Source organism: Mitsuaria sp. PDC51 (assembly GCF_900113225.1).
GTDB lineage: Bacteria > Pseudomonadota > Gammaproteobacteria > Burkholderiales > Burkholderiaceae_C > Roseateles.
In genome coordinates, this window is the sequence record NZ_FOZE01000002.1 from 1975822 (window position 1) to 2033492 (window position 57671).

Annotated in this window: 46 protein-coding genes and 1 tRNA gene (2 of these 47 only partly in view); 30 read left to right on the forward strand and 17 right to left on the reverse strand. The window is 70.4% G+C overall.

Annotation, left to right across the window (positions count from 1 at the left end; all coding sequences use genetic code 11):
* From BM393_RS20030 to BM393_RS20050, 5 genes are all read right to left on the reverse strand, one after another.
* Nucleotides 1-624, reverse strand: partial view of a methionine ABC transporter permease gene (locus BM393_RS20030; protein ID WP_091731010.1) — the 5' portion only. It extends 60 nt beyond the left edge of the window; only the first 624 of its 684 coding nucleotides appear in the window; it begins with the start codon at nt 622-624; its stop codon lies beyond the left edge, outside the window.
* Nucleotides 621-1628, reverse strand: a complete 1008-nt coding sequence (locus tag BM393_RS20035; protein WP_091731014.1) for a methionine ABC transporter ATP-binding protein — start codon at nt 1626-1628, stop codon at nt 621-623. Before BM393_RS20035 ends, BM393_RS20030 begins: the two co-directional genes overlap by 4 nt.
* A 191-nt stretch (nt 1629-1819) precedes the next feature.
* Nucleotides 1820-2413 (reverse strand): hypothetical protein, encoded by a 594-nt coding sequence (locus BM393_RS20040; protein ID WP_141225408.1) that lies wholly within the window; start codon nt 2411-2413, stop codon nt 1820-1822.
* Between the two features lie 133 nt (nt 2414-2546).
* On the reverse strand, nt 2547-3422 hold the full coding sequence (locus BM393_RS20045) for a carbon-nitrogen hydrolase family protein (protein WP_091731025.1): 876 nt from the start codon (nt 3420-3422) through the stop codon (nt 2547-2549).
* Entirely contained in the window at nt 3419-7612 is a 4194-nt protein-coding gene (locus BM393_RS20050; RefSeq protein WP_175538428.1) for a YhdP family protein, read from the reverse strand. The genes BM393_RS20045 and BM393_RS20050 overlap by 4 nt, the downstream gene beginning before the upstream one ends.
* A gap of 74 nt (nt 7613-7686) precedes the next feature.
* Here BM393_RS20050 and glnE point away from each other — a divergent pair, with 74 nt between their 5' ends.
* The 8 genes from glnE to BM393_RS20090 all read left to right on the forward strand — a co-directional run bounded on the left by glnE (nt 7687) and on the right by BM393_RS20090 (nt 20636).
* Nucleotides 7687-10458 (forward strand): bifunctional [glutamate--ammonia ligase]-adenylyl-L-tyrosine phosphorylase/[glutamate--ammonia-ligase] adenylyltransferase, encoded by a 2772-nt coding sequence (gene glnE / locus BM393_RS20055; protein WP_091731034.1) that lies wholly within the window; start codon nt 7687-7689, stop codon nt 10456-10458.
* 21 nt (nt 10459-10479) lie between these two features.
* Nucleotides 10480-11082, forward strand: coding sequence for a rhomboid family intramembrane serine protease (locus tag BM393_RS20060; protein ID WP_091731037.1), 603 nt, complete (start codon nt 10480-10482; stop codon nt 11080-11082).
* 9 nt (nt 11083-11091) lie between these two features.
* A complete protein-coding gene (locus BM393_RS20065; RefSeq protein ID WP_091731040.1) occupies nt 11092-11976 on the forward strand; it encodes a DMT family transporter in 885 nt (294 codons plus the stop codon).
* 176 nt (nt 11977-12152) lie between these two features.
* Nucleotides 12153-17279 (forward strand): ATP-binding sensor histidine kinase, encoded by a 5127-nt coding sequence (locus BM393_RS20070; RefSeq protein WP_091731044.1) that lies wholly within the window; start codon nt 12153-12155, stop codon nt 17277-17279.
* Between the two features lie 335 nt (nt 17280-17614).
* A complete protein-coding gene (locus BM393_RS20075) occupies nt 17615-18265 on the forward strand; it encodes a DUF4148 domain-containing protein (protein ID WP_175538429.1) in 651 nt (216 codons plus the stop codon).
* 5 nt (nt 18266-18270) lie between these two features.
* Entirely contained in the window at nt 18271-19455 is a 1185-nt protein-coding gene (locus BM393_RS20080; RefSeq protein WP_091731053.1) for a thioredoxin family protein, read from the forward strand.
* A 96-nt stretch (nt 19456-19551) separates the two neighbouring features.
* A complete protein-coding gene (locus BM393_RS20085; protein ID WP_091731057.1) occupies nt 19552-20238 on the forward strand; it encodes a response regulator transcription factor in 687 nt (228 codons plus the stop codon).
* On the forward strand, nt 20238-20636 hold the full coding sequence (locus tag BM393_RS20090; protein WP_091731060.1) for a response regulator transcription factor: 399 nt from the start codon (nt 20238-20240) through the stop codon (nt 20634-20636). Before BM393_RS20085 ends, BM393_RS20090 begins: the two co-directional genes overlap by 1 nt.
* Here the strand turns inward: BM393_RS20090 and BM393_RS20095 are convergent.
* The 5 genes from BM393_RS20095 to BM393_RS20115 all read right to left on the reverse strand — a co-directional run bounded on the left by BM393_RS20095 (nt 20566) and on the right by BM393_RS20115 (nt 27084).
* Nucleotides 20566-22053 carry a sodium:solute symporter gene (locus BM393_RS20095; RefSeq protein ID WP_091731065.1) on the reverse strand — a complete coding sequence of 496 codons (1488 nt, stop codon included), beginning with the start codon at nt 22051-22053 and terminating at the stop codon, nt 20566-20568. The two genes, BM393_RS20090 and BM393_RS20095, sit on opposite strands and share 71 nt — an antisense overlap.
* Entirely contained in the window at nt 22050-22391 is a 342-nt protein-coding gene (locus tag BM393_RS20100) for a DUF3311 domain-containing protein (protein ID WP_091731069.1), read from the reverse strand. The genes BM393_RS20095 and BM393_RS20100 overlap by 4 nt, the downstream gene beginning before the upstream one ends.
* Nucleotides 22392-22478: 87 nt before the next feature.
* Nucleotides 22479-25205 (reverse strand): molybdopterin cofactor-binding domain-containing protein, encoded by a 2727-nt coding sequence (locus BM393_RS20105; protein WP_254783506.1) that lies wholly within the window; start codon nt 25203-25205, stop codon nt 22479-22481.
* Nucleotides 25206-25293: 88 nt separating this feature from the next.
* Nucleotides 25294-26151: a xanthine dehydrogenase family protein subunit M gene (locus BM393_RS20110; RefSeq protein ID WP_091731078.1), complete on the reverse strand. Its 858-nt coding sequence runs from the start codon at nt 26149-26151 to the stop codon at nt 25294-25296.
* 246 nt (nt 26152-26397) lie between these two features.
* Entirely contained in the window at nt 26398-27084 is a 687-nt protein-coding gene (locus BM393_RS20115) for a TetR family transcriptional regulator (RefSeq protein ID WP_091731082.1), read from the reverse strand.
* Nucleotides 27085-27314: 230 nt separating this feature from the next.
* Here BM393_RS20115 and BM393_RS20120 point away from each other — a divergent pair, with 230 nt between their 5' ends.
* The 3 genes from BM393_RS20120 to BM393_RS20130 all read left to right on the forward strand — a co-directional run bounded on the left by BM393_RS20120 (nt 27315) and on the right by BM393_RS20130 (nt 29693).
* Entirely contained in the window at nt 27315-28154 is an 840-nt protein-coding gene (locus tag BM393_RS20120; RefSeq protein WP_091731085.1) for an alpha/beta fold hydrolase, read from the forward strand.
* Between the two features lie 20 nt (nt 28155-28174).
* Complete coding sequence (locus BM393_RS20125) at nt 28175-29200, forward strand: alpha/beta fold hydrolase (protein WP_091731088.1); 1026 nt, start codon at nt 28175-28177, stop codon at nt 29198-29200.
* A 70-nt stretch (nt 29201-29270) separates the two neighbouring features.
* Nucleotides 29271-29693 carry an organic hydroperoxide resistance protein gene (locus tag BM393_RS20130; RefSeq protein WP_091731093.1) on the forward strand — a complete coding sequence of 141 codons (423 nt, stop codon included), beginning with the start codon at nt 29271-29273 and terminating at the stop codon, nt 29691-29693.
* 43 nt (nt 29694-29736) lie between these two features.
* On the opposite strand, the gene BM393_RS20135 is transcribed toward BM393_RS20130, so the two are convergent.
* Nucleotides 29737-30339, reverse strand: a complete 603-nt coding sequence (locus BM393_RS20135) for a response regulator transcription factor (RefSeq protein WP_091731098.1) — start codon at nt 30337-30339, stop codon at nt 29737-29739.
* Nucleotides 30340-30566: 227 nt separating this feature from the next.
* On the opposite strand from BM393_RS20135, the gene BM393_RS20140 reads away from it, so the two are divergent.
* Entirely contained in the window at nt 30567-33677 is a 3111-nt protein-coding gene (locus BM393_RS20140; protein WP_141225409.1) for a sensor histidine kinase, read from the forward strand.
* Between the two features lie 37 nt (nt 33678-33714).
* Here BM393_RS20140 and BM393_RS20145 read toward each other — a convergent pair whose 3' ends face one another.
* Entirely contained in the window at nt 33715-34719 is a 1005-nt protein-coding gene (locus BM393_RS20145; RefSeq protein ID WP_091731107.1) for a PAS domain-containing protein, read from the reverse strand.
* A gap of 96 nt (nt 34720-34815) precedes the next feature.
* On the opposite strand from BM393_RS20145, the gene BM393_RS20150 reads away from it, so the two are divergent.
* The 9 genes from BM393_RS20150 (at nt 34816) to BM393_RS20180 (ending at nt 42979) form a co-directional block, all read left to right on the forward strand.
* Nucleotides 34816-35715, forward strand: coding sequence for a hypothetical protein (locus BM393_RS20150; protein ID WP_217648477.1), 900 nt, complete (start codon nt 34816-34818; stop codon nt 35713-35715).
* 280 nt (nt 35716-35995) lie between these two features.
* A complete protein-coding gene (locus tag BM393_RS20155) occupies nt 35996-36586 on the forward strand; it encodes a hypothetical protein (RefSeq protein WP_091731115.1) in 591 nt (196 codons plus the stop codon).
* 412 nt (nt 36587-36998) lie between these two features.
* Nucleotides 36999-37292 (forward strand): hypothetical protein, encoded by a 294-nt coding sequence (locus BM393_RS25390; protein WP_141225410.1) that lies wholly within the window; start codon nt 36999-37001, stop codon nt 37290-37292.
* A 225-nt stretch (nt 37293-37517) separates the two neighbouring features.
* A complete protein-coding gene (locus BM393_RS20160; protein ID WP_175538430.1) occupies nt 37518-38402 on the forward strand; it encodes a CPBP family intramembrane glutamic endopeptidase in 885 nt (294 codons plus the stop codon).
* A 59-nt stretch (nt 38403-38461) separates the two neighbouring features.
* Nucleotides 38462-39985 (forward strand): hypothetical protein, encoded by a 1524-nt coding sequence (locus BM393_RS25395; protein ID WP_141225411.1) that lies wholly within the window; start codon nt 38462-38464, stop codon nt 39983-39985.
* Nucleotides 39986-40019: 34 nt separating this feature from the next.
* Nucleotides 40020-40526 carry a toxin-activating lysine-acyltransferase gene (locus BM393_RS20165; RefSeq protein WP_091731121.1) on the forward strand — a complete coding sequence of 169 codons (507 nt, stop codon included), beginning with the start codon at nt 40020-40022 and terminating at the stop codon, nt 40524-40526.
* A 297-nt stretch (nt 40527-40823) separates the two neighbouring features.
* Nucleotides 40824-41174 carry a GntR family transcriptional regulator gene (locus BM393_RS20170; RefSeq protein WP_091731914.1) on the forward strand — a complete coding sequence of 117 codons (351 nt, stop codon included), beginning with the start codon at nt 40824-40826 and terminating at the stop codon, nt 41172-41174.
* Nucleotides 41171-42052, forward strand: a complete 882-nt coding sequence (locus BM393_RS20175; protein WP_175538431.1) for an ABC transporter ATP-binding protein — start codon at nt 41171-41173, stop codon at nt 42050-42052. Before BM393_RS20170 ends, BM393_RS20175 begins: the two co-directional genes overlap by 4 nt.
* Nucleotides 42053-42079: 27 nt before the next feature.
* On the forward strand, nt 42080-42979 hold the full coding sequence (locus BM393_RS20180) for a hypothetical protein (protein ID WP_091731128.1): 900 nt from the start codon (nt 42080-42082) through the stop codon (nt 42977-42979).
* Between the two features lie 50 nt (nt 42980-43029).
* On the opposite strand, the gene BM393_RS20185 is transcribed toward BM393_RS20180, so the two are convergent.
* The 4 genes from BM393_RS20185 to BM393_RS20195 all read right to left on the reverse strand — a co-directional run bounded on the left by BM393_RS20185 (nt 43030) and on the right by BM393_RS20195 (nt 44744).
* Nucleotides 43030-43608, reverse strand: a complete 579-nt coding sequence (locus BM393_RS20185) for an NnrU family protein (RefSeq protein WP_091731131.1) — start codon at nt 43606-43608, stop codon at nt 43030-43032.
* 67 nt (nt 43609-43675) lie between these two features.
* Nucleotides 43676-43909, reverse strand: a complete 234-nt coding sequence (locus BM393_RS20190) for a hypothetical protein (protein WP_091731134.1) — start codon at nt 43907-43909, stop codon at nt 43676-43678.
* A gap of 31 nt (nt 43910-43940) precedes the next feature.
* Nucleotides 43941-44075, reverse strand: a complete 135-nt coding sequence (locus BM393_RS26310; protein WP_255488915.1) for a hypothetical protein — start codon at nt 44073-44075, stop codon at nt 43941-43943.
* Nucleotides 44076-44258: 183 nt separating this feature from the next.
* On the reverse strand, nt 44259-44744 hold the full coding sequence (locus BM393_RS20195; protein WP_091731138.1) for an Lrp/AsnC family transcriptional regulator: 486 nt from the start codon (nt 44742-44744) through the stop codon (nt 44259-44261).
* 212 nt (nt 44745-44956) lie between these two features.
* On the opposite strand from BM393_RS20195, the gene BM393_RS20200 reads away from it, so the two are divergent.
* From BM393_RS20200 to BM393_RS20225, 6 genes are all read left to right on the forward strand, one after another.
* Nucleotides 44957-46051, forward strand: coding sequence for a saccharopine dehydrogenase family protein (locus tag BM393_RS20200; protein WP_091731918.1), 1095 nt, complete (start codon nt 44957-44959; stop codon nt 46049-46051).
* A 14-nt stretch (nt 46052-46065) separates the two neighbouring features.
* Entirely contained in the window at nt 46066-47568 is a 1503-nt protein-coding gene (locus tag BM393_RS20205; protein ID WP_091731142.1) for an aldehyde dehydrogenase family protein, read from the forward strand.
* A gap of 127 nt (nt 47569-47695) precedes the next feature.
* The gene (locus BM393_RS20210; RefSeq protein WP_404932668.1) at nt 47696-48664 is read left to right on the forward strand and encodes a 2-oxoadipate dioxygenase/decarboxylase family protein; all 969 of its coding nucleotides are present in this window, start codon (nt 47696-47698) and stop codon (nt 48662-48664) included.
* A complete protein-coding gene (locus BM393_RS20215; protein ID WP_091731151.1) occupies nt 48658-50115 on the forward strand; it encodes an FAD-binding oxidoreductase in 1458 nt (485 codons plus the stop codon). The genes BM393_RS20210 and BM393_RS20215 overlap by 7 nt, the downstream gene beginning before the upstream one ends.
* 79 nt (nt 50116-50194) lie before the next feature.
* Nucleotides 50195-50279: transfer RNA gene (locus BM393_RS20220), tRNA-Leu, on the forward strand.
* 249 nt (nt 50280-50528) lie between these two features.
* Complete coding sequence (locus BM393_RS20225; RefSeq protein ID WP_091731154.1) at nt 50529-51596, forward strand: LacI family DNA-binding transcriptional regulator; 1068 nt, start codon at nt 50529-50531, stop codon at nt 51594-51596.
* Between the two features lie 24 nt (nt 51597-51620).
* Here BM393_RS20225 and BM393_RS20230 read toward each other — a convergent pair whose 3' ends face one another.
* Nucleotides 51621-53174 carry a tryptophan halogenase family protein gene (locus tag BM393_RS20230; protein ID WP_091731923.1) on the reverse strand — a complete coding sequence of 518 codons (1554 nt, stop codon included), beginning with the start codon at nt 53172-53174 and terminating at the stop codon, nt 51621-51623.
* 228 nt (nt 53175-53402) lie between these two features.
* Here BM393_RS20230 and BM393_RS20235 point away from each other — a divergent pair, with 228 nt between their 5' ends.
* The 3 genes from BM393_RS20235 to BM393_RS20245 form a co-directional block, all read left to right on the forward strand.
* Entirely contained in the window at nt 53403-55856 is a 2454-nt protein-coding gene (locus BM393_RS20235; RefSeq protein WP_091731157.1) for a TonB-dependent receptor, read from the forward strand.
* A 64-nt stretch (nt 55857-55920) separates the two neighbouring features.
* Nucleotides 55921-57252, forward strand: coding sequence for an ABC transporter substrate-binding protein (locus tag BM393_RS20240; protein ID WP_217648478.1), 1332 nt, complete (start codon nt 55921-55923; stop codon nt 57250-57252).
* A gap of 12 nt (nt 57253-57264) precedes the next feature.
* Nucleotides 57265-57671, forward strand: the beginning of a protein-coding gene (locus tag BM393_RS20245; RefSeq protein WP_091731161.1) for a carbohydrate ABC transporter permease. 583 nt of this gene lie beyond the right edge of the window; the window shows 407 of its 990 coding nt (coding positions 1-407); it begins with the start codon at nt 57265-57267; its stop codon lies beyond the right edge, outside the window.

The window sequence follows — 57671 nt, forward strand, 5'->3', positions numbered from 1 at the left end:
CACCAGCAGCAGCACCACGGTCACGACCATGACCTCGGTCTGGAAACGCTGGTAGCCGAAGCGGATCGCCAGGTCGCCCAGGCCGCCGCCGCCGATGACGCCCGACATGGCCGTGTAGCCGACCAGCGTGATCGCGGTGACGGTGAGCGCCGAGACGATGCCGGGCAGCGCCTCGGGCAGCAGCGCCTGGACGACGATCTGGCGGGTGCTGGCACCCATGGCCAGGCCGGCCTCGACGATGCCGCGGTCGACGCCGCGCAGCGCGGTTTCCACCAGCCGCGCCAGGAAGGGCGTCGCGCCCACGACCAGCGGCGGGATCGCGCCGGCCACGCCCAGCGAGGTGCCGGTCACCAGCAGCGTGAACGGGATCAGCACGATCAGCAGGATCACGAACGGCAGCGAGCGCAGCACGTTCACCACCAGCGACAGCAGCGCGTACAGCCGGGGCGAGGACACCAGCCGGCCACGGTCGAACAGGTACAGGGCGATGCCCAGCGGCAGGCCCAGCAGCGCGGTGAAGAGCAGCGAACCGCCCAGCATCAGCAGCGTGTCGCCGCCGGCGGTGGCGATCTCGGGCCAGTCGATGGTCCGCAGGGTCTCGATCAGGGAGGGCGTGAGGCTCATGCGCGCAGCTCCTCGACCTGCACGCCGCGCTCGGCCAGCAGCTGGCGGGCGGCCTGGCGATCGCCGCCGCTGACGGCGATGGTCAGCTGGCCGTAGGGCTGCCGCTTGATGCGGTCGATGCGGCCGGCCAGGATGCCGAAGTCCAGGTTCGCGCGCCGGGCGACCTCGCCCAGCAGCGGCTCGTAGGTGCGCTCGCCGAAGAAGGTCAGGCGCCACAGGCTGCCGGCGACATGCGCGTAGTCGTCGCGCTGCTCGCCTTCGTCGACATGCTCGGCCGCGAGCACGAAACGCCGCGCCGTGTCCGAGCGCGGATGCAGGAAGACCTGCGCCACCGGGCCCAGTTCGACGATGCGGCCGCCTTCCAGCACCGCGACGCGGTCGCAGACGCGGCGTACCACGTCCATCTCGTGGGTGATCAGCACGATGCTCAGCTTCAGCTCCTCGTTGAGCTCGGCGAGCAGGTCCAGGATCGAGCGGGTGGTTTCGGGGTCGAGGGCGCTGGTGGCCTCGTCGCAGAGCAGCACCTGCGGGTCCAGCGCCAGTGCGCGGGCGATGCCGACGCGCTGTTTCTGGCCGCCGGAGAGCTGGGCCGGATACTTGTCCGCCTGGTCGGACAAGCCGACGCGGGCGAGCAGCTGCTGGACGCGCGGCGCCATGCGCGCGGCCTCCCAGCCGGCGATGCGCAGCGGCCAGGCCACGTTCTGCGCGACGGTGCGCGAGCTCAGCAGGTTGAAGTGCTGGAAGATCATCGCGATCTTCTGGCGGGCGGCGCGCAGGCCGGCCGCGTCCAGCGCCTGCAGGTCCTGGCCGGCCACCACCACGCGGCCGCTGTCCGGGCGCTCCAGCAGGTTGATCACCCGCAGCAGCGTGCTCTTGCCGGCGCCCGAGGCGCCGATGATCCCGAACACTTCTCCCGGTTCCACCCGAAGGTCGATACCCTGGAGCGCCGCCACGCGGCGCCCCTCGACCTCATAGGATTTGTGCAGCTGTTGGAGTTCGATCACGGACGAAAGACGGACGCTCGCGCCAGCTGGCCGCCGTTCGGGACCTTTTGCCGGCATGCGCCTTTTTGGGGCGGAAAGCCGTGATGCTTAGGGATAACCCGGCAGTTGGCAAGCAATCAATGCTTATATGCATATGCCGAGGTGGGAATTCCGCTGAATTCTTATATCGGGAAGGCGGGGTTTCCGGTTGCTCAGACGGGGAGCGAAAGGGACGCGAGGTCGCGGATCAGGTCTGCGATGTTGTTGCGCAGCGCGGCTTCGGTGGCGATGCGCAACTGCTCCGACGGATTCAGGCTGTCGTCGACGCCCGCCTTCTGCGTCGTGCGCAGCGTGCGCTGGTAGAGCACCTTGCCGCCGCCGGCGGCGCGCTCCGTCAGCGTGTAGCGGACCGAGATCGCCACCTCCGGCAGCACCGGCACGTTGGGCTGCGCCAGCGCCAGCACCTCGACCTGCAGCTGGTAGCGCCCGGTGTCCGGCACGTCGGGCATGAGGCCCAGGCGCCGCAGCGATTCCTGGTAGGTCTGGTTCAGCGTCATCGCGTTGATGCGGCTGCCCCACCAGCGCGAGGTCTCCTGGCCGCCGCTCACCGGCAGCAGGTCGATGTTGCGCCGCAACTGCGGGCTCAACCAGGAGCGCAGCTGCAGCGACTCCATGTCGGTCAGCGAGGACTCCAGCGGCCGCGCCGGCGTGCCGCAGCCCGCCAGCAGCGCGCAGGCCATGGCGGCCAGCAGCGCCGGCATGGAGCGAAGAGGACGGGCAGGGCGGCGGTCGATCATGCCGGGCATCTTGCCTCCAGGGAGCGGGCGCCGATCGCCCGATCTGAACCGGATTCCGGCGCCGGATCGCAGGACCGGATCGCAGGGCCGGAACGCGGACGCGCTCGCGGACCTGCTCACGGAACGCGGCCGCGGCCGCGTCTCAGAGCCGACGGTGCTGCAGCGCCGGCAACTGCTCGCGCACCTGTGCGATGCGCGCCGGATCGAGGCGGGCGATCGCCAGGCCCTCGCCCTCGGGCAGGCAGGCCAGCACTTCGCCCCAGGGATCGACGATGAGGCTGTGGCCCCAGGTGCGGCGCCCGTTCTCGTGCGTGCCCCCCTGGGCCGCGGCGATGACGTAGGCCTGGTTCTCGACCGCGCGGGCGCGCAGCAGCAGCTCCCAATGCGCCTGGCCGGTGGTGTACGTGAAGGCCGCCGGCACGCTGATGAGGTCCAGCGGCCGCGGGCCGCCGAAGCTCATCGCGCGGAAGAGCTCCGGGAAGCGCAGGTCGTAGCAGATGGACAGGCCCACGCGCAGCGTGGGGCCGTCGGCGATCGGCGCGTCGAAGCTCACCGGCGCCTCGCCGGCCTGGAGCACGCGGGCCTCGTCGTAGCGCTCGCGGCCGTTGTCGTAGCAGAAGAGGTGCAGCTTGTCGTAGCGCGCGGCCATCGTGCCGTCCGGCGCGAAGACGCAGGTGGTGTTGCGCACCCGCTCGGCGGGCAGGGCCGCGCCGTCGATCGCCATCGGCAAGGTGCCGCCGAGGATCCACACGCCATGCGCGCGCGCCGCCCGGCGCAGCGCGCCCTGGATCGGCGCGTCGACGTCCCCGGGCCGCTCGGCGTAGGGCAGCTTGTCGGTGTCCTTGTGGCCCATGAGGCAGAAGTACTCGGGCAGCGAGACCAGCCGCGCGCCCTGGCGCGCCGCCTCGCCGATCCAGTGGGCGGCGCGCTCGAGGTTCTCCTCCAGCCGCGGGCCGGAGACCATCTGGATCGCGGCGATCGTGACCGGCGGCGCCGCCTGCGGGGTCGAGGTGCTCATTGGACGGACTCTCCTTGCGCGGTGGTGGCGTTGTTGTAGCTGCCCTGCGGCTGCGCACGGCGCGGCAACTGCTCGATGCGCGGATCGGACCAGGTGCCGGTGACGCGGAACTCCTCGGAGTTGGCCGCCGCCAGCGGCTTGCGCAGCAGCCACTGGGCCAGGAAGGCGCCCAGGCCGATGGCCGGATTCACCGCCGCGTAGGCGAGCGCCGCGCCGCCGGCATTGATCTCGGGCAGCACCAGGACATGCAGGTCCTGCGTCTCGGCGGCCAGGTCGGCGCTGCCTTCCATCAGCACCGCCGCCTGCAGGCCCTTCATGCGCAGGTTGTCGCTGCGCGCGACGCCCTTGGCGATGCGGATGTCGCCGGTGACGTTGTCGAAGGCGAAACCTTCTGAGAAGACGTCGCGGAAGTCCAGCATCAGCCGCCGCGGGATGGATTGCAGGCTGAGCACGCCCAGCAGCCGGCCCACGCCGGGCTCGGCCTTGAGGAACTGCCCTGCTTCCATCGAGACGTTGAGCTGGCCGCTCATGCTGGCGTAATCCGGCGACAGCGGCGAGCCATTCCAGGCCACCTGACCGGTCAGCACACCCTTGCCGCCGCGCAGCACCTGGCCCTGGCCCAGGCGCTCCATCAGCTTGCCGCCATCGGCGACGTCGAGCTTCCAGTCGAGCTCGGTCCGGCGCGTCGGCAGGCCGGGCTCCGGCGCCCATTTGCCGGAGGCGCTCAGCGTCGCGTCGGCACTCTTGAGAACCAGGCGGTTGAGCTTCCAGTCGCGCGCGTCGCTCTGCTGCTGTGCGTCGATCTCGAGCCGGCCCAGGCGCTTGCCGCGCAGCTCGAAGTCCTCGACGACGATGTCCAGCGTCGGCACCGAGCGTGGCTGCTTGTCGAGCAGTTGCTCGACGCCGTCGACGTCGCTGCGCGGCACCGACAGCCGCGACAGCCGAGCGTAGACGCGGCCTGGGAGGTTGGGTTTGGCGGCGCGGACCTCGATCAGGCCGCTGAGCTGCTGCGCGTCCATCGATACCCGCCAGCCCGCGCCCGCGTCGTGCGAGACGCCGGCCGTGACGCCGTTGAGCGTGCGGCCCGACACCTGCAGCGTCTGCGCCTTGATCGTCAGCTGCGAGGGCGAGTAGCCGCCCTCCGGCGCGGCTTCGGCTTCGAAGCTGCCGGCGTCCTTGTCGCCGGTGAGGCCGGGCAGCGCGGTCTGCCAGGCGTCGGCATTGAACTGGTCGAAGCTGGCGCGCGCGATCACGCCCTGCGCGGGCAGCTCGGGCAGCTTCTCGCGCACCGCGATCGCACCGCGCAGCACCTTGGCCTCGTGCGTGACGTCGCGCTGGTAGAGCGCCTGGACCGGACCCGCCTCGACGCGCAATTCATCGCGCAAGGCCGCGCCGGCCGGCGCCAGCGCCTTGGTGGCGATGCGCATCGGCCAAGCCTCCTCGGCCGCCTTGTGCATCGGCGCCGGCAGGTTCACCGCGATGCCCTGCAACGGACTGGTCACCGCGATCTCGGTCTGCCCGTTCTTGAGCACGCCCAGCTCGAAGCGCACCGCGGCCTGGCCGGTCATCACCGACGCCGCTTGCTGCAGCCCCAGCTCCGGCGCATTGCGCAGCGCCTCGGCCGTGACCGTGCCTTGCGCGGCAAAGCGCATGGTGCCGTCGGGCAGGCTGCCGCCGTCGAAGCTGGCGTCGCCGCCCAGCACGCGCGCCTGGCCGCCGCGGATCTGCAGGCCCTTCTGGTCGAAGCTGACCTGCGCGCGGGCCTGGCCCAGCAGCGGCGTGTCGGGCCGAATGCGGACGTCGTTGCCGGTCAAGGTGACCAGGCCCTTGACCGTCGTGTCGTCGACATGCATCAGCGGCAGCCGCAGGTTGAGCTTCAGCGCCATCGGACCGGTCGCGGTGGTCGCGTCCAGCACGTGGCTGGTGAGCGCCGCCACCGGCGAGGCCTTCACGTAGCGCAGCGCGTCGGCGAGCGCCCCGCGCGCCTGGCCGTCGATCTCCAGCACCGGCGCGTGGTGGTACAGGTCGGCGATGGACCCTTGCACGTTGACCAGGTCCACGCCCATCAGCCGGGCCTTGGCGTTGCGGATGCTCATCGCGGCGCGGTCGAAGACCAGCTCGGCGTCGAGCTGCTCCATCGCCGGCCACGGCGACTGGAAGGCGGGCAGTTCGCCCTCGGCCGGATGGCTGGGCACGTAGGCCAACGTCAGGCCGCGGACCTGCCCCGACACCCGGAACTGCCCCTTGCTGCGCGGCGCGTCGAAGGGGAAGTCGATCAGGTCGCCCTGCAGGCGCACCTGGATGCGGTGCACCGTGCCGTCGCGGATGGCGTCGCGCACGTAGCGCCGCGCGTCGTGGCCCATCGAGGCCGGCAGATAGCGCAGCACGCGCGGGGCCCGGATCTCGTCGATGCGGCCGGTGAGGTCGAGGCGGCCGTGGTCATGCGGACGCTTGCCGTCACCGCTCTGCCAGCTGCCGTCGACTTCCGCGCGCAGGTCGTCGTTGCTGAAGTGCACGTCGCTGAACTGCACCGTCCAGCGCGTGGCGGGCTCGGCCGGCGCCGACGCGGCGGTGTCCACCGCCGAGGCCGCGGCCAGCGGACGTGTCACCGGGAGGGACAAGGGAGCGGGCGCCGGCGCGCGCTTGGCGCCACCGACCGCCACCGGACGCTGGGCGCGCCACTGCACGCTGGCCTGCGCCTGCTTGAGCGGGACCGTCGCTTCCTCGAAGACGCCGGGCAGCGTCACCTCGCCGTCGGCCACGGCCAGGGTCGCACTGCCGCCCTGGTCGGTGGCTTCGAACTGCAGGTCGGCGCCGCGCACGCCGGGCCTTCCAGTCGGCGGCGAGGAGGCCGGATCCGAGGGCGGCTCCGGCGTCGCGGCCGCCAGCTGCAAGCCCTGCAGCCGGCCCTTGGCGCGATAGCCGCGCGGCGCGTCGAGCGGGCCGTCCCAATGCAGCTGCAGCGCATTGAGCAGGCCGCCCGGTTTCATGTCGGCGATCAGCTGGCGCTGGGCCTCGGCGAGCGGCAGGCGGGCCAGGATCTGCGCCCCCAGCGCCAGGTCCAGCTGCTGCGCCTGGAAGTCGCCGCCGGTGATGGTGCCGGTCCGGGCGTCGCGCTTGACCTCGAGCGCCCAGTCCGAGCGCGGCCAGTCCAGCCCGTCCCCCGCCTGGAAGCCCAGCTGCTTCGCTTCCAGCGAGAGCGATTGCGGCGTCTGCTTCAGCACCAGCCGGCCGCCGATCCGCGCCAGCGCCAGCTCGGGCAGGCCGGGCGCGACGCGCAGCTTCACCGCGCGCAGGCCCATGTCCAGCGTCAGGCTGCGCGGCTCGCCGCGGTCCACGTCCAGCCAGGCGCGCAGCGCGCCGTCGCCCTCGTTGAGTTCGAAGGGCAGGTCCACGTAGCGGCGCAGCTCGCTGACATCGGTGCGCGGCAGGTGGGCGAAGAGCTGGCCGCTCCAGCGCTGCACCGCGCCGGGCCGGTCCAGCAGCGACTGGGTGAACTCGCCGCGCAGCGTGAAGCGCTCGCCCCAGCCGGCCGGCGGCGTGGCGTCCAGCCGCAGCCGGTGGCGGCGCAGGCCGTTGCGCAGCACCAGGTTGAGGTCGAAGAGCTCCAGCGGTGGCGCGGCGCGCAGGTCGTCGACCCAGCGGATGCGGCCATGGAGGATGACGAACTCGTGCTGCTCGAAGAACCAGTCGGTGGCCGCTTCGGAGGCCTGTGTGTCCGAGGGGCCGTCGACGCTGAGGCCGGCCACGAAGACCCGGCCCTGTGCGTCGCGGCGCAGCAGCAGCTCGGGGCTGTCCAGCAGCAGTTGGGAGAAGCGCAATTCGAAGGCCAGCAGCGAGCGCGGCGACAGCGCGGCGCTGACGCGAGGCAGGTGCAGCGCTTCGCGGCCGGAGGCCTCGACGATGCGCACGTCGCGCAGGTCCAGCGTGGGGATCCAGCCCGACGATCGCGCGCTGATGGCGCCGATCTTCACGGGTACCCCCAATGCCTGGGTGGCTTGCTTTTCGAGCTGGGGCCGCCAGTCGTCGATGTGCGGCAGAATCGCCCAGTGCAATGCCAGCCAGGCCGCGATCAGCAGGGAGAACAGGCCCAGCGAAGCCAGACCGAGCCAGAGGGCGCAGCGTGCCCACCAGCGTCGCTTCGCGACCGCGGAACCGGAGTCAGAACTGGTGACGGCGGACGAAGACATGTAAGAGGGGACGGCGGTCGCCGAATCTAGCACAGCCATTTCCGGCCATGAGCCAGCGAGAGCTTTCTTTACCGATGGATTCAGTTGCCCCGGCAACCGCCGATCCGGCAGGCGTTTCGACGCCGGCCGCGAGCGCGGACCACAGCCGATTCGTTCAGCGCATCCGCCGCCGTTACGCGGCCGAATTGCCCCTGCTGCCGCCCGGCCTGCCGGATGACGCGGTCATGCGCGCCGTCGTCGACCGCCTGTGCGAAGGCGGTCGTGCGCTGCCCGCCGCGCTGCGCGTGATGCGCCAGCTGGTGATGGAACGGCTGGCGGTGCTCGACGTCGAGCAGGGCGCGCCGATGACCGACGTCACGCAGGCGATGACCCATCTGGCCGAGGTGGCGCTGGACATCGGCGTCGCGCACTGCCGCGCGGAACTCGACGCGCTGTACGGCCCGCCGCGCGACGCGGTCGGCCAGGACATCGACTTCTGGGTCGTGGGCATGGGCAAGCTCGGCGGGCGGGAGCTGAATGTCTCGTCCGACATCGACCTGATCTACGTCTACGAGGACGACGGCCAGACCGAGGGCCCGGACGGCGGCGCGGGCCGCCAGCGGATCTCGGCGCACGAATATTTCGCGCAGCTCTCGCGCCGGCTGTCGACGCTGATCGGCGACGTGACCGAGGACGGCCAGGTCTTCCGCGTCGACCTGGCGCTGCGCCCCAACGGCAACTCCGGTCCGCCCGCGGTGAGCATGGCGATGCTGGAGGAGTACTTCCTCGTCCAGGGCCGCGAGTGGGAGCGCTTCGCCTGGCTGAAGAGCCGCGTCGTCGCGCCGCGCGCCAGCGTCAAGAGCGGTCGCGCGATGCAGTTGCGCAGCCTGGTCACGCCCTTCGTCTATCGGCGCTACCTGGACTACGGCGTCTTCGAGGGCCTGCGGCAACTGCACCGCAAGATCCGCGACGAGGCCCAGCGCCGCGCCGCCGGCCGGCCCGAGCGCGCCAACGACGTGAAGCTCTCGCGTGGCGGCATCCGCGAGATCGAGTTCATCGTCCAGCTGCTGCAGGTGGTGCGCGGCGGACAGTTCCCGGAGATCCGCACCCGCTCGACGCTGAAGGCGCTGACGCGCCTGGCGGCGCGCGGCCTGATGAAGCCCGAGACCGCCACCGCGCTGGCCAAGGGCTACGACTTCCTGCGTCGCGTCGAGCACCGCATCCAGTACCTGGACGACCAGCAGACCCACTGCCTGCCGGCCTCGGACGAGGACATCGGCTGGATCGCGCGCAGCCTCTGCCTGAGCTGCAACAGCCACGCCTGCCCGCTGCTGGACCGGCTGATGGAGGTGCGCGAGCTGGTGGCGACCGAGTTCGACGCCTTGTTGCACGACGGCGTCGCGCCGGGCAAGGGCAACTGCAAGAACGGCATGTGCGGCGGCCCGCCGCTGCCGATCGACAGCGAGGAGTTCCTCGACAAGCTGCAGCCCGAGCTGGCCGCCAACGTGCGGCGCTGGGCCCAGCAGGCGCGGGTGCAGAACCTGCGCGAGGACTCCCGGCTGCGGCTGGCCAAGCTGGTCGGGCGCGCGGCGCTGGCGGTGCGCCAGGGCGAATGCACGCTGGACGCGGCGCAGCGCTTCGTCGACTGGATCGAGCCGCTGCTGCGCCGCGAGAGCTACCTGGCGCTGCTGGTCGAGCGGCCGGCGGTGCAGGGCCGGCTGCTGCGGCTGCTGGGCCTGGCGCGCTGGCCGATGCGCTACCTGATGCAGCATCCCGGCGTCATCGACGAACTGGCCGATGCACGGCTGCTGCACGAGCGCTTCGATGGCGCGGCCTTCATCCAGGACCTGCAGGCGCGCCATGACGCCTGGGCCGAGCATGGCGAGGCCAGCGAGGACGCGCTGCTGGACAGCGTGCGCCGCGCGCATCACGCCGAGGTCTTCCGCACGCTGGTGCGCGACGTGGAAGGGCAGATCAGCGTCGAGCAGGTGGCGGACGAGCTGTCGCTGCTCGCCGACGCGACGGTGCAATGCGTGCTGGACTGGGCCTGGGACCGGCTCAAGCAGAAGCACCGGCCCTCGCCGCGGCTGGCGGTGATCGCCTACGGCAAGCTCGGCGGCAAGGAACTGGGCTACGGCAGCGACCTGGACCTGGTCTTCCTCTTCGACGACGAGGACGACAACGCCGCCGAGATCTACGGCGCCTTCATCCGCAAGCTGATCACCTGGCTGACGATCCGCACCGCCGCGGGCGAGCTCTTCGACATCGACACCGCGCTGCGCCCCAACGGCAACTCGGGGCTGCTGGTGACCTCGATCACCTCGTTCGAGAACTACCAGGGCGGCCGCGGCAGCAACACCGCGTGGACCTGGGAGCACCAGGCGATCACGCGGGCGCGCTTCTGCGCCGGCGACGCATCGCTGGCCGAGCGCTTCGAGGCCACCCGCCGCGCGGTGCTGACCGCGCCGCGCGATCCGGCGGCGCTGCGCGACGAGGTCGTCGCGATGCGCGAGAAGCTGCGCGCCGCGCGCTCGGTGCGGACCGGCTTCTTCGACGTGAAGCACAGCCCGGGTGGCATGGTGGACGCCGAATTCGCGCTGCAGTACCTGATCCTGGCGCACTCGGCGCGACACCCCGAGCTGCTGGCCAACGCCGGCAACATCGCGCTGCTGCAGCGTGCCGAGTCCGCCGGGCTGCTGCCCGCCAACGTCGGCCGCGACGCCGCCGATGCCTATCGCGAGCTGCGCCGCGTGCAGCACCGGGCGCGGCTCAACGAGCAGTCCACCGCACTCGATGGCGAAGCCGCCGAGGCGCTCGCGCCGCAGCGCGACGCGGTGCTGACGCTCTGGCGGGCCGTCTTCGGCTGACGCGTCGCGGACGAGGCCCCGATGCCGGGACGCGCTTGGCTGCTGGTGGCGATGGCGCTCGCGATCGGCTCGCTGGTCGCCTGGGTCCAGCCCGCGCCGGTGCAGGCCGCGCTCGAGTGGCGGCCCGGGTTCGTGGCCAGCGAGCCGTGGCGCGCGGTCAGCGCCGCGTGGCTGCATTGGAGTCCCCAGCACCTGATCGCCAACCTGGCCGGCTGTGCCGTCGTGGGCCTGCTGGGCGTCGCCGCGCGCCTGGGACCGTGGGACGCGGTCGCCTGGTTGCTGGCCTGGCCGCTGACGCAGGTCGGGCTGCTGATCGAACCGTCGCTCGAGCGCTTCGGCGGCGCCTCGGGCGTGCTGCATGCGGGCGTCGCCGTCGCCGCGATCGGGATGATGCGAATGCGCGCCTCGCATGGGCGCGAGCGCGTCATCGGCCTGCTGATCGGGCTGGGACTGATCGCGAAGGTCGCGGCGGAGCGCCCCTTGGCCGGCCCGCCGCTGCGGCATTGGGACGGCTGGAACATCGCGATCGCGCCGCTGTCCCATTTCACCGGCCTGGTCGGGGGCACTGCGGCGGCGCTGCTGTGTGCGTTGGCCGCGCGGGCCTGGACACGCCGCCGGGCATGATCCGGCGCCATGGAACGCAAACAGCGACTCGACGGCGCGGCGGTGGCCATCCTGCTGGGATGCTGCGTGCTGTGGGGCCTGAACCAGGTCGCGGCCAAGGCCGCGCTGGCGGAGATGGGCCCGCTGTGGCAGGCCGCGCTGCGCTCGGGCCTGGCCGGCCTGCTGGTGTGGGGCTTCGCCGCGGCGCGCGGCATCGCGCTGTTCCGCCCTGATGGCAGCCTGCCCGGCGGCCTGCTCGCCGGCCTGCTGTTCGCGGCCGAATTCGCCTGCATCTTCGTCGGGCTGCAGTACACGACAGCGTCGCGGATGGTGGTGTTCCTCTATCTGTCGCCCTTCGTCGTCGCGCTGGGCATGCCGCTGATCTCGCCCGCCGAGCGATTGACGATGCGCCAGACGGTGGGCTTGCTGATCGCCTTCGGCGCGGTGGCGTTCGCGTTCGGCGAGGGCCTGCAGGGCACCGGGCAGGCGATGCAATGGCTCGGCGACGCGCTGGGCGTGCTGGCCGCGCTGCTGTGGGGCGGCACGACGCTGGCGATCCGTGCGACGCGGCTGTCGTCGGCGAGCGCCGAGAAGACGCTGCTGTACCAGCTCGGCGTGTCGGCGCTGGCCCTGGCGGCGGGCGCGCTCGCCACCGGCGAGGTCCTGCCGCTGGCCTGGTCCTGGCGACTGGTCGGGCTCTTCGGCTTCCAGGCGGTGATCGTCTCCTTCGCCAGCTACCTGCTGTGGTTCTGGCTGATCCGCCATTACCCGGCGACCCGGCTGTCCAGCTTCACGCTGAGCACGCCGCTGTTCGGGCTGCTCGCGGGCGCGCTGCTGCTCGGCGAGCCGATCACGCCGCGGCTGATGCTCGCGCTGGCCGGGCTCGCGGCCGGCATCGTGATGGTCAATCGCTGAGCGCCGGCTTCAACGCCCGCGCCGTGCGCCGTCACGGCGCACTCCCTCCGCCAACCCCCGATAAACCCTCGGACTAACTCTTTCGAGGGAGTTGTCGCGCGGGTGTCGCCTTGCGGTCGTCGAGGTCGGCCCATATCATCGAATTTCATGTAGTGTTCCCTACATTGAAGCCAGCGATGAACGACCTTGCCCGCCTTCCCTTCCTCGAGTTGACCCCGCGCGGGACTCGCCTGCACCGGGCCAGTCCGCAGCGCGGTCCGTCCGTCCTCGTGGCCGGACGCGGCCATCAGGCGCCGGCCGCGCTGGCGCTGCTGCAGCGTGAATACGCGCTGCGCGGCGCGCTCCGGCCGGACTGGGCCGCGGTGCCGCAGGCGCTGCAGCCCAGTGGCGAGGGCGTCGTGCTGCTGCTCCAGGACCCGGGCGGCCGGCTGCTCGGCGAGACGGCCCGGCCGCCGATGGCGCCGGCGGCCTTCCTGCGCCTGGCGCGGGCCATCGTGTCCGCGGTGGCCGGCATGCACGCCGCCGGCATCGTCCATCGCGCGCTCGGCCCGGATTGCATCCTGGTCGACGAGGCCGCCGGCAGGGCGACGCTGACCGGCTTCGGCTTCGCGCTGCGCCAGGGCGAGCCCCAGGCCCGCGGCGAGGAAGCGCTGGCCTGGGACGATGCCCGCTTCGACTACATGGCGCCGGAGCTGGGCGGGCGGATGAATGTCGAGGTCGACGCGCGCGCCGATCTCTACGCCCTGGGCTGCCTGTTCCACGAACTGCTGACCGGCGCGCCGCCCTTCGATGGCGACAACGCCGCCGCCCGCATCCACGCCCATGCGACCCGCCTGCCGTCGCCGGTGCACGCGCTGCGGCCGGAGGTCCCGGCGCAGCTCTCGCGCCTGGTGCTGCGCCTGCTGCAGAAGTCGCCGGACCGCCGCTATGCCGACGCCGGCGCGCTGCTGGCCGACCTGCGCAGCTGCGACGAACTGCTGCGCCGCCACGGCACCATCCCCGACTTCGTGCTCGATGCCGGCGCCGCGCTGGCCGGCGCGCACGAACCCGGCCCGGTGGTCGGCCGCGACGACGAGCTCGCCCAGCTCGCCGCGCTCTATCGCGCGGTGGCCGAGGGCGAAGGTGCCCGCACCGCCTGGGTCTGGGGCGGACCGGGCATCGGCAAGTCGGCGCTGCTGCGCGAAGCGGTCGCGCGGATGCGGCAGCCCGTCGCGCCGCTGGTGGCCGCCGGCAAGTGCGACGCCGCGCGCAGCGGCGTGCCCTTCGACGCGCTGGCGCGGGCGCTGGAGCCGCTGCTGCAGGGCGTGCTGGGCAGCGCCGAGGCCGACTTCGAGACCTGGCGGGACCGGCTGCGCCGCGCCGCGCAGCCGGTCGGCGCGACGCTCGCCGGCTGGGTGCCGGGCCTGGCCGCCGTGCTCGGTCCGCAGGACGGGCCGGCCGCGCCGGTGCCGGGCGACGCGGCGCTGGTCTTCGAGCGCGAGATCGTCCTGCGCGCCATGGCCCGGCTGTTCGCCGCCTTCGCGCGGCCGGAGCGTCCGCTGGTGCTGCTGATCGACGACCTGCAGTGGGCGGATGTCGACACGCTCAAGGTGCTGGAGCGCCTGCTGATCGACCACGCCGATGCGCCGCTGCTGCTGGCGGGCTCCATGCGGTCGGGCGAGACGCACGCGCCGCATCCGCTGCGCGCGGCGCCGCTGTTCAGCCGCGCTGGCGCCTGCCACCTGGCGCTGCGGCCGCTGGACGACGACGCCGTGCGGGCCCTGGTCGCGCAGGTGCTGCACCAGGACGTCTCGGCGCTGGGGCCGCTGCTGGACCTGGTCCAGCACCTGACCGGCCACAACCCCTTCTTCATCCGCCGTCTGCTGGGTCGCCTGGTCGCGAAGGGCCAGCTCGCCTACGACCCCGCGACCACGCGCTGGGCCTGGCATGCCGAGCGCACCGCGGCCAGCCCGGTCATCCACGACGTCGGCGAGCTGCTGGCGCGCGAGCTCGACGAGCTGCCCGACGCCGCGCTCGCCCTGCTGCGCGCGATGGCGAGCCTGGGCGACCGCGCGGCGCCGGCGCTGCTCGCGGTGGCCGTCGACAGCACCGAGGGCCCGCTCGCGGCCGCGATGGCGCCCGCGCTGCAGGCGGGTTTTGTCGTGCTCGACCGCGGCGACTGGACCTTCACCCATGACCATGTCCGCGAGGCGGTCCTCGGCGCGATCGCGCCGGCCGAGCGGGCCGCGCTGCACCTGGCGATCACGCGCCGGCTGCGCGCCGCCAACGACGAACGCATCCCCGCCTTCCTGATCGCCACGCAGGCCAACCTCGCGCGGCCGGCGGTGGTGCATCCGATCGAGCATCGCGCCTTCGCGCTGATCAACCTGGAAGCGGGCAAGCGCGCGAAGGCGGCCACCGCGCATCACGCGGCGCTGGATTTCTTCGGCTGGACGCTGACCTGGCTGGGCGACGAGCAGACCAGTCCCGAGGCGCTGGAGGCCAGCCTGCTCTGCGGCGAGGCCGAGTTCATGACCGGTGCGCTCGAGGCCGCCGAGATGCGCCTGGCGGCGCTGCAGGGCCTGGCCGGCGACGGACTGTTCAGCGCCGAGGTGGCCCGGCTGCGGGTGGCCCTGTACACGACGCTGGGCCGCTACGACCTGGCGCTGGACATCGGCCTGGCCTTCCTGGCCAGCGCGGCGGGCATCGTGCTGCCGCGCCATCCGACGCCGGCGCAGGTCGACGCGGAATACGCGCCGCTGCGCGCCTGGTTCGATGAACACGGCGTCGACGCGCTGCGCGACTGGCCGGTCGATCCGGACCCGCGCCGCCGGGCGCTGGTCAACGTCTTCGCCGACCTGGTCCCGCCGGCGATGTATTCGGACCAGCAGCTGGTCGACCTGATGCTGCTGCGCGTGGTCCGGTTGGCGATCGCGCATGGCCATTGCGACGCCTCCGCCAACGCCTACGTCTGCCTGATCCAGGTGCTCGGCGCGCGTTATGGCGATTTCGCCAGCTCGCGCGCCTTCGGCGAGCTGGCGCTGCACCTCGTCGGCGAGCGCGGCCTGCGCCGCTACCAGGCGCGCGTGCTGCACACCTATGCGACCTTCGTCGTGCCCTGGACCCAGCCGGCGCGCGGCGCGCGCGAGGTCTTCGGCCGCGCCTTCGAGATCGCCACCCGCGAGGGCGACCACACCTTCGCGCTGTACTGCGGCCGCAACCAGGCCACCGGCATGCTTTTCGCGGGCGAGTTCCTCGAGGACGTGCGCCAGACCGTCGAGGCCGCGCTGGCGCGGGCCAAGGACGCCAACTTCCGGCTGGTCGTCGACGCGGTGCTGGCGCAGCGCACGCTGCTGAGCGTGCTGCAGGACGGCGAGCCGCGCGGCGAGCGCATGGCCGAGCCGGTCGAGGGCGCGCCGGTGACGCTGGTGGACCTGGCCTACTGGACCTACCGGCTGCAGGCGGGGCTGCTCTTCGGCGACCTGGCCGAGGCGCTCGAGTCGCGCCGGCGCGCGCAGGCCTGCGTCGCCGTCGCCCGCAACTTCGCCGAATGCGGCGACCTGGCCTTCTACGGCGCGCTCGCGCTGCTGCAGCTGCGTGAGCGCGACCAGGCGCAGGAGGCGGCGCTGCGCCATCACCTCGCGTCGCTGGACGGCTGGGCCGCGGAATGTCCGGAGAACTTCGGCGCGCGCCGCGCGCTGGTGCTGGCCGAGCAGGCGCGCGCGCTGGGCCATCTGGCCGAGGCGGCGGACCTGTTCTCCACCGCGGTGACGCAGGCGCGGCGCCACGGCTTCACCCAGGTCGAGGCGCTGGCGGCGGAGCTGGCCGCGGCTTTCCACGCCGGCCTCGGTCGCGAGATCGAGCGCCGCGCCTACCTGCGCCATGCCCTGGCCGCCTGGCAGCGCTGGGGCGCGGCGGCCAAGGCGCGTCAGCTGCAACAGCGCCATCCGGAGCTGCAGGAGGCCGACGCGCCGGGGCCGACCAGCCGCCTGCACGAGCTCGATGTCCAGGCGGTGCTGCGCATCACCCATGCGCTGGCCAGCGACATCGTGCCCGAGCGCATCGTCGAAACGACCATGCGCACCGCGCTCGAATCGGCGGGCGCCGACTACGGCGCGCTCGCGTTGTGGCGCGACGGCGAGTGGACGGTGCGGGCCAGCGCGCGCATGGTCGCGGGGCAGATCGCGGTGACGCAGACGCCGGCGGCCTTCAGCGCCGAGCAGCTGCCGGTGACCATCGCCCATGCGGTCGCGCGCACGCAGCATGCGACCCAGTACGACGACGCGCGCGAGGCCCTGGCGCTGGCGCAGGACGACTACGTGAAGCGCGCGCGGCCGCGCTCGCTGCTGTGCGTGCCGATGATGCGCTACGCGCGCCTGATCGGCGTGCTGTACCTGGAGAACAGCCTGGCGCCGCGGGTGTTCACGCCGGCCAAGGCGGAGCTGCTGGAGGTGATCGCCTCGCAGGCGGCCTTCTCGCTCGAGAACACGCGGCTGTACGAGGAGCTCGTCGACCAGAACCGCCAGCGCGCCGAGGCCGAGGAGCGGCTGCGCGCGGCGCTGGCCGAGCTCGGCCGCGCGAGCCGGCTCAAGGCGATGGGCGAGCTGGTGGCCTCCATCGTCCACGAGATCGGCCAGCCGCTGAGCGCCATCGACACCTCGGCCAGCGCCGCCTCGCGCTGGCTGGAGCGCGACGAGCCCGACATCGGCGAGGCGCTGGCGATGGTCTCCCATGTCCGGCTCAGCGCCAAGCGCGCCAAGAGCATCATCCAGGGCCTGCGCGCGATGGCGCGCAAGGCCGAGCCGCAGTTCGCCGACATCGACCTGTGCGACGCACTGCGCGAGTGCGTGTCGCTGGTGGCCGGCTCGATGGCGGAGCTCGGGGTGACGCTCTCGGTGCTCGGCCCGGCGCAGCCCTGCCGCGTGCGCGGCGACCGGGTGCAGCTGCAGCAGGTCGCCATCAACCTGCTGATGAACGGCGCGGAGGCGATGGCCGACGTGCCCGAGGGACAGCGTCGCCTGACGATGCGCTGGGGCGCGGCGCTGCCGGACCTGATCCGCGTCGAGATCGAGGATCGCGGCACCGGCATCCCGCCCGATGCGGCGGCGCAGCTGACCGAGCCCTTCTTCACGACCAAGTCCCACGGCATGGGCATGGGGCTGGCGATCTGCAAGTCCATCGTCGACGCCCATGCCGGCACGCTGGCCTTCGAGCCGGGCCGCGAGGGCGGCACGCTGGTCACCTTGCAGCTGCCGAGTGCCGGCGCACGGAGCATGCCGACGGCGCCGCATCCCGCCGGCGTCGCGGCGATGGCGGACGCCTGACCGTGGCCTCGGCTCGCGTCGATGGGCGGGGCGGTCGGATCCGCGCTTGCGCGGCCGGCCAGGCGCGGCGCCGGGAAATCCTGTGCCAAGGGATGAGGCGCGTGGACCGCGGGTCTCGGACGCGTCGCCCTGGGAAGGGGAGGGGTGAAACCCAGGTATGGGGAGGACCGCCGCTCGGTCGGATAGGCCTGCGGGCCGCGCTCTGGTCCGATCGATCCCATCGCGGAGACGGTGTCCCCGGACCCGGCGCACCGCGATCCGCCGTCCCGTCGGCGGTCCGCCGCACAGGGTGGCGGGCCCGTGCCGCCGGGCAACCCCGATCCAAGGAGTTCCAGATGAATCCGTCCCCAATGACTTTCCGTCCGCGCTTCCAGCCGCAACGCCTGGTGCTGGCCCTCACCTTCGGCGGCGCCTTGCTGGCCGGTCTGATGTCGGTCGCCTTCGCCGGCGAACCCGCCGCCGCCGCGCCGGTGACCCGCGCGCAGGTGGAGCAGGACCTGGCCGCCTACCAGCAGTCCGGCCTGGCCGCGCTGGAGCGCGACGACTCGCAGTCGCAGGTCGGCACCGCGGCCTGGCGGGAGGCGCGCCGGCGCTACCTGGCGCTGCGCGGCCTGCCGGTGTCCCGCATGCAGGCGCTGAGCCGCGCCGATGTCCTCAAGGACCTGAAGGCCTACCGTGACTCCGGCCTGGCCGACGCGGAGCGCCGCGACGGTGAGGAGTCCAACACCTCCGCCGCGCTGCTGGCCGCGCGGGAGCGCTACGACGAGCTGACGATGATGGACATGATGGAGCGCCCGCTCAGTCGCGCCGAGGTGCTGGCCGACCTGCAGGTCTACCGCGAATCCGGCCTGGCCGCGTTCGATCGCAGCGAGGGCGAGCCGTCCGCCAACACCGCCGCCTACGCCGCCGCCCGCGCGCGCTACGAGGCGCTCAAGCGCGATGGCCGCTACCAGACGCTGGTGACGGCGCTGAGCCGCCAGGGCTGACGGCCATGGAGACGCTGGCCCTGATCGCCGTCGGCGCCTGCGCGCTGGCGCTCGGACTCGCGGCCGGCGCCTGCGCCGTCGCGCCGCCGCGGCGCCTGTTCGCGGCGGTCGCGATGGCCGCCGGCCTGTCGACCGGCGTGCCCGCCGTCGCACAAGGCCGCCCGGTCGCGGCGCCGCCCGTCGAGGGCGTCGCGCCCGGCTTCGCCGGCGCCACCGGCTGGCTCAACTCGCCGCCGCTGGCGCTCGAGGCGCTGCGCGGCAAGGTCGTTGTCGTCAGCTTCTGGACCTACTCCTGCATCAACTGTCTGCGCACGCTGCCCCACGTCCGCGCCTGGGCGCAGCGCTACGCCGGGCAGGGGCTGGTGGTGGTCGGCGTGCACTCGCCGGAATTCGCCTTCGAGAAGGACCCGGCCAACGTGACGCGCGCGGCCAAGGACCTGAAGCTCGACTACCCGATCGCGCTGGACGACGGCTACCGGATCTGGCGCGCGTACCGCAACCGCTTCTGGCCGGCGATCTACCTGGTCGACGCGCAGGGGCGACTGCGCCATCACCAGTTCGGCGAGGACGGCGCGGACGCCACCGAGCAGGTGATCCAGGCGCTGTTGCGCGAGGCCATGCCGTCGGGCACCGCCCCGTCGGCCGCGCGCGCCGGCACCGACCTGAGCGGCGTGGGCATGCCGGCGGACCTCGACAACCTGCGCTCGCCGGAAAGCTACCTCGGGTATGCGCAGGCCAACGCGATGGCCTCGCCGGAGCCGCTGCTGCGCGACCAGCCGCGGCGCTACTCGGCGGGGCGCCTGGGCCTGAACGAATGGGCGCTGTCGGGGATCTGGACCGTGGGGCCGGAGTTCGCGCAGCTGGGCGGCATGACGACCGGGACCGATGCGAGCGGCCCTGCCGGCGTGGGCGGCCCGGGCGGTGCCGGCGCGATCGCGATCCGCTTCCATGCGCGGGACCTGCATCTGGTGATGGCCGGGCCACCCGACGGCGCGCGTTTCGTGCTGACGATCGACGGCCAGCCGCCCGGCGAGGAACACGGCCTGGACGTGGATGCGCAGGGTCGCGGGCGCGTGAACGCCAGCCGGCTCTACCAGCTGGTGCGCCAGCGCGGCGCGGTGCGCGACCGGCGCCTCGAGATCCGTTTCCTGGACCCCGGCGTGCGCGCCTATGCCTTCACCTTCGGCTGAGCGCCCGCTCATACATGCGTATAGGGACGCCCTCGCGGGCGTCCCTGGCGCCTTTGCTTCTGCTACCTTGCGCGCCTGCGCATCGAGGTGTCCGTCATGCAGTCCCTGATCCCATCGTCCCTCCGACCCGGCCCTCCCGCCGTGGCGACCGCGGACGCGGCCGCCCGCCGCACCGTCTACATCGTCGACGACGAGGACCTGATCCGCGGCTCGCTCGCCAGCCTGCTGCGCTCGATGGGCCTGGAGGTGCGCGACTTCCCGACCACCGCCGCCTTCCTCGCCGCGCCCAAGGGCACCGGGCCCGGCTGCCTGGTGCTGGACGTGCGCCTGCGCGGCGAGAGCGGCCTGGCCTTCCAGCAGTCGATGGCGAGTCGCGGGCTCGGGCCGATGCCGGTGATCTTCATGACCGGCCACGGCGACGTGTCGATGACGGTGCGGGCGATGAAGGCGGGCGCGCGCGACTTCCTCGAGAAGCCGTTCCGCGACCAGGACATGATCGATGCGGTGGTCGCGGCGCTGGACTCGGATGCGCGCCGGCTGGCGGTGGAGCGCGCGCTCGACGACGTGCGCGGCTGCTGGGCCTCGCTCACGCCGCGCGAGCGCGAGGTGCTGGGGCATGTCGCCTCGGGGCGCATGAACAAGCAGATCGCCGGCGAGATGGGCATCGCCGAGATCACCGCCAAGATCCACCGCGGGCAGGCGATGCGCAAGATGCGTTCGCGCTCGGTGGCGGAGCTGGTGCGCAAGATGCAGGCCATCGGCGTGATCCGCGAGGCCGCCTGATGCCTGGCATCGGCCACCCGTCGGCGCCGCCGCGCGCGCTCGTGGCCATCGTCGACGACGATCCCTTCGTCCGCGCCGCCACCAGCAGCCTGGTGCGCGCGGTTGGCTGGGAGGCGCGCAGCTACGCGTCGGCGATCGAGTTCCTGGAGGACGAGGTGGCGCCGCGGGTCGGCTGCCTGGTCTGCGACATCCACATGACCCGCCTGGACGGCATCGGGCTGCTGGCGCGGCTGCAGCGCGACGGCCTGGCCGTGCCCACCGTGTTCATCACCGCGCTGACCTCGCCGTCGGTGCGCGAGCGCGCGATGGGGCAGGGCGCGCTGTGCGTCATCGAGAAACCGGTCGACGCAGGGGAACTCGAGGACTGGGTGCGCCGCGCGCTGGCGCCAGCCGGCTGACGCCCAGCATCACCACCAGGTTGAGCGCGAGCCCGACGATGCCGATGTTGAGGTCATGCACCCAGCCGGGCGCGGCGGGCAGCAGCGTGCGCGTGGTCGCGCCGGTGACGACGGTGAAGGCGACGAATCCGACGCCGACCAGCAGGCCCGCGATCGCGCCGTGCCGGCTGGCGAGTCGCGGCGCCACCAGCGCCGCCAGCAGCGCGGGCGCCAGCTGCGTGACGATGCCGAAGCCCATCAGCAGCAGCGCGACGATGCTGGCGCCGCCGCCCAGCGTCAGCAGCACCGCGACCAGCGTCAGCAGCGGCGCCGCCAGCCGCGAGACCACGGCCAGGCGCGCATCGTCGCTGCGCGGGAACAGCGGCCGGTAGAGGTTGCGCGCCAGCAGCGTCGAGGCCGAGATCAGCATGATCGAGCCCGGCACCAGCGCGGTGAGCATGCCGGCCGCGCCGATCACGCCGACGAACCAGGGGTCGAAGGTCTTCAGCGACAGCTTCAGCAGCGCCAGGTCGATCTGGCCGCCGCTCAGGCCCGGCACCTCCAGCACCGCCGCGAAGCCGGCGAACATCGAGAACAGCATGACCAGCGCGTACAGCGGCATGACGACCGCGTTCTTGCGGAAGCTGCGCTCGGACTTCGCGGTGAACACGGCGCTGAACGCATGCGGCCAGAGGTACATGCCCAGCGCCGACAGCGCCACCGTCGAGCTGAACCACACGGCGTTGCGGCCCTCGGCGGGCAGCGCGAGGAAGCCGGGCCGCGCGGCCTCGATGCGCTCGAACATCGGGCCGAGGCCGCCATGGTGGTGGTACGGCAGGTAGAGCCCCAGGAACACGCAGACCAGCAGCACCAGCACGTCCTTCACCACCGCGGTCAGGGCCGAGCCGTGGATGCCCGACAGCATCACGTAGACCGTCATGACGCTGGCGCCGATCCAGACCGCGGTCGCCGGCGACGGCGTGCCGTAGGAGGTCAGCTCGACGATCAGGCCCAGGCCCTTCATCTGCACCACCAGGTAGGGCACCAGCGCCAGCAGCGCGACCACGGCGACCAGCAGGCCCAGCGCCGGGCTGTCGTAGAGCCGCGCGAAGACCTCGGGCTGCGTCATCGCGCCATGCCGCCTGGCGAAGCGCCAGATCGGCGGCAGCAGCCAGTACGACATCACGAAGGCCAGGCAGGTGTAGACCAGGATGTAGAGCGCCGCGCCGCCGTGGCCGTAGGCGTAGCCGCTGGCGCCCAGGAAGGTGAAGGTGGTGTAGAGCTCGCCGGCCATCAGCACGAACACGAGCAGCGCGGAGAAGCCGCGCCCGCCGACGCTCCACTGGGCCAGGTCCATCGTGACGCCGCGTCGCGCCCGCAGGCCGGTCCAGAGCGCGAAGGCCAGCGCCAGCAGCAGGATGACGGTGGCCGCGTTCATGCGTCGGTCCTGGCGTGGGCGCTGGCGCTGCCATTGCCGCTGCGGTGCCCGCTGATGTGCTCGCTGATATTCCTGCTGATGTTCCCGCTGACGTCGTCGCCGAGGTCGGGCGCCGCTTCCGCGTCGCCGCGGTTGGCGGGGTCGAGGCGGTAGATCGCCGCCATCACCAGCGCGGTCAGCAGCATGCCGGCGATGGTCCAGGCCATGAAGAACGGCAGTCCCAGCACGAAGGGCTGGACGCGGTTGGCGACGGTCACGCCGGCCAGCGCGTGCAGCACCGGCAGCAGGGCCAGCCAACGGTGGCGCCGCGACGGCGACTCGAGGTGGGTGTCGGACATCACCGGGTCATTCCTTCCGGGAGGCGGGCATCGCCACCGGCGCCCGCGAGGCGCGGCGGATCGACGGAGATCGAAGCATCCAGCGCATCACCGGGCACCGGGAGCGAGCGGCAAGCCGCGGCCGGCGGCGGCCAGCGCGCGCAGCACGACGTCCGGCGTGGCCGGCGCCTCGCGCACCCGCGCGCCGGTGGCGTGGTGGATCGCGTTCAGGATCGCGGCGGCCGTCGGCACCAGCGCCGGCTCGCCGATGCCCTTGGCGCCGTAGGGCCCGATCGGCGTCGGGGCCTCGACGAACAGCACCTCGACCTCGGGCACGTCATGCACCGTCGGGATCAGGTAGTCATGCAGGTTGTTGTTGCGGCCGGGCAGGTACTGCTCCATCAGCGCCAGGCCGACGCCCTGCGCCACCGCGCCCTCGATCTGGCCCTCAAGCAGCGTCGGGTTGACGCGCCGGCCGACGTCGTGCGCCGCGACCACCCGTCGCACCCGCACGCGTCCGGTCTCGAGGTCGACCTCCACCTCCGCCATCTGCGCGCCGAAGGCGTAGGTCGCATAGGGGCGGCCCTGGCCGGCGGCGTCCAGCGAGCGCGTCGGCGGATCGAAGCGCTCCTCGGCGCACAGCGCGTAGCCATGGGCATCCAGCGGCAGCTCGCGCAGCGGCAGGCGCGCGTCGCCCGCGCCGACCCAGCCCTCGCCGAAGTGGACTGGCGCGTCCTCGGCGGCGTTCAGCAGCGCGCGGATGCGTCGCCGCAGCGCGGTGCCGGCCAGGAAGGCTGCCCGTCCGGTCACGAAGGTCTGGCGAGAGGCCGAGGTGCGTCCGCAGTCGGGCGTCAGGTGGGTGTCGGGCCCGACGATGTGGAGCCGGCCCACCGGCACGCCGAGCGCGTCGGCCGCGATCTGCGGGATCACCGTGTTCGAGCCCTGGCCGGCGTCGACGGCGCCCTGATGCAGCACCAGCGTGCCGTCGGGCCGCACGCCGATGCGCACCGTCGACGGATTGGGCGTACCGGTGTTGCCGCAGCCGTAGAAGAACGCGGCCAGTCCGACGCCGTGACGCCGCTGCGGCGGCGCCTTGGCATTGCGCGCGGCGATCCGCGCGAGCGCCTCGGTCCAGCGCGGTCGCAGCGCATCGAGGCACTCGACCAGGCCGACGCTGTCGTCCAGCAGCTGACCGGTCGGCAGCGTGTCGCCGGGCCGCAGCGCGTTGAGCGCGCGGAATTCGAGCGGATCCCAGCCGGCCTTCAGCGCCAGTTCGTCGATCAGCTGTTCCTGCGACATCGTCGTCTGCGGCACACCGAAACCCCGGAAGGCACCGGCCGGCGTGACATGCGTGTGGATGGCGCGCGCGCGGGCCGCGTAATGCGGCAGGCGGTAGGGACCGCCCGCATGCACCGGCACGCGGTTGGCGACGGCCGTGCCCCAGGAGGCGAAGGCGCCGGTGTTGTAGTCGCCCTCGAATTCGACGGCCCGCAGCCGGCCATCGCTGCCGGCCGCCATCGTCGAGACGATGCGGGCGGGATGGCGCTTGGTCGACGAGGCCATCGACTCCTCGCGGCTGAACACGATCGCGACCGGCCGGTCCAGGTGCCAGGCGGCGACCGCGAGCAGCGGCTGCACCGTCATGTCCAGCTTGCCGCCGAAGCCGCCGCCCACGGCGGTCGGCACGACGCGCACGCGCGGCTCCGGCACGCCCAGCACGCGGGCCAGGTCCTCGCGGTGCGGGTGCGGCGCCTGCGTCGGCGAATGCAGTTCGATCGTGTCGCCGACGCGGCGCGCCCAGCCGGCCTCGGGCTCGAGGTAGGCGTGTTCGACGAAGCTCGATGCGAAGCGGCCGGTGACCACGTGCGCGGCCTCGCGCAGCGCGGCGGCGGCGTCGCCGCGCAGCACGCGGCCCTCGACCAGCAGGTTGCCGGCGCGGTTCGCATGCAGCAGCGGGGCGTCGGGGCGGGCGGCCTCGTCGACGGTGAAGACGGCGGGCAGCGGCTCCCACTCGACCGGGAAGCCGGCGAGGTCCAGCGCCGCGACGGCCGCGCGCTCGCCGACGACCAGCGCGATCGCTTCGAGGTGGTGGCGTGCCTCGCTGGCGGGCAGCACCGGCTGGTCGGCATACGCCGGCGCGATGCCATGCAGGTTGCGGCCCGGCACGTCGGCATGCGTCAGCACGCGATGCAGGCCGGGGTGGGCGCGCAAGTAGGCGTCGAGGTCGCCGAGCACGAAACGCGCGCGCGGAAAGGGGCATCGCACCGCGCGCAGGTAGAGGCTGTCGGCGGGAATGCCGTCGGCGCCGAAGCATTGGCTGCCGTCGACCTTCTCGGGCCCGTCCAGGCGCGTCAGCGGACGGCCGACCGCCGCGCCCTCGCCGGCACCGGGCGGTGGCGTGAGCGGGCGCGGTGCCGCGCCGGTGCCGACCTCGGTCACCGCGTCGACGATCTTGCGATAGCCGGTGCAGCGGCACAGCACGCCGTCGATCGCGGCGCAGGCGCCGGCGCGGTCGCGCACCTCGCCGGCGTCGATCGCCGCCGAGGCCGCCATCAGCATCCCGGGAATGCAGAAGCCGCATTGCACCGCCTGGTGCGCCAGCAAGGCCTGCTGCAGGCGCGCGCCGCAGGGGCTCGCCGTGGCGAGGCCCTCGACCGTGGTCACGCGGCGGCCGTCGAGCTGCGCGACCGGCGTCACGCAGGCGTAGCGCGGCTCGCCGTCGACGACGATCGTGCAGCTGCCGCAGTCGCCCTGGCCGCAGCCGACCTTGGTCCCGCGCAGCCGCAGGTCCTCGCGCAGGAAGTCGACCGCGGTGCGCGACAGATCGGTCGGCAAGCGGTGTGGGTGGCCGTTGATCTCGACACAGCCCGGCGCCGTCGCGCTCAAGCTCGGACTCGGACTCGCCGCACGCGGGCAGGTCGGATCACGCGGGGGCGCCATCGATGGCCTCCTGCAGGCAGCGCGCGCAGGCGCGTTCGACGGCGACGCGCGCCAGGTGACGGCGCAGGCTCGCGGAACCCCGCACGTCGTCGATCGGCGCGAGCTCGGGCAGCCGGCTCTCGCGGATCAGCGACGACAGGGACTCGGGCCGGGCGCCTTCCAGGCCTTCCTCGAGCGCGCGCAGGCGGACCGGCACCTCGGACGCCGCGCCGACCGCCACGGCAGCCTGCGCCACGACGCCGCGCCCGGACCAGCGCAGGCGGACCGCGGCCGAGACCACCGCCAGCGCGGTGCCATCGCGGTTGGCGCATTTCAGGAAGGCGGTGCGGCCGGTGGTCGCGGCGGCGGGAAGAAGGATGGCGGTGAGCAGCTCGTCGGCGGCGAGCGCGGTGCGGCGGCGGCCGAGCAGGAATTCATCGAGCCGCAGGCGGCGCACGCCGCGCAGGCTGGTCAGTTCGACGCAGGCGTCCAGCGTCAGCAGCGGCGGCACGCCATCCGCCGCCGGCGCCGCGTGGCAGAGGTTGCCGCCCAGGCTGCCCGCGACGCGGATCTGGCGCGAGCCCACCTGGTGCGCCGCTTCGCGCAGCGAGGCCGGCAGCAGCGCGCAGTGCTCGATCGCGTCCCAGCTCGTGGCGGCGCCGATGCGCAGCTCGCCGTCGCGCGGCGCGATGCCGTGCAGCGCGTCCAGGCGGCTGATGTCGATCCACCCGCTCGCGGGCGGCCGCGCGCCGGGATCGGCGTACGCATCGGTGCCGCCGCACAGGACGCGGCGCGGCGAGGGCAGCGGCTCGGCCAGCGCGGCGAGCGCGTCCTCCAGCGAGGTGGGACGGAAGTAGGTCATCGGGGCAGTCGGCGGGGGCCCGTCCTGGCACGCGCGGCGCTCGCGCGCAGGGGGCACGGGCCACGTGCCGGACCGGATGAATTCATCCTACAAGTCGCGATGCGCCTCGCGAACGCCCGCCGGCATCGATGTCCACCGCAGCGGCGACGCCCTACCTCGAACGGGGTACCCGATCCGGGAAAGCGCGATCCCCGTGCGCACCGATGGAGCGCTGCGCTGAACGCGCGGCGCGATCGCGCCGTCGGTTCAGGCCGAGAGCGGAAGCGGCGCCGCATCGGCGCGCACGACGCGCAGCACGCTGTCGGTGACGAAGCGCTCCCAGGCGGCGACGGCCTCGGGCGTCTCCAGCGATTCGCCCAGGAAGGCGGACAGCGTGTGGCGGTTGGAGGTGAAGAAATAGGCCGTCGAGACGATCAGCAGGTAGACGTCGCGCGGGCGCAGGTCGGCGCGGAACAGGCCTTGCGCGGCGCCGGCATCGAGGATGTCGCGGATCAGGTCGACCGCGGTGGACGAGTACTCCACCGCCTTCTCCGACTTGGCCACATGCTTGCCCTTGTGCAGGTTCTCGGTGTTGAGCAGCGTGACGAACTCGGGGTGGCGGCGGTAGTAGTCGATCTTGAAGCGGATCACCGTCTTCAGCGCCGCGACCGGGTCGGCGGTGTCCGGCGCGCAGGTGGCCTCGGCGCGGTCCATGCGGTCGTAGATGCCCTCGAGCACCGCGATGAACAGGCCCTCCTTGCTGCCGAAGTAGTAATAGATCATCCGGTCGTGCGTCTTGGCCGAGCTGGAGATCTTCTCGATGCTGCCGCCGTCGTAGCCATAGCGCGCGAACACCTTGGTCGCCGCCTTGAGGATGCTGTCGCGGGTGGCCTGCGCGGCGGCCTCGCGCACGCCGGTGCCGCGCACCGCCTGGGTCTGCTTCTTCTGAGCCATGAATGTCCTGAATGCAATTTCATGTAGCGGGCACTACATGAATCGCCTCATGATACGCAGGGCGGCGACCAGCGGCAACCGGGTTGTCCACGGTCCGCGGACCATACACAGGTAGGGGGCGGCGCGCCCGCAGGTTCAATTTGCCGCGCAGGGCGGCGCTGCTCTGATGGCGGACAGCGGCGGGACAGGGGTTCCGCCGACCTCCACCCGATCCTGCAGAGGCAGCCACCATGTCTTCATCTTCGTCCCGTTCCCTCCGCTCCTGCGCTTCGGCCGCGCTGGGCGCCTTCGCCGCGCTGGGCGTCACGGTCGCGCTGACGGCCGCCGGCCCCGCGCTCGCCAAGGACGCAGCGCCCGCCGGCGCCAAGCCCACCATCGTGCTGGTCCACGGCGCCTTCGCCGACGCCTCCAGCTGGAACGGCGTGGCCGGCGAGCTGCGCGGCAAGGGCTATCCCGTCGTCGCGGTCGCCAATCCGCTGCGCAGCGTCTCCGGCGACGCGCGCTACACCGCCAGCCTGCTCGACAAGATCGCCGGGCCGGTGGTGCTGGTCGGGCACTCCTACGGGGGCTCGGTGATCAGCAATGCCGCCACCGGCAACGCCCGGGTGAAGGCGCTGGTGTATGTGTCGGCCTTCGCGCCCGAGCAGGGCGAATCGGTGGTCGAGCTGGCCGGCAAGTTCCCCGGCAGCACGCTGGGCGAGGCGCTGGCCGCGCCGGTGCCGCTGCCCGAGGGCGGCGTGGACCTGTACATCGACCAGGACAAGTTCCGCAACCAGTTCGCCGCCGACGTGAAGCCCGATGCCGCGCGCCTGATGGCCGTCGGCCAGCGCCCGGTGGCCGAGGCGGCGCTCAAGGAACCCAGCCAGGGCACCGCGTGGAAGGACCACCCGGTGTATTTCGTCTACGGTGCCGCGGACAAGAACATCCCGCCCGCCGCGATGGCCTGGATGGCCGAGCGCGCGCATGCGCGCCGCACCGTCGTGATCCCCAACGCGTCGCACGTGCCGATGGTCAGCCATGCCCACGAGGTCGCCGCGCTGATCGAAACCGCCGCGAAGTCCGCCGACTGAACCGGCCACAGGAGACCCCCATGACCGCAGACACGAACCGACGCGACTTCCTGTCGCTCGCCGCCGCGACCGGTGCCGGCCTGGCTCTCGGCGGGCTGACCGGCCCGGCGACCGCCGCCACCGCCGCCCCGACCGCCGTCGGCCGCGCCGCCTTCGGCCCGGTGCGCCAGATCGACGCCGGCCCGCTGAACATCGGCTACATCGACCTCGGTCCGCGCAACGGCACGCCGGTGATGCTGTTCCACGGCTGGCCCTACGACATCCACGGCTACGAGGACGTCGCGCCGATGCTGGCGTCGCAGGGCTTCCGCGTCATCGTGCCGCACCTGCGCGGCTACGGCACGACGCGTTTCCTCTCCGACGCCACGATGCGCTCGGCGCAGCAGACCGCGCTGGCGGCGGACGGCATCGCGCTGATGGACGCGCTGGGCATCCGCAAGGCCATCTTCGGCGGCTGCGACTGGGGCGCGCGCAATGCCTGCGTGATGGCCGCGCTGTGGCCGGAGCGTTGCCAGGCGCTGGTGTCGGTGAGCGGTTTCCTGGTGCTGGACCGGACCACCGCGCTGACGCCGCTGTCGCCGGCCGACGAGTTCACGTGGTGGTACCAGTACTACTTCGCCACCGAGCGCGGCCGCATCGGCTACGAGAAGAACCTGAAGGCCTTCGCCCGCTTCATCTGGCACCAGGCCTCGCCGAAGTGGAACTTCGACGACGCGACCTTCGAGCGCAGCGCCGCGAACCTGGTGAACCCGGACCATGTCGCGCTGGTGGTGCACAACTACCGCTCGCGCATCGGCGCGGCCGAGACCGACCCGCAGTACGAGCCGCTCGAGATCCGCCTAGCGCAGGTGAAGACCGTGGCGATGCCCACGATCACCCTGGAGGGCGATGCCAACGGCGCGCCGCATCCGCCGGCGGCCGCCTACCGGTCGCGCTTCACCGGCAAGTACGAGCACCGCGCGCTGACCGGCGGCATCGGCCACAACCTGCCGCAGGAAGCGCCGGCCGACTTCGCCAAGGCCGTCATCGACGTCGCGCAGTGGTGAGCCCCGAACCCGCCGCTGCTGTCTACGCCCCTGCTTTTCGTTCCACTTTCCGACTTCGAAGGATTTCTCCATGACCCGCACGATCGACAAGGTCCTCTACACCGGTTCCACGCTGACCACTGGCGGCCGCGATGGCACCGGCAAGTCCAGCGACGGCGCGCTCGATGTCCGGCTGAGCCTGCCGGGCTCGGGCGGACCGGGCACCAACCCCGAGCAGCTGCTGGCGGTGGGCTGGTCCGCCTGCTTCATGGGCGCGATGCGCCGCGTGAGGACGGCCGAGCCGATCCGCGTGCCCGACGACGCGTCCATCGAGGCCGACATCTCGCTCGGCACGACCGCCGACGGCGGCTTCGCGCTGGCGGCGAAGCTGCACGTGGTGCTGCCCGGCCTGACCGAGGCGCAGAAGTGGGCGCTGGTGGACGGCGCGCATCAGATCTGCCCGTACTCGCTGGCGACGCGAGGGAACATCGAGGTGACGTTCACGGTGGCGTGATTGCCGGGGCCCGGCCGTCACGGCCACGTCGGCCGGCGGGGCTTCAGAGCTCGATGATCCCGCGCTTGAGCGCGATGGTGACCGCGTGGGTGCGGTCCTTCGCGGAGAGCTTGCCGAGGATGGTCCGCATGTGGACCTTCACCGTCTCCTCAGTCAGCGACAGGCTCTCGGCCACTTCCTTGTTGGCGTGGCCCAGCGCCACCAGGCGCAGCACCTGCGTCTCGCGCAGCGAGAGCGTGCGGCTGCCCGCGTGCTCCGCGATGGCGGCCTCGATCACCGCCGGCACCATCAGCTGCCCCGCATGCACGCCGCGGATGGTCTCGATCAGCTCGGTGCGCATCAGGCCCTTGAGCAGGTAGCCGCTCGCGCCGGCCTTCATCGCCCGCACCGCCTGGAAGTCGCCCGCGAAGGTGGTCAGGATCACCACCCGCGCCTGCGGAAACTCCCGGCGGATCGCCGTCATCGCCTCGATGCCGTCCATATCGCGCATGCGCAGGTCCATCAGCGTGACGTCCGGCTGGTGCTGGCGGAAACGCGCCACCGCCTCCAGCCCGGTCGAGGCCTCGGCCACCAGGCGCATGTCGGGCTCGGCATCGATGACGGACGCGATGCCGCTGCGCATCAGCGCATGGTCATCGACGGCCATCACGGTGATGGCCGGGGAGGTGGGGGCGGGATCGATCACGCGGGCTCGGGTCGGAAGCGTCAGGGCCGAAGCGTAGCCGCAGCAGCCCCTCCCGCGCCTGCGCAAGGTCCCGCGCCCTCCCTCGAAAGAGTTAGCGCCCGGCGCGCGATCCCGTGCCTCGCGCGCTGATCGCCCGACCGGCCCCGACCGACGGCGCCGCCGCCAAGTTCTGATAGCGTTCCGGCCCGATGACGCCGCCCCGCCCGAAGCCCGTTACGACCCGCCGCGCCGAGCGTGCGGTGCGCGCCGTGCCGGCGTGGATGGCCTGGCTGCTGCCCGCCCTGCTGGCGGCCTGGTTGCTGACCGGCGGCCAGCCGGCCTGGGCGCTGGACCGCACGCTGCACCTGCAGCAGTTCCATCACCACGCCTGGACCGCCGCCGACGGCGTGCCGATGGAAACCTGGGCGATGGCCCAGACCCCCGACGGCCTGCTCTGGATGGGCGGGCCGAACGGGCTGACCGCCTTCGACGGCGTGCGCTTCGAGCGCTTCCGGCCGAACCCGCCGGAACTCTTCCCCTCCGCGGCGGTGGGGCGCCTGGTGGCAATGTCCAACGGCGATCTCTGGGCGGCCTTCTTCCCGCGCGGCCTGGTGCGGATTCGCGGCGGCCAGGTGTGGCGCGTGCCGGAGGACGAAGCCGTCGCCGCAATGCGCATCCGCTTCATCGCCGAGGGCTCGGGCGGCACGGTCTGGGCGGGCAGCCCGACCGGCTTGTTCCGCTTCGACGGGACGAGCTGGACTCGCATCGGCCCCGAGCATGGCGTGCCGACGCGCGCGATCGACGGCGTGGTGGCCGATGGCCGCGGCACGGTGTGGGTGTGCGACGACGAGCGGCTGCTGGCGCTGCCGCAGGGGGAGACGCGCTTCCGTCCGGTCGGCGATTGCACCGGCGCCGTCAGCCTGCAGGTGATCCGCGGCGAGATGTGGTTCGTCCACCCGCAGGAGATGCGCAAGGCACCCGCCGTGTCGCAGGCGCCGCTCACCCGCGATCCCTTGCTCGCGACGCGGCGGGGGTCGTCGACCATCGCCGATCGCGAGGGCAACCTGTGGACCGTGTATTGCCCGGCCGGGTTGTGCCGCCGTCGCCTGCCGTGGCCGTTGGAGGGTGACCGCGTGCCGCTGACCGGCGAGCCCGAGCGCATGGCCGCGCCGGAAGGGCTGTCGGGCGACTTCGGGATGATGATCCTGGAGGATGCCGAGGGCAGCCTCTGGGTGGCGACCAAGAGCGGGCTCGACCGCTTCCGCCGCTCGCCGCTGGTGCCGGCGCCGATGCCGCGCGCGACCAGCAACTACGCGTTGTCGGCCGAGGCGGACGGCGCGGTGATGGTGTCGGCGTATTCGCCGGTGGCATCGACGCTGTGGCGGATGGCCGGCCCGGCGGGCGAGGGCCAGCGCGAGGCCGGGCCGCAGGGGCAGATCACCGCGATGGGACGCGACCGCGCCGGGCGGCTGTGGATGGGAGGGCCCAGCGGGCTGTGGCGACGCGACGGCACGCGCTGGACGGAGGTGCCGCGGCCACCGGCGCTCGGGGAGCGCTGGATCAACGGCATCGTGCCGAGCGGGGACGGCGTGCTGGTGGCTTTCCAGCGGGCCGGCGTGCAGCGCTGGGAGGATGGCCGCTGGACGCAGCTGACGTTGCCCGGCGTGGCCGGTCCGATCGAGGCGGCCGTCGCCGCCTCCGCGGACGGGACGCTCTGGCTGGGCCTGCAGGCCAACCAGCTGTGGCGCTGGCGCGATGGCGAAGCGCGGCGTTTCGGGCCTGAAGAGGGCGTCGACGTCGGGGACGTGCGGCATGTCCACGCGGGGCGCACGCGCTTGTTGATCGCCGGCGACTTCGGCGTGAGCCTGCTGCGCGGCGATCGATTCGTTCCGCTGGTCGCCGACGGTCAGGAGACGCTGGCCGGTGTGTCGGGCATCGTCGAGACGGCGAATGGCGACCTGTGGCTCAACGCGCGCAAGGGCGCGGTGCATGTGCGTCGCGAGGCGCTCGAGCGCTTCCTCGCCGATCCGCGCCAGCCGCTGGCGCTGGAGGTGCTGGACGCGCTCGACGGGTATCCCGGCAGCGCGACCTCGTTCTGGCCGCAGCCGAGCGTGGTCGAGGGCCGGGACGGCCGCTTGTGGTTCGCCGGGACGACCGGCGTCGCCTGGCTGGACCCGCTGCAGCCGCGCCGCAACACGGTGGCGCCGGTGGTGCGGATCACCGGGCTGCGCGCGGGCGGCGCGGAGTACCCGGTCGGCGCGCCGCTCGTGCTGCCGCGGCTCACGGACATGATGGAGCTGCGCTTCTCCGCCGCGAGCCTGGCGGTGCCCGAGCGGGTGCGCTTCCGTTATCGGCTCGAGGGCGTGGACGCGCGCTGGCGCGAAGCGGGCGGGCGGCGCGAGACGGTCTACACCAGCCTCAGCCCGGGGCGTTACCGCTTCCGCGTGCTGGCGCTCAACAACGACGGCCTGGCCGCGCGCGAGGAGGCGGTGCAGGAGATCGAGATCCCCGCCGCCTTCCACCAGACCCTGTGGTTCCGCGCGCTCTGCGTGGCGGCCGCGGCGGCGCTCGCCTGGGGGCTGCACCGGCTGCGGCTGCGGCAGGCCGCACGGCGCGCCCGCGAGCAGATGCGCACCCGCATGGCCGAGCGCGAGCGCATCGCCCGGGAACTGCACGACACGCTGCTGCAGGGCGTGCAGGGGCTGATCCTGCGCGTCGAGGCGCACTCGGCGCAGCTGCCCACGGCGCATCCGGTGAGGGCGGCCATCGATGCCGACCTGGTGATGGCCGACGAGGTGCTCGACGAAAGCCGCCGCCGCGTGATGGCGCTGCGTGGCGCCGGCGAGACCGGGAGCAGCCTGCCGCGCGAGCTGGAGGACATCGCCGCGCAACTGGCGCGGGACTACGACGGCGAGTTCCATCTGGTGACGGTGGGCCGGGAGCGACCGCTGCGGCCGGAGGTGAGGGACGAGCTGCGGCTGATCCTCGGCGAGGCGCTGCTGAACGCGTTCCGGCATGCGCATGCGGACCGCATCACGATGAGCTGGCGCTTCGGCGGATGGTGGTTGCGGGTGACGCTGCGCGACGACGGCGCCGGCATGCTCCCCGCACTGGCGGCGCAGGGACGGCCCGGACACTTGGGGCTGGCCTCGATGCGCGAGCGGGCGAAGGGCCTGGGCGCGCGGCTGCGCATCACGAGCGCGCCGGGCCGCGGGACCGTGGTCGCGCTGGTGATGCGGGCGTCCAAGGCATACGGCAATGAGGCGGCGCCGGCTTCACCGGCTGACGGGGACGAACAGGCAGACGCCGATCGAGCGTGAGATCGCCGCGCTCGCCCGTGCCCTCGGGATCCAGCGCCTACACGTGCTGCCGGCACCGCAGCGTGCCGATCAGGAAGCTCTCCCGGCTGTCGTCGACCAGGATCGCCTTCGTCGTGGTGGCGATGTGGGTCGCGCCCCGCGCGGGCGTGATGACTTCCTCGTTGGTGCTTTCCTCGCGGGACCGCAGCACCATGTCGTCCTGCTGCCAGAAGACGTCGGCCTGTCGCTCGGGGAAGAAGTCGTAGTCGGACTTGCCGAGGAGGTCCTCGCGCGCCTGGCCGATGAGGCGGCAGAACGCCCGGTTGAGGAACACCCACCGATGCGCCTGGTCCTTGATGAAGATCGGGTCGGGCGACTGATCGAGGGCGTGGTAAAGGAGATGGCGACCATCGCGAGCCTCCCAGCGCGGTGCCTCGGAGGCCATCAGGCGCATGACCTCGTTGAGGTGCAGTCGGGCCAGGCAGGAGGCGCCCTGGCGCTCATGCAGGCGGGCCAGCACGCGATGCACCGCGGCTTCCATCGGGACGAGTCCCGCCGCATGCGCCTGCTCCAGCAGTCGAGTGGCGACCGTCAGCGCCGCGGCGTCGTCGGCGCGGGCCAGGCGCTCCAGCCATCCGATCAGCGACCCGTCGACTTGCGGCGCAAGCAGCAGTGGCCGATTGGCCAGGAGCAGGGAGGCAGGCTGCTGCGGCGCGGTGCCCGGGTGGACGTTCTCCAGCATCCGCGGCGCGTCCGGCTCACCGACGAAGCGATAGCCTCGTCGTGGCACGGTGACGAGCAGCCTCGCTCGCCTGCTGCTGTCGCCGATCGCCAGTCGCGCCTTCTGCACCGCCACCGAGATCACGGCTTCGCCGAGGTGCCGGTTGCACCACACCTCGTCGAGCAGACGGGCTTTCGTGACGACTTGATGCCGCCGGCGAATCAGGTAGACCAGCAGGTCGAAAGGCAAGGGTTCGAGCGGCCGGAGATGGCCCTCGAGCAGGACTTGCCGCTGCGCCACGCGTACCTCGCAGCGTCCGAAGACGAAGATCTCACCGCTCACGGACGTGGCCGGATGTTGGGATGCGCGATTGTCGAACGAACGTTGTCGCCGTCGCCACGTTCAGGTCGCCTTGGAGCCGTGGGTGGTGACTCGGTGATGACGTGGGTGGAAGTGGGTGATGGATCGGTTGTTCAAGCTTTGGAGTTCCTTTCGAACGGCCGCGCGGCGCTTGCGCAAACTGGGCGACGTCATCAGACATCCCCGAAACAAGCCGTACCAACGCACGTTCAACGAAGCACGCCCATGCAGACCGCACGCTCCCACGCCCCGCACACGAAGCACCTTTTCCTCACGACCGTCCTCTGCGCCGTTCTGGCCGCCTGCGGCGGCGGCGATGACGAAGCCTCTCCCGCCACGCCGCCGGTGCCGGACGCCCCGGTCGCACCGGCCGGACCGACCTTGGCCGCTTGCTTCAACCTGACGCCCGGCACGGCGTACACCATGACCGACCCCGATGGGGGAAGCACCTCCGGCAAGGTCCTCGTCGTGAACGAGAGCTTCGATGGGGCCGCCCGCAATGGCAGCGTGGAATTCGCTGGCGCCACCGACATCCGGAGCGCCGCGAGCTATTGGTCAGCGGAGACCAACGGCATTCGCTTCTGGGGCCTCGTCGAGTACGACGAGTCCGGCACGGCGCAGGCCAGGACCGTCCATTCCGCGGCCTTCCTGCTGCCGCTGACCTTGCAGGCCGGCCAATCGACGGTCCTGAAGTACACCGACACGGTGCAGCAGCTGACTGGCCCGCAGGCCGGGCAGACCGACACCGAAGCGCTGGAGGAAACCTGGACTTTCGAGGGCTTTGAAACCCTGACGCTGGCCGGCAAGACCTTCGCCGACACCTGCCGGATCAAGACCCAGGCCGCCGCGGCCGGCGAGGACGGTCCGTCGACCTTGTGGTTCGCGAAGGGCTTCGGCGTGATCCGCGTGCGGCACACCAACAGCGCCGGCCAGGTCGTCGAGGAATCGTCGCTGAACGCTGTTACCGCGCAGCCCTGAGCGCGGCGTCGTGATGGCGGCACCTGAGGCGAATGGGCAGTCCAGGCCTCAGGTGCCATGCCGCGGGCGCCGCTGGTGGCGAGCCTGACTTGGCCTGCAGCGATTGCGTCTTCACGCGCGCTTGATCCTTCGTCGACCCGGGCTTCATCACTTCGGACTTCTTTACCCATTCGCGACCGTATCCACCGGCATTCCTGTCCGCTGGTTCGCGGGAGGGGACGTTGACTGGCCGTGGGGCCATCGGCCTCTCTTCTCAACGAATCGGAATGGAAGGATCGATATGAAGCTCAATGCTCGACTGCTGGCCGTCTCGGCGCTGATCGCGGTGTGCAGCGCCAGCTTCGCGCAGTCCACGGCCACGACCGTGCAGCGCGACGTCAATCAACAGCGCCGCATCGAAGACGGATTGAAGAGCGGCGAGTTGACTGTGCAGGAAGCCGGCAAGCTCGAACGCGAGGAAGGCCGCATCGACAAGCTGCAATCGCGGGAGTTGAAGGATGGGCATCTGTCGGACGCGGAGCGCGCTCGCCTGCGAGCCGCGCAGAACCGGGCCAGCGCCGACATCACCCGGCTCGAGAGCAATGGCCAGGTGGCTTCTCCCAATTCCCGATCGGCCAAGCGCATGGAGGCCGACGTGCAGCACAACATCAACCAGCAGCGCCGCATCGAGTCGGGACTGCAGGACGGCTCACTGTCTCGCCGGGAGGTGGGGCAGCTCGAGCGCGGACAAGCGGAAGTCAGTCACAAGGAAGCGGTCGCGGCGCACAACGGGCACATCGCGCGCGGCGAGCAGATCGCGGTGAATCGGGCGGAGAAGCATCAGAGCGCTCGGATTCATCGTGAGCGGACGGAGGCGGGTGGCGCGAACTGAGCCGGGAGGCTTGGGAGACCCGCTCGAGCATCTTGGCGCGCGAACGGTGCGCGTGGGCCGGAACCGCCTGGGTTGCGCACTGTTGGGGTGCGCACGCGGTTGGCATCGAGCCCTTGGCTCGGAAGCGCAGCAAGAAACCGGGCAAGAAAGCAATCGTCCGCAGCACAGGGCGAGGTGGGCCAGCGCTTTGCAGACACGCCGTGGGCGTGAGGAAAGAAGCGCTACCACGGCTCGTGAATGTCCGGGCTCTACAGCAAGCGCGCTGAACGGTCCACAACTTCAGCGAAAGACAAAAGGGCTTTTTGACGGATCCGTCTTTTCGCCTAGTTTCTCCTCCTTCTGGGGGGAATTTGAACCTGTCCCTCCTCTCTTAGACTTTTTTGCGTGGAAAGAAAAAGGACTAACAAGGCACATGCGCAAGGGAGGCTGGGTTCATACCTGCGGAAAACAAGCGGAACTGGCAACTGGCATGAATTTGGATGCACTAGCCGGTGTTGGCCTTGAAGGGAAAGAGATTCTGAGCGAGGTTGTTTCTCGCGAAGATTCGGACGGATCGACCGCTTTCGATCTATTTCTTTGGAGGAAACTATTGTGCGACTTATCGAAGCGACCGAATTTGATGCAATTTCCGGCGGTGAAGTCGGTGCAACCGGCATGGGCGACAATTATCACTACACCGGCGAAATTGTCAGCCGCGACGACGTGATTCGATGCCTCGGGGCTAACGGTAGCAATTGGATCGAAGCCCATTGGATTTGCCTTTTCTGAATGACGGCTTAATACAAGTTGCCATTCATATGGCCGCCGTAGTGCGGCCATATTTACTGTTGGTTGGAAGTTTGGACGCGTCCAGCGAAGTCATGCGCATGATCGCTGCCCAATGTCTGGGACGGCGAGAGTTCCGGCTCCGGCCTTTCCCGGAGATTGGCTCTTGGCGACCATTGGATATGAGCGACCTACTATTCATGATTTCGCCATGAAAAGAATAGCTGCCAGTGCATTGAGGGTCGCCGCATGCATCCTTGTCTTTTTTGCTGCGGTCACTTTCGTCGTTGGGTGCTCTCACGTCATTTCGGACGCTTCCATGAGGATGGTTGGGCCTGCGAAGGGGAGCTACCTATTTAAGACTTCTCTCTTTTTAGGCGTGCAGTTCGCTGTCTCTGGCGCAATCTACCTCGCATATAAAAGCGCCCCGCCTCTTATATCAAAGTCGAGCACGGAGGCCCTCTTCTTTTCGCGAGGAGTCAGCCTATCGGGATTCATGCATGCAATTGTTCCTGTAATAGCAATCCCCGTCATTTCAATCGTGCTCGCCTGGGCCTCTCGGAAAGACGTCGCGATCAACGGCATCATGCGCTGGGAGCTTCTTCCCATATCTGCGGCAATAGTGATTGTCGCCGCCGCGATAGAGGAGTTTTTGTTCAGGGGCATGCTGCTGAGAATGCTGTTGCAGTACTCGAATTCGCCGGCGCTGGTCTGTCTTATTTCTCAGTCCGCCGTGTTTGCACTGTTTCATGGAGAAGCGGCAAGGGCGTCGTGGTTGAACTTCTTCGGATTCTTCTGCGTGGGGTTGTTGTTGGGGCTGGTCTATCAGGCAAGCAAGGTATTGTGGGCTCCTGTTTTAGTTCACTCGTGGTCAAACATCTGGTCCGGCCTGCTGACCGGCGGCAGCGATTCATGGTTCGCCGGGCTCCTATTCAATGAAGCAATTGACTATTTCACAGCGGTGAAGCGGTTTGCGGTAGTCGCGACGGTTCTACTCCTGCTGCGATCCCTCCAGGATCGGAAAGGCTTGGCGGGGCGCAAGCTGACATAAAGTGAAACCCTAGCGTCCCCAACTTTTCAGTTGAATCGCCTCACAAGCAGAATGAGTTCATGACGGTTGTTCTTGGAAATTCGCCTCTCTCCGTCGCCGTGAAGCTGGAGCGGTGTGCACGACCAACGGTGCATTGGACGTGGAGCGGAAATCATTTTACGGAACTTGAGCTGAAAGACTATTGCTGTGTCATTCCGGAGTTCCCAGACGCTGCGCATAGAACTGACGCAGTTTCGCTGTTTTCCGATCGATACGGTGGCGAAGGCATCGGATTCTGCGGAGGAAGCGCCCGCTGCGCTACGAGTTCGGACGTCCAAATTAAGGGCGTTGGGTTGACCCCGCTATACGGTGCAAGGCCGGGTAGCGAACCAGAGATATTGCATTCGGGCGGCACCATCGATCTTCTGGATGCGGGTCACGAGGCCATAATGAGTTCAATATGTGGCGAGGTGCTTCCCTACGGCGCCGTGCCGACGCTGGCACTAATGTCCACCGGAACATTCGCCAGAGCCGCTTTTGCAAAATCTGGAAGTCCGCCATCAGTACCTCGCGTCATCCTGTTGCGCCGTTTCGCCTGGCGTCCTGCGCACTTCCTGCGAAACATACATTTTCGCCCTCATCCGGAATTTGGAATCTCGAACGATAGCGCTCGAGTTCGATTTGCTGCGCAAAAGCTCCCGGAAATTTTTGAACGCGAACTCGGCGTGGAGCGGACCAAGATCAATGAAGGACTGCTTGCCATCGCCGCACGCTTTGCCAAGCAGCTTGCCGCAGCACACGCGAAGCGCATATTCCATGGAGGGCTGAGTGCATCAAACATCGCGCTGGACGGCCGCTTCCTTGACTTTGGCACATGCACGGCTGTACCGGCTTATCGGCGCCGCATCGGGGCGCCAAAGCCCGGCGGGGCTGATATTTGGAATCAGGGCGAATATATTGAAAGAATTCTCTTGAGCATGCGCCAGCAGTTGGAGCGCTATCTTCCCCGGCCATCAGACTACAAGATTGTTCCGACACTGGAACTCTTGCAGGAATTCCGCTGTCACCATGATGCTTGCTTGGCTATAGAGTTCTCAAAGCTGTCCGGGATTCCGGAGGATGCACTTCTATTGATGCCGAGGAGGCTGCTTGATGATGCGTACCGGTGTATGCGGGAAATTGCATTGAGAGGTAGTCGACGATATATATTGAAAGAAGGGTTTGATACCGTCAATACGTCGGCAGCTCCGCTTCAATCGATAGGCTGGCACGATCTCAACGAAGCATTGCGCGCGTATGCAGGGAGGGAGCTGGGCGGATCGACAACTTTAAGGGAAAGTTTGGGCGATCCTGTTCTGGCCCATACCTTGTCACGTTGTCTGGATGCCCTGTATTTCGCCTACCGAGGGCAGCAACCTGCTGAATATATGCGGAGTCTACGCACTCCCGCACTTCAACGGTGTCTGAGATTGAACGGGCCCCTCAGCTTTCTTGTGCGCGAGTCAATCTACGATGGGTTGCGAAATTTCGAGAAAGATCTTTCCGGGGTCGGAGATTTTATAGATTCGATCATCAAAAACGCCGTTCATATCCTCTCTGACTAACATCATTGGTCCTGTCAAGCTCTTTCCAGATGAAATGTACTACGACGTAGCGGGCGTGAAAGGCGAGGCCGATGTCAATCATCGACGCGCCAATGAAGATATAGGTGCCATGGTGCGGTTCGCTGGTGCTCGACCCAGCCATGGTGGAACGTCTTTGGCGCGTTTTTCGCATGCGCTGTCGTTCGCGCATGGCCTGGGTCAGACGAAGGTGTTCTATAACGGGTTTGGGCAGTGCACGGGGTTTGTTGTGTGGGCCTTATTGGTTCCCGATGTGGAGCGTCGAGTTATAAGAACCAAACGCTTGGAACTGCATGACTTCGAATGGAACGAAGGCGACAGTCTTTGGATCATCGATTTTTTGACCAGGCCCGGCTCTCTTAGGCCGGCTCTGGAATACATGCGGGACGAACTCTTTAAGGATTACAGGACAGTGAGCTATGGCCGGAATCGGAACGGTGAACTGGTCTTCAAAAGAGCCGGCCGTGACAGCAAATCGGCTTTCTGGTCTTCAGCCGGCGATCCCAGCAGGGAGGGGACTTGAGGTTGCGCACTCTTGTCCATCCGAGGCAAGCGAATATGGAACTAGTTTCGCCAGCGACGCTCGCCAACCGGTGACTTGCGCTACCTGCTCACCGTGCTTCGGCGGTAGTTGCCCGTACGCCGCCGGCGTAGCGGAGGAACGAATCCCCAGAAGGCGCCTATGAGCGCCGGGGCTCTCCCAGTTCCCCGCTTCATCCCCCCATTTCTGCAGTCTGTCGCCCCCCGCTGGGGGCGGGCCGGGGCCGGTTGATATGGTGTGCTACATCAGCAACACACCGGCGCTCCGGCGCCTCGCGTCATGCACAGCTGGAACGATCAAGCGCCGATCTATCAGCAGCTCGCCGACCGCCTCGCGTCGCAGCTGCTGGACGGCGATCCCCCCGAGGGCGAGGCGCTGCCATCCGTGCGCGCGCTCGCCAGCCAGTACCTCATCAATCCGCTGACCGTCAGCCGTGCGCTGCAGGCCCTCGTGGACGAGGGCCTGGTCGAGAGCCGCCGCGGCCTGGGCATGTACGTCCGCGACGGCGCCCGCGTCCGGTTGCTGCGCAGCGAGCGCGAGCAGTTCCTCCAGGAGGAATGGCCCCGCCTGCGGGAGAAACTTCGCCGCCTGGGCCTCCGCCCCCAGGACCTGAATTGGGAGGACGCATGAAGACGCTCATCGAGGCCAGCCACCTGAGCCTCCACTACGGCCGCAAGGCGGCCCTGCAGGACCTGACCTTCTCCATCCCCGCCGGCCGCGTCGTCGGCCTGCTCGGCCACAACGGCGCCGGCAAGACCACGCTGATGAAAACGCTGGTCGGCCTGAAGCAGCCCACCGGCCAGCTCCGCGTGCTGGGCCTGGACCCGCATGCGGACCGCGCCCGGCTGCTGAGCTCGCTCTGCTACATCCCCGACGTCGCCGTCCTGCCCAGCTGGGCGCGGGTGTCGGAACTGATCCGCCTGATGGCCGGCCTGCAGCCGCGCTTCTCCACCGAGCGCGCCCGCCAGCTGCTGCGCCGCACCTCCGTCGGCGAGAACGACAAGGTCAAGCACCTGTCCAAGGGCATGGTTACCCAGCTGCACCTGGCGCTGGTCGCGGCCATCGACGCGAAGCTCATGATCCTGGACGAGCCCACGCTCGGCCTGGACGTGATGTCGCGCAAGAGCTTCTACGAGATGCTCATCGACGAGTGGTGCGACGGCGAGCGCTCCGTGCTGATCTCCACCCATCAGGTGGAGGAGGTCGAGTCGCTGCTGTCGGACGTGATCATGCTGGACGAGGGCCGGCTGGTGCTGGACATCTCGCTGGCGGAGATGGACGAGCGCTTCGTCGCGTTGTCGCACGATCCCGAAGCCGCCGAGGCCGTCGCGGCCAACCACCCGCTGCTGCGCTACCGCGTGCAGGGCCGGCCGGCCGCGCTGTTCGACGGCGTCGCGCCGGACACGGTCGCCCATCTGGGGCAGCGCGTGCGCCCCAGCCTCGTGGACCTGTTCATGGCCCTGACCCGCAAGCCCGAGATCCAGGCGCGCACGCCGGAATCGGCCTGACCCGCGACCCCTCCTCAAGGACATCCCATGACGCTCTTCAACACGCTGCTGCTGCGCGAGTGGCTGCAATACAAGCGCGCCTGGCTCGGCCTGGTGCTGGTGCCCATCCTGGTGCTGCTGGCGCTGGTGCCGTTCAGCCAGGTCGACGGCATCGACGTGCCCAGTCCGGAGCCCGTCGCGCTGATCGCCGGCCTGCTGACGGTCGCGCTGGTGCTGACCCTGGCGATGGCCGTATCCGGCTACCAGCTGTTGGGCCTGGCCCGGCGCGATCAGCAGGACCGCTCGATCGAGTTCTGGTCCTCGCTGCCCGGCAGCCATGCGGCGAGCCTGGGCGCGCCGATCGTCGCGCACGGCGTGCTGATGCCGGCGGTCGCCGTGCTGCTCGGCGTCGCCGGTGGCGTGGTCGTCGGCTCGGCGATGGCGTTCAAGGAGTTCGGCCTCTCGGCGCTGCAGCAGACGCAGTGGGCCGCGCTGTTCCAGGCCACGCTCTGGCTGAGCCTGCGGCTGGTCGTCGGCGTGGTGCTGGCGTCGCTGTGGATCGCGCCGATCGCGCTGGCGCTGATGGCCGCCTCGGCCTGGCTCCGGCGCTGGGGAGCGCCGCTGCTGGTGATCGGCGTGGGCGCCTTCCTCAAGATCTACAAGGACGAGCCCATCGCCCAGACGCTGAAGCAGCTGCTCAAGACGCAGATGGAAGGCGTCGCCAGCGCCTGGGTGCAGAGCGGCACCCGGCTGATCGTCGAGTCCAACGGCGACGGGCGGCTCGACATGCAGGACTTCTTCGACATGCTGTTCCGCTTCCCCGACTTCGCCCGCGACGGCCTGCCGCAGGTCCTGCATGCGGCGCTGCATCCGCAGTTCTTCGGCGGGCTGGCGCTGGCCGGCGTGTGCTTCTGGCTGCTGGTGCTGCAGCGCAAGCGCAGTCTCTGATCCGCGGCGCCGATCGCGCTTGAGGGCCCCGCCAGCGCGCGGGGCTTCCTTCATCCGACGGTCGGAAACGGGCTGACGCCGATGAGCGCGCGGTGCAGTCCGACCACGAACACGACCCAGACCACGACGCCGATCGCCACCGCGATCGCGGTTCCGCGCGCGGTGCCGGCCGGCGGGCGTGGTTCGGGCCGACGCCGCGCCGAGCGGTAGTCCAGGACCGCCCAGACCAGGAAGGCGCCGAACAGCACGAGGTCCGCGACGGTGTTGTTGGCCAGCAGGTGACCCAAAGCCCACAGCTTGACCGCCAACACCATCGGGTGCCCCAGCCTGGCCTTGAGGTGGTTGCGCGGCACGTAGGCGGCCGCCAGCAGGATCAGCGATCCCAGCATCAGCAAGCCCGCCAGGTGATTCATGCCGCGCGGCGTCGCCCAGAGTGGATGGGGATCGAGTCGCGCCTGGCCATAACCCCAGACGATCAGCAGCAGGCCGACGAGGGAGACGGCGGTGTAGCTCAGCTTCCAGCGGCGCTCGCCCCAGGCGGCGAGGCGGGCGTCACGCCAGGCCGGCGCGACGATGCGGACCGAATGCGGTCCGAGGAACAGGATCAATCCGAGGATCAGTGCCCACATGGTGAAGTCGCTCCTTGTCGGCGCGGACTATGCCCGCGCCGGTAGCGGCTCACCAGTGCGGTCCGGATCAAGAGACCGTTGTCGGCGACGGGGCGAATGCGGGCGGGACGGGGGCCGTCGGCGAGGCCCGGACCTGGCGCAGGTCGCCTTCGGCATGGTCGAGCCAGACCAGCGCGGCCAGCAGCGCCAGCAGGGCGACGGCGATGCCGAGCGCGCGCAGCAGGACGCGGCGCCAGCGGTGATCGGACGCGGGGCGCGGCGCGGGTACGTGCGCGCCGCCGAGGCGGGCGGGGGCTTTCATGGCGGAACTCCAGCGAGGCTTGCCGCCGGGCTCAGGGCAACACGGCGCCCAGACCCCACAGCAGCGCCGGATAGACCGCGCCCCAGGCGACCGCGAGGATCGCGACGGCCTTCATGCCGAGGAAGATCGGCGGGACATGCTTGGCGGTGACGGATGGCTTCGACATGGTGCGCTCCTGGAGCTGTCAGCTCATGTCGTGCAAACGGCGTGCCAACTTGCGCCGTTGACTGTCGAATGCGTCAAAAACACAGCGTTACGCGGGCTTGACGAGCACGACATGCCCCGCCCGTGATCGACATCACGTTGGTCACTTCCCGTCACGTGGCCCGTCCCGCGGCCGCGTCGGGCCTCAGGCGCTCCGGTCCACCCGCAGCGCCAGCAGCACGGAGGTGTGCGTCTTGATCACGCCTTCGATCTCGCCGATCTCGTCCAGCAGGGCGTCCAGCCGCGCCGTGCTGTCGGCGCGCAGCGTCGCCATGTAGTCAAACTCCCCGCTGACCGACGCCAGCTGTCGCAGCTCCGGCAGCCGGGAGAGCCGCTTCACGACCTCCCGCCCCGCGCGCGGCTGCACCGTGATGCCCACGAAGGCCTGCACGCCGCGCTCCACCGCCTCGCCGCCCAGCCGCACCGTGTAGCCGGCGATCAGGCCCTCCGCCTCCAGCCGCGCCAGCCGCGCCACCACCGTGGTGCGTGCCACGCCCAATTGGCGGGCGAGGTCGGCGGTGCTCGCGCGGGCATTGGCCTGCAGCAGCGCGATCAACTCGCGGTCGGTCTGGTCGCGCAGCGTCGCCGGCGTGGCGGGCGAGGGCGACGGCGCGCTCTTCTTGGCGTTCATGAGGGCCTTGGCGAATCGTGATGGAGTGCTCGGGATAAACCCTTGTTTTCGCCGGAATGAATGATCCTGCCGACGAATCGTCAGCATAGAGGCGTTTTTCGTCGAAGTCGCGCTTTCTTTCGTCAGCAGACGTTCCGACACTGCGGCCATCGCATCTCTCCGGCGTGCTGCGCGCGCCGGGACTCTTCTTCCAGGATCACAAGGAGCACGACATGAAAGTGGCATTGCTGGGCGCCGGACACATCGGCCAGACGATCGCGCGACTGCTGCAGGGCAGCGGCGACTACCAGGTCACCGTGATGGACAAGAACGCCGCGGCGCTCAAGCACCTGGCGGGCCAGGGCCTGGCGACCAAGACCGTCGACACCGAGGACAAGGGCCAGCTCGCCACCGCGCTGCGCGGCCATGACGTCGTCGTCAACGCGCTGCCGTACCACCTGGCCATCACCGCCGCGCACATGGCGCTGGAAGCCGGCTGCCACTACTTCGACCTGACCGAGGACGTGGCCGCCACCAAGGAGATCAAGCGCATCGCCCAAGGGGCCAAGACCGCCTTCATGCCGCAATGCGGCCTGGCCCCCGGCTTCATCGGCATCGTCGCGCACCACCTGGCCAAGCGCTTCGATTCGCTGCAGGACGTGAAGATGCGCGTCGGCGCGCTGCCCGCCTTCCCGACCAATGCGCTGAAGTACAACCTGACCTGGTCGGTCGACGGCCTGATCAACGAGTACTGCCACCCCTGCGAGGCCATCCACGACGGCGCCGCGATCTCCGCGCTGCCGCTCGAGGGCCTGGAGCACTTCTCGCTCGACGGCGTCGAGTACGAGGCCTTCAACACCTCCGGCGGCCTGGGCACGCTGTGCGAGACCTGGGAGAACAAGGTCCGCAACCTCGACTACAAGACCGTCCGCTATCCGGGTCACCGCGACCTGATGATGTTCCTGCTCGACGACCTGGCGCTGAAGAACGACCAGGAGAAGCTCAAGGACATCATGCGCAAGAGCATGCCCGCCACGATGCAGGACGTGGTGCTGGTGTTCGTGACGGTCTCGGGCATGAAGAACGGCGTGCTGATGCAGGAGGTCTTCGCTCGCAAGATCTTCGCCGAGCGCGATGGCGAGCAGCCGCTGTCGGCCATCCAGATCACCACCGCCGCCGGCATCTGCGCCGCGGTCGACCTGTTCCGCGAAGGCAAGCTGCCGCAGTCCGGATTCATCCGCCAGGAAGAGGTCGCGCTGCCGGACTTCCTCGCCAACCGCTTCGGCAAGGCCTATCAGCAGTCGCGCCAGGTCGAATCGATCGGCTGAAGGAGAATCCCGCGATGACTACCACCACCGACCTGCTGGCCGCCCTGGGCGTGCCGAGCGCCGCCTTCACCGGCGGCTCCATGACCGTCCGCAGCCCGATCGACGGCGCGGTGATCGGCGCGGTCCACGAGGCCAAGGCCGCCGACATGACCGCCGCGATCGCCCAGGCGCAGCAGGCCTTCCTGGCCTGGCGCACCGTGCCGGCGCCCAAGCGCGGCGAGCTGGTCCGCCTGTTCGGCGAGGAACTGCGCGCCAACAAGGCCGCGCTGGCCCGCCTGGTGTCGCTGGAAGCCGGCAAGGTGACCAGCGAGGGCGAGGGCGAAGTGCAGGAGATGATCGACATCTGCGACTTCGCCGTCGGCCTGTCGCGCCAGCTGCATGGCCTGACCATCGCCAGCGAGCGCCCCGGCCACCGCATGATGGAGCAGTACCTGCCGCTGGGCGTGGTGGGCATCATCTCGGCCTTCAACTTCCCGGTCGCGGTGTGGGCGTGGAACTCGGCGCTCGCGCTGGTCTGCGGCGACACCTGCGTGTGGAAGCCCAGCGAGAAGACCCCGCTGACGGCGCTCGCGACGCAGGCGCTGTTCGAGAAGGCCGTCGCCCGCTACCAGGGCGCGCCGGCGCATCTGTCGCAGGTCCTCATCGGCGGCGCGGCCGTCGGCGAGGCGCTGGTCGACGACACGCGCGTCGCGCTGGTCTCCGCCACCGGTTCGACCCGCATGGGCCGCGCGGTCGGTCCGCGCGTCGCGGCGCGCTTCGGCCGCTGCCTGCTCGAGCTGGGCGGCAACAACGCGATCATCGTGACCCCGAGCGCCGACCTGGACCTGGCCGTGCGCGGCATCCTGTTCGGCGCCTACGGCACGGCGGGCCAGCGCTGCACGACGACGCGCCGCGTCATCGCGCACGAGTCCATCCATGACGAGCTCGTCGCCCGCCTGGACCGCGCCCGCGCGCAGCTCAAGATCGGCAGCCCGGTCGAGCCCGGCAACCTGATCGGCCCGCTGATCGACCAGGGCGCCTTCGACGCGATGCAGGCGGCGCTGAAGGCCGCGCGCGAGCAGGGCGGCGAAGTCAGCGGCGGCGAGCGCGCGCTGGCGTCGCAGTATCCGGAGGCGTTCTACGCGGTGCCGGCGCTGGTCCGCATGCCGGCGCAGACGGACATCGTCAAGCACGAGACCTTCGCGCCCATCCTGTACACGCTGAAGTACAAGACGCTGGACGAGGCGATCGCGCTGCAGAACGACGTGCCGCAGGGCCTGTCCTCGGCGATCTTCACGAACGACATCCGCGAGGCCGAGACCTTCGTCAGCGCCAGCGGCTCCGATTGCGGCATCGCCAACGTGAACATCGGCACCTCGGGCGCGGAGATCGGCGGCGCCTTCGGCGGCGAGAAGGAGACCGGCGGCGGGCGCGAGTCCGGCTCGGACGCGTGGAAGGCCTACATGCGCCGCACCACCAACACCGTCAACTACTCGCGCGAGCTGCCGCTGGCGCAGGGCGTGAAGTTCGATGTCTGAGCGCGCGGGAGAACTGAAGGCGCAGAACGCGCTGAGCCTGCGCGTGGCCGAGGCCGCCGGCAGCGGCGTCTTCGCGCTGCTGCGCGGTGCGCTGGGCCTGGACGCGGCGCAGGCCGCGTTCGAGCGGCTGCATGTCGTGCCCGGTCTGTTGAAGGCGGCAGGGGAGCGCGTCTCCCGCGCGGAGCTGACGCAGGCGCTGAACATGGCGCTGTTCCTCGACGTCACGCAGCGCGTGCCGATGGCGGCGGCCTATGTCGCCGACCTGCAGCGCGAAGGCCTGCAACTGGTGTTCGACCATGGCGCGCTGCGCACGGTGGCGTGGCCGAGCGGCGCGCTGCCGCCCGGCGAGGCCGCCATCACGCGCGTGCTGCGTCCGCTGGGCTTCACGATGGCGGCGACCTATCCGCTGCCGCGGCTGAAGATGACCGGCCGCGCCTGGCGCCATGCCGACTTCCCCGAGGACATCGCGCAGTTCTTCGTGTCCGAGCTGCATCCGGAGCGCTTCTCCGGCAGCTTCCAGGGCGCGGTGACGCGCGTGCTGTCGACCTCCCGGGATCCCTTGACGCCCGCCGACCTGGCAGTGCTGGAGCAACTGGCGCGTGACGGCGACCTGCCGATGGCGGCGGCGAGCGCGCTGCTGCCCCGGCTGGTGGGCTGCTTCGCGCGCCAGCATGGGCTGTTCGAGGCGGACGACTATCAGGCGCTGCTGGCCGAGTCCGCCGAGATGGCCTGGATCGCGACCGAGGGCAACGCGTTCAACCACGCGACCGATCGCGTGGCCGACATCGACGCCGTCGTCGCGGCGCAGCGCGCGCTGGAGCGACCGGTGAAGGACACGATCGAGACCTCCGCGACCGGGCGCGTGCGCCAGACCGCGTTCAAGGCGGCGCGGGTGATGCGCGAGTTCCTCGACCGGGGGCAGCGCGTGATGCTCGAGGTGCCGGGCAGCTTCCATGAATTCATCCAGCGCGCGCCGCTGGACGAGTCCGGCGCGCTGGACCTGGCCTTCGACGCGGGCAACGCGACCGGCATCTTCAAGATGACGGCCGGCGCGGCAACCGACGCGGACACCGCGGGCGAGGCGGCTTCGTGCTGAGCGGAACGCCGGACTCGCCGCAAGCCGCCGGTGCCTGCGGCCAGCTGACGGGCTTCCTCGCGGAAGCCCGCGCCGTTTGCGACGAGGCCTTCGTGCAGGACGGCGCGGCGATCGAGCCGCGCTACCTGCAGCCGGCGCGTTATGCGGCGGGGCAGGCGGCGGCGCTGGTGCGCCCGGGCCACCGGGACGAGGCGGCGCGCGTGCTCGCGCTGGCGGCGGCCTGCGGGCTGCGGGTGGTGGTGCAGGGCGCGCATACCGGCCTGGTCCGCGCGGGCACGCCGGATGACGCGCAGGGCGAGGTGCTGCTCAGCACCGAGCGGCTGCGCGAGGTCTTCGAGCTCGACCTGCTGGACCGCACGCTGCGGGTGTCGTCGGGGTATCGGCTGTCGGAGATCAACGAGCGCCTGGAGCCGCACGGGTTGTGGTTCCCGGTGGACCTCAGCGCCGATCCCTCGATCGGCGGCATGGTCGCGCACAACACCGGCGGCACGCGCATGCTGCGCTACGGCGACGTGCGCGCGAACACGCTCGCGCTGGAGGTGGTGCTGGCGGAGCCGGCGGGGCAGGTCGTGCGCTTCGGACAGGGCCTGCAGAAGGACAACTCGGCGCTCGCGATGGGGCAGCTGTTCATCGGGTCCTCGGGCAGCCTGGGGCTGGTGAGCGAGGTCACGATCAAGCTGTCGCCGCTGCCGCGTCAGCGCTCGGTGGCTCTGGTGGCCCCGTCATCGCTCGACGAGGTGTTCCCGCTGTACGCCGAGGTCATGCAGCGCTGGGGCGGGCTGGTATCGGCCTTCGAAGGCATCAGCCGCGCGGCGCTCGAGGCCGGCCTGCACGGCCAGGACGTGGCACGCTGGTTCGACGGGCAGTTGCCGGACTACGCGATGCTGATCGAGCTCAGCAGCGAATTGCCGTCCGAGCAGCTCGCGCTGGGCGGGCTGCTGCAGGGCTGGCTCGAGCAGGAGTTCGAGACCGGGCGGGTGCGCGATGCCGTGCTCGACGCCGACGAGGCGATCTGGGGCCTGCGTCATCGCATCAGCGAAGGGCTGCGCGCGCAGGGCAAGGTGATCGGCCTGGATCTCTCGCTGCCGCGGCGGCACTTCATGCGCTTTCGCGCGCGCGGGGCGGAGTGGCTGGCGCAGCGCTTCCCGCAGCTGCGCCTGGCGGACTTCGGTCATCTGGGAGACGGCGGCATGCACTTCAACATGGTGTGGCCGGTGGACGCTGGCGAGTGGACGGCTGAACAAGAGCTGGCCCTGCGCGATGGGCTGTATGCGCTGGTGGCGGAGCTGGACGGTTCGATCAGCGCGGAGCACGGGGTGGGGCCGCAGTTGCAGGCGGCGTACCGGGCGCATTGGATGCGGGTGGAACCCGGCGTGCTGGATTGGGCGCGGCGCGTACAGATGTTGTGGGATCCGCACGCTCGAGTGGGAAAAGTGGATTGGGGCGGATGAACTGCTTGTCAGATTCCGAAACCGTGCTACAGTCCAATTCTTCGCTGCAACGCAGTTGACGCGAAGACAAATCCTGAAAGCCCAGGTGGCGGAATTGGTAGACGCACTAGTTTCAGGTACTAGCGGGTAACTCCGTGGAGGTTCGAGTCCTCTCCTGGGCACCAAATCTGAAAAGCCGGCCTCGAGCCGGCTTTTCTCATTCTTCCGCCCAGGAAGTGATGTCCGGTGGACATCACGGGAGGACTCGAATGGTTTGGACCGTTGGTCCAAACCGGGGTCGCGCGAAGCGTGACCGAGTCCTCTCCGCGATGAGCGCTGCTCGTGCCCGAATTCGGGCCCCCAGGATCGCGGGCTGACCCTTCCCGCCGCGTCCGCTCCGATATGGCACAGTCAGGCGAGTTTTCCCCACCGCCATGCCGCCACCGAAACCCGCCACCATCATCGACGTCGCTCGCGAAGCTGGCGTTTCCATCAAGACGGTTTCCCGGGTGCTGAACCAGGAGCCGGGTGTCCACTCCGAAACCCGCGAGGCGGTGCTCAAGGTCGTGGCCGACCTCAAGTACCGGCCCAAGCAATCCGCCCGCAGCCTGGCGGGTGGGCGCTCCTTCCTGATCGGCCTGCTGTACTACGACCCGTCGGCAGCCTTCGTCGGCGGTGTTCAGCAGGGCGCGACGCTGCGCTGCCGCGAGGCTGGCTACCACCTCGTGGTCGAATCCCTCCACAACGACGCGCCCGACCTGGCGATGCAGGTCGACCGCATGGTGTCGGCGCTGCGGCCGGACGGGATGATCCTGACCCCGCCGCTGTGCGACAACCCGCAGGTGCTGTCCGCGCTGCGCGAGAGCCACACGCCATGCGTGCTGATCTCGCCCGCGGCCGACGAGCCCGACCATCCCAGCGTCCGCATGGACGACGTGCACGCGGCAGAGGAGATCACCAACCTGCTGATCAGCCTCGGTCACACGCGGATCGCGATCATCAAGGGCGCGAAGGACCAGGTTGCGTCCAAGCGCCGCTACCAGGGCTACCTGGCGGCGCTGAAGGCGCATCGGATCGCCCTTGACAAGGACCTGGTGGTGCAGGGCGACTTCACCTTCGACGCGGGCGTCGAGGCCGCCTACCAGCTGCTGAGCCGCCGCCAGCGCCCGACGGCCGTGTTCGCGAGCAACGACGACATGGCGCTGGGCGTGCTGGCCGCGGCGCAGCGGCTGGGCCTGTCGGTGCCGGGCGACCTCTCGATCGCGGGCTTCGACGACACGCCGGCGGCGGCGCGCGTCTGGCCGCCGCTGACCACGGTGCGCCAGCCGATGGACGACATGGCGCGCGCCGCGGTCGACCTGCTGATCGGCGCGCCGCGCGACGCGGATGCCGCAGCGCCCGTCAAGCCCAAGCACCACGTGCTGCCGCATGAACTGGTCGTGCGCGATTCCACCGCGGTACTGGGCGCCAAGGCGGCGCCGCGCGCGAAGAAGTCCAACTGAGCGATCGAAGGACCCGCCGCCCGATCAGGCGGCTCGCCGATCCGCGCGCGCGAGGATCTGCTCGATCAAGGTCCGATGCGGCGGCAGGTCCCGGAGCGCATGCGCCCCCAGCTGCGCGATCGCCGCGAATTCCCGCCGCGCCTCCTCGCCGCGATGGAGCGGCGCCATCCAGGCGCCGGGCTCGGTTTTGAATTCCATGCCGTAGAGCACGTACTGCCAGCTCGCGGGCAGGTACATCTCGACGTCGGTGATGAAGTCCAGCCGCTGCGGCGGTCGGCAGCGCCACATCGCCAGCTTCTCCTTCAGCGAATCGGTGAACGAGGCCGGATCCGCGTTGTCGCGCCAGAACGCGGTATCGGTGCGCTGCGTCAGGCCGTAATGCAGCTTGATGAAGTCGACGATGCGCTCATACCGCGCCTTCATGAACGCGTTGAAGTGGCGCGCGACCGGTGCGGTGTCGCCGTTGAACGGGAACAGCTGGCCGATCAGGTAGGCGGCGGTCTCGATCAGCCCGATGCCGGACGATTCCAGCGGCTCCAGGAACCCGCCCGCCAGGCCCACCGCCACGCAGTTCTTCACCCAGTGCGTCTCGCGATAACCGATGTCCAGCGTGAGCCGCCGCGGCGTCAATCCATCGGACGCCGGGCCGATGTAGCGGCGCAGCACCCGCTCGGCATCGGCATCGTCGCAATGGCGGCTGCTGTAGACATGCCCGATGCCGCGGCGCTCCTGCAGGCCGATGTCCCAGATCCAGCCGCTCTCCTGCGCGCTCGCGATCGTGTACGAGGCGATCGGCGCCTCGGGCCGCGCATACGGTACCTGCATCGCCAGCGCACGGTCGACGAAGAGCACGTCGCGCATCGAGCGGAACGGCGAGCCCAGCGCCTCGCCGATGAGCCGGGCGCGGAAGCCGCTGCAATCGATGTAGAGCCCGGCTGTCAGCGTGCCGGCCTCGCGGGTGTGCACCGCGGCGATCGCCCCCTGTTCATCGAGGTCGACGCGATCCACCGTCGCGATCACGCGTCGCACGCCCAGGGCCTGGCCGTGCGTGGCGAGCAAGGTCGCGAAGCGGCCCGCGTCGAAGTGATACGCATGGTTCAGCGGGCCGAGGTAGTCGCCGTCGGCGGCCCGCTTCGGCCCATGCCGCGCGTCGGCGACGGCCTTCTGCAGCGTGACCGCCTCGGCGAACGCGCGCGTCGGCCCGGCCTCGCCGGCGAGCCAGTACGGCAGCAGCTCCGGCGCGCCGGGACGCTGGCTGGGCTGGCTGAACGGATGGAAGTAGTGATCGGCGCCGGGCGTGCCGGGCGGCCGGACCCAGTGGTCGAAGCGGATGCCCTGCTTGTAGGTGGCGGAGCAGGCCTGGAGGAACTCCGCCTCGCCGATGCCGATCGCCGACAACGTCCCGCGGATGGACGGGAAGGTCCCCTCGCCGACACCGATGATGCCGATGTCGCTGGACTCGACCAGCGTGATGCGCACCCCGCCCTGCGCGGTGCCCAGCTGCCGCGCGAGGAAGGCGGCGGTCAGCCAGCCGGCCGTGCCGCCGCCGACGATGAGGATGTCCTGGATCGGGGTCATGAAGGTCTCCGGGTCGTTGTGGTGTGTGGACGACAACCCCGTATCCATGGGGGTCCTGGGCGTCGCAGGTCTTCGTAGGCGGACTACGGGTAAATGATAGGGGCCAAGATGACAACGATGTCAACCGACCCGTTGACAACGTTGTCATGACGCTCCTACGATGTATCGAAACTACAAGAACAACCCCGGATCAGAGCTTCACCTCGAGAGTCCACTGGAGACAACAACATGACCGACCGCCTCATCCGCCGGCCGCGCCTTGGCCTGGCTTCGCCCATTCAGATCGCCGTGCTGGCCCTGCTCGCCAGCGCTGCGCACGCCCAGTCCGCCGAGGCGCCCGCGCCGCAGGCCGAGACCTCTTCCACCGCTTCCACCGCCGCGACCGCTGCCGCCGACGGCAAGGACAGCAAGGCGCTGCCGCAGGTCGTGGTGACCGCGACCAAGCGCTCGACCTCGCTGCAGAAGACCCCGATTGCAGTGACAGCGATCAGCGCCTCGACGATCGAGGACAACCACGTCAAGAGCATGCTCGACGTGTTCAACCTCGTGCCCAGCATGCAGGGCACCGGGCAGGGTGACCACGGCATCGTCAGCATCACGCTGCGCGGCATCGGCAACGACTCGGCCAAGACCGAGTACGCCGACCCCGAAGTGGCGCTGTTCGTCGACGGCGTCTTCGCGCCGCGCCCCGAAGGCGCCGCCACGATGCTGTTCGACCTCGACGGCATCGAGGTCCTGCGCGGTCCGCAGGGCACGCTGTGGGGCCGCAACTCCACCGTCGGCACCATCAACATGAAGACGGCCAAGCCGGTGCTGAAGGACAGCTCCGGCTACCTGGAGGTCGGCACCGGCAGCTACAACCGCCTGGGCGCCAAGGGCGCGGTCAACATCCCGCTGAGCGACACGCTCGCGGCGCGCGTGGCCTTCATCCACGAGCAGCACGACGGCTACGTCGACTACCAGAAGCCCACGCAGTACACGCTCGCGCAGCAGCAGGCGGCCTACAACGCGGGCAACACGGCCGGCAACTTCCCGGCCTTCCAGCCGATCAACTACAACCTGTTCGTCACCGGCGGCCCGAAGTACAACGCCCAGGACCAGACCGCCGCGCGCCTGAGCTTCCTCTGGCAGCCGGTCAAGACCTTCCGCTGGGACCTGTCGCTGGAGCAGTTCGCCGATCGCGGCACGCCGGCGATGAGCCTGATGCAGACGCCGCGCGCCGGCGAGAAGCTGTGGTCCGCGCTGATCGACACCGCGCCCTCGCTCAAGCGGGACTCCACCTCGATCCGCAGCCGCATGGAATACGACATGGGCGGCATGGCGCTGGCCTACGTCGCGGGCTACACGAGCTTCAAGGGCTCGGGCACCTACGACCAGGACTTCGGCGTGAACATGCCGACCAGCTTCACCACCGGCGCGACGCACCAGGAAGACAACACCGTCTGGACGCGCTACCGCAGCCAGAGCCATGAAGTGACGCTGCAGAGCACGCAGAAGCAGACCATCGACTGGGTGCTGGGCCTGTACTACGCGGCCGAGGACAACGGCATCCGCTTCGACATCCCGATCATGAACGGCACCCAGCAGGGCACCGTCAACTGGCAGGGCTCGTTCATCCAGCCCAAGGAGACCGTCGATTCCAAGGCCGCCTTCGGCCAGGCGACCTGGAACCTGACCGATGCGCTGCACCTCACCGGCGGCCTGCGCTACACCCATGACGACCGCAAGAACGTCGGCGGTCGCGGCTGGTTCTGGGCCGGCAACGCCGCCGCGCCGCAGATCCCGCTGAACCCGACGATCGACCCGACCGATCCGGCCAACGGCTACAGCGCCGGCAACATCAACGATGCCCATTACAAGGGCAGCAAGACCACCTGGCTGGCGCGCGCGACCTACGACCTGAGCAAGGACGCGATGGCCTACGCCAGCGTGTCGACCGGCTACAAGTCGGGCGGCACCGGCGACGGCGGCCTGCCCTACGGGCCGGAGACGCTGACCAACTACGAGGTCGGCTACAAGACCTCGCTGCTGGACGGTCGCATGACCTTCAACATCAGCGCGTACCACATGAAGTTCAAGGACTTCCAGTTCAGCGCGCCGGTGATCGTCAACGGCAACCGCCAGTTCGCCTACTCCAACGCCGAAGGCGCCAAGGTCTCCGGCCTGGAGATCGAGACCGCCTGGATGATCACCAACGACGACAAGCTGCAGCTGTCGGCCTCGTACACCAAGACCAAGCTGGGCCAGCTGGTGGCGGCGTCCAACGACTACCAGCTGCCGGTCTGCACCGAGCCGAACCTGACCGGCAACTGCCTGAACGTCACCGGCAACGAGCTGCCGCACGCGCCCAAGGTCGCCATCCAGCTGATGTACGAGCATGTGTTCCCGCTCGCCAACGGCGACCAGGTCGCGCCGCGCATCAGTTACCACTACCAATCGGCGAACTGGCTGTCGGTCTTCAACCTCGGCGACGGCGATCGCCAGAAGGCCTACTCGACCGCCGACATCGCGGTGCGCTACTCGTCGAAGAAGAACTGGTACGTCGACGCCTTCGTGCGCAACGTCTCGGACGAGAAGATCAAGACCAGCGCCGGCAGCTCGGGCAGCTTCGCCAATCCGATCTGGACCGCGCAGTACGCCGCGCCGCGCACCTTCGGCCTGAACGCGGGCTACAACTTCTGAGCCCTCGGGCCCGGTTGTTCTCTGCTCCGTCCGCTGCCCCGAGTCTCCCGCGCAGGTCCCGTCGATGGTCACCCCCGATGCCACCGACGACCGCGCGAGGGCCGAGGGACTGGCGGGCACGCTGACCCGGCGCTCGGCGGCCGGCGCGCTGCTGGCCGCCGGGCTGTCCGCCGCCATGCCGGCGGCGGCGCAGACCCCCGCGACGCGCGCACCGGCCTCGGTGCTGCGCGTCGCCACCTTTCCCGACCTCGACCGAGCCGCGATCGCCGCGGCGCCGCGTTGGCGCGCGCGCCATCCGGAGGTCGAGCTCAAGCTGCTGTCGATGCAGTACGCCGATCACCACCTGTCGATGACGACGGCGCTGGCGACCGGCTCCGGCCTGCCCGACGTGATGGCGATCGACCTGCGCTACATCGGCAAGTTCGCCGGCTCGGGTGGTTTCGTCGATCTCAACCAGGCGCCGTACCTGGCCGCGTCGCATGCGGATGACTACGTCCGCTTCGCGATGGCGCAGGGCGCCGGACCCGGCGGCACGCAGGTGGCGATTCCGGCCGACATCGGCCCCGGCACGCTGATCTACCGCAAGGACCTGCTCGACCGCGCCGGCGTCAGCGAGGCCGAGATCACCCGCGACTGGTCCGCCTACCTGTCCGCCGGCGAGCGCCTGCGCAAGGCCACCGGCGCCTACCTGATGGCCGACGCCGCCGACCTGCGCGACATCGCGCTGCGCCAGGGCCTGCGCGATGGCGAGGGCCTGTACTTCGACGCCGACGGCCGCGTGCTGGTCGAGTCGGCGCGCTTCCGCCAGGCCTTCGAGCTCGGCCGCGCCGCGCGCCGCGCCGGCCTCGATGCCCGCGCGATCGCCTGGACCAACGACTGGGCGGCGGGCTTCAAGCAGGGGCGCATCGCCACCCAGATGATCGGCGCCTGGCTCGTCGGCCAGCTGCGCAACTGGATCGCGCCCGCGACCTCGGGCCTGTGGCGCTCGGCGCCGCTGCCCGGCGGCGTGCGCGCGGCCTACGGCGGCTCCTTCTATGCGATCCCGAAGAAGGCGGCCAACAAGGCGGCCGCGTGGGACTTCATCCGGCTGATGACGGCCGATGCCGAGGTGCAGCGCGAGAGCCTGAAGGCGCTCGACAGCTTCCCGGCGATGCGGGCGGTGCTGGACGACCCGGTGATGGACGAGCCGATCGCGTTCCTCGGTGGGCAGCGCGCGCGCCAGCTGTGGCGCGAGACCGCGGTGCGCATTCCCGCGATCCCGGTCAACCGCTTCGACGCGCTCGCGACGACGGTGATCCGCGACGAGTTCGAACGCGTCATCGCCCGTGGCAAGGCCATTCCCGAGGCGCTGGCCGACGCCCGCCGCCTGATCGAGCGCCGCGCGCGCCGTCGCTGAGGAGCCGCACCCATGTCCGCGCCACCACGCGACTCCCGCCCGCGCCGCCTGCCGGCGCTGCGCTCGCGCCGGATCGCGCCCTACCTGTTCATCGCGCCGTTCTTCGCGCTGTTCCTGGTGTTCGGCCTGTTCCCGCTGCTGTTCTCGATCTACCTGTCGCTGCAGCAGTGGAACCCCGCCGACGGCCTGCACACGATGCACTGGGTCGGACTCGAGAACTACGGCTATGCGCTCACCGACCCGTGGTTCTGGGATGCGCTCTACAACACCGCCTGGTTCGCGCTGGTGTCGGGGCTGCCGCAGCACCTGGTGGCGGTGCCGCTGGCCTTCTTCATCCACCGCCGCTTCAAGCGCGGCCGCGACCTGGTCGTCGGCGCCTATTTCGTCCCGTACATCACCTCCAGCGTCGCGATCGCGCT

Bases quoted from the DNA above. Each gene is read 5' to 3' on its own strand.
- BM393_RS20120 (WP_091731085.1), top strand. From the start codon at position 27,315: ATGTCTTCATCTTCGTCCCGTTCCCTCCGCTCCTGCGCTTCGGCCGCG.
- BM393_RS20075 (WP_175538429.1), top strand. From the start codon at position 17,615: ATGAATCCGTCCCCAATGACTTTCCGTCCGCGCTTCCAGCCGCAACGC.
- BM393_RS20110 (WP_091731078.1), bottom strand. From the start codon at position 26,151: ATGACCTACTTCCGTCCCACCTCGCTGGAGGACGCGCTCGCCGCGCTG.
- BM393_RS20085 (WP_091731057.1), top strand. From the start codon at position 19,552: ATGCAGTCCCTGATCCCATCGTCCCTCCGACCCGGCCCTCCCGCCGTG.
- BM393_RS20195 (WP_091731138.1), bottom strand. From the start codon at position 44,744: ATGAACGCCAAGAAGAGCGCGCCGTCGCCCTCGCCCGCCACGCCGGCG.
- BM393_RS20170 (WP_091731914.1), top strand. From the start codon at position 40,824: ATGCACAGCTGGAACGATCAAGCGCCGATCTATCAGCAGCTCGCCGAC.
- BM393_RS20155 (WP_091731115.1), top strand. From the start codon at position 35,996: ATGAAGCTCAATGCTCGACTGCTGGCCGTCTCGGCGCTGATCGCGGTG.
- BM393_RS20185 (WP_091731131.1), bottom strand. From the start codon at position 43,608: ATGTGGGCACTGATCCTCGGATTGATCCTGTTCCTCGGACCGCATTCG.
- BM393_RS20095 (WP_091731065.1), bottom strand. From the start codon at position 22,053: ATGAACGCGGCCACCGTCATCCTGCTGCTGGCGCTGGCCTTCGCGCTC.
- BM393_RS20230 (WP_091731923.1), bottom strand. From the start codon at position 53,174: ATGACCCCGATCCAGGACATCCTCATCGTCGGCGGCGGCACGGCCGGC.
- BM393_RS20125 (WP_091731088.1), top strand. From the start codon at position 28,175: ATGACCGCAGACACGAACCGACGCGACTTCCTGTCGCTCGCCGCCGCG.
- BM393_RS20130 (WP_091731093.1), top strand. From the start codon at position 29,271: ATGACCCGCACGATCGACAAGGTCCTCTACACCGGTTCCACGCTGACC.
- BM393_RS25395 (WP_141225411.1), top strand. From the start codon at position 38,462: ATGACGGTTGTTCTTGGAAATTCGCCTCTCTCCGTCGCCGTGAAGCTG.
- BM393_RS20240 (WP_217648478.1), top strand. From the start codon at position 55,921: ATGGTCACCCCCGATGCCACCGACGACCGCGCGAGGGCCGAGGGACTG.
- BM393_RS20235 (WP_091731157.1), top strand. From the start codon at position 53,403: ATGACCGACCGCCTCATCCGCCGGCCGCGCCTTGGCCTGGCTTCGCCC.
- BM393_RS20100 (WP_091731069.1), bottom strand. From the start codon at position 22,391: ATGTCCGACACCCACCTCGAGTCGCCGTCGCGGCGCCACCGTTGGCTG.
- BM393_RS20070 (WP_091731044.1), top strand. From the start codon at position 12,153: ATGAACGACCTTGCCCGCCTTCCCTTCCTCGAGTTGACCCCGCGCGGG.
- BM393_RS20200 (WP_091731918.1), top strand. From the start codon at position 44,957: ATGAAAGTGGCATTGCTGGGCGCCGGACACATCGGCCAGACGATCGCG.
- BM393_RS20115 (WP_091731082.1), bottom strand. From the start codon at position 27,084: ATGGCTCAGAAGAAGCAGACCCAGGCGGTGCGCGGCACCGGCGTGCGC.
- BM393_RS20205 (WP_091731142.1), top strand. From the start codon at position 46,066: ATGACTACCACCACCGACCTGCTGGCCGCCCTGGGCGTGCCGAGCGCC.
- BM393_RS20140 (WP_141225409.1), top strand. From the start codon at position 30,567: ATGACGCCGCCCCGCCCGAAGCCCGTTACGACCCGCCGCGCCGAGCGT.
- glnE (WP_091731034.1), top strand. From the start codon at position 7,687: ATGGATTCAGTTGCCCCGGCAACCGCCGATCCGGCAGGCGTTTCGACG.
- BM393_RS20150 (WP_217648477.1), top strand. From the start codon at position 34,816: ATGACGTGGGTGGAAGTGGGTGATGGATCGGTTGTTCAAGCTTTGGAG.
- BM393_RS20175 (WP_175538431.1), top strand. From the start codon at position 41,171: ATGAAGACGCTCATCGAGGCCAGCCACCTGAGCCTCCACTACGGCCGC.
- BM393_RS20045 (WP_091731025.1), bottom strand. From the start codon at position 3,422: ATGAGCACCTCGACCCCGCAGGCGGCGCCGCCGGTCACGATCGCCGCG.
- BM393_RS20040 (WP_141225408.1), bottom strand. From the start codon at position 2,413: ATGCCCGGCATGATCGACCGCCGCCCTGCCCGTCCTCTTCGCTCCATG.
- BM393_RS20225 (WP_091731154.1), top strand. From the start codon at position 50,529: ATGCCGCCACCGAAACCCGCCACCATCATCGACGTCGCTCGCGAAGCT.
- BM393_RS20080 (WP_091731053.1), top strand. From the start codon at position 18,271: ATGGAGACGCTGGCCCTGATCGCCGTCGGCGCCTGCGCGCTGGCGCTC.
- BM393_RS20190 (WP_091731134.1), bottom strand. From the start codon at position 43,909: ATGAAAGCCCCCGCCCGCCTCGGCGGCGCGCACGTACCCGCGCCGCGC.
- BM393_RS20135 (WP_091731098.1), bottom strand. From the start codon at position 30,339: ATGGCCGTCGATGACCATGCGCTGATGCGCAGCGGCATCGCGTCCGTC.
- BM393_RS20050 (WP_175538428.1), bottom strand. From the start codon at position 7,612: ATGTCTTCGTCCGCCGTCACCAGTTCTGACTCCGGTTCCGCGGTCGCG.
- BM393_RS26310 (WP_255488915.1), bottom strand. From the start codon at position 44,075: ATGTCGAAGCCATCCGTCACCGCCAAGCATGTCCCGCCGATCTTCCTC.
- BM393_RS20065 (WP_091731040.1), top strand. From the start codon at position 11,092: ATGGAACGCAAACAGCGACTCGACGGCGCGGCGGTGGCCATCCTGCTG.
- BM393_RS20060 (WP_091731037.1), top strand. From the start codon at position 10,480: ATGCCGGGACGCGCTTGGCTGCTGGTGGCGATGGCGCTCGCGATCGGC.
- BM393_RS20180 (WP_091731128.1), top strand. From the start codon at position 42,080: ATGACGCTCTTCAACACGCTGCTGCTGCGCGAGTGGCTGCAATACAAG.
- BM393_RS20165 (WP_091731121.1), top strand. From the start codon at position 40,020: ATGTACTACGACGTAGCGGGCGTGAAAGGCGAGGCCGATGTCAATCAT.
- BM393_RS25390 (WP_141225410.1), top strand. From the start codon at position 36,999: ATGCGCAAGGGAGGCTGGGTTCATACCTGCGGAAAACAAGCGGAACTG.
- BM393_RS20090 (WP_091731060.1), top strand. From the start codon at position 20,238: ATGCCTGGCATCGGCCACCCGTCGGCGCCGCCGCGCGCGCTCGTGGCC.